Genomic DNA, 56594 nt, shown 5'->3' on the forward strand with positions numbered 1-56594 from the left:
ACCATCGCGAGCTTGCTCGCTCCTACAGGGCACAGATCCACCGTAGGAGCGGGTGCCCGCTTGCGGCATGCTCGCGATGGAAGCACAGGCACCTCGGGGCGTCAGGCAGCCAGTGTCATCGTTGACGACCATCGCGAGCTTGCTCGCTCCTACAGGGCACAGATCCACCGTAGGAGCGGGTGCCCGCTTGCGGCATGCTCGCGATGGAAGCACAGGCACCTCGGGGCGTCAGGCAGCCAGTGTCATCGTTGACGACCATCGCGAGCTTGCTCGCTCCTACAGGACACAGATCCACCGTAGGAGCGAGCATGCTCGTCAGAACAGATAACTGGCCTTCAGGCCGCCATTGAAGCCGTGGCTGTCGCCGCCACCGCTGGCGCCGATTTGCGCACCGACGCTCCATGGGCCCAGGTTGGCCATGACATTGAAGCCACCGGTGAACTGGTCACGGTTGTCGAAGGCGGCTTGCTGTTCGATGTCCAGGCCCAGCAAGTGCCCTTCACTGTCGACGTCCTGATCACCCAACACATGCTCGTAGCCCACCTGCACGCCCGGCACCACCTGCCAGGCGCCCAGGGCGACCGGTGCAAACGTTGCGTCGAGGTTGGCCACCGCGCTCTTGCGGGTCTCGTGAATGCCGTCGACGTCCAGGGCCAGTTCGCTGCCTTTCTCCTGGAAACCTGACAGGTTGACGTGGCTGACCCGCACACCGAGGCTCGGCTCAAGGGTCACGCCGCTCACCGGAACACGGTAACCCAGTGCCAGGGTCGCGCCGGTCAGGTTGCCATGGCTGTCACCCTTGGCCGTGCCCAGACCGCCGCCGAGTTCGCGCTTGCTCTGGTAATCGAGATAACCGGCGCTGGCATTGGCAGCCACGAACAGACCACGCTCCAGGCCATTCGGTGCGAAGCGTGCGCCAACGTTGAAGAACGTCAGGTCGGTATCGGCCTCGCCACCTGCGCCACCGACATTGCCGCTGCTGTAGCCGAAACCGGCATGGGCGCTGAGCTGTTCGGAAAAGCGCTGGGTCAGGCCAATCATCAAGCCCTGGCTATGCTCGTTGCTGCTGGAAGCCTGAGACGAACCGTCAGTGCCCAGATACCCCGCCAGGGCGGTGCTCCACAGGCGATACTGCCCGGCCTTGAGGTCGATGCCGCTGGTGAAGGGCGCGGCAGCCTGTTCGATCATCGCGCCCTGGCGCAGCAGATAGCTCGCGGCATCGGCGTGCACCTGACCGCCGACAGTCGACTCGACGCCGCCGAGGCTGCCCGCATCGATGGCCGACTGCAGGTAATAGTTGTAGGCGCTGTAGGTGCCCGACAGGTTGCTGTTCTGCAGTTGTTGCAACAACTGCGCACCGGCCGCGGCGTTGCCCGCCAGGTCCGCCGCGCCAGGCAAGCTGTTGTAGTACACCATCTTGCCGCGCAGCACATAGATGGTTTCCTGGGACAGGCCGAGGCCTTCCTTGAGGTAGTTATCCATAGTGCCGTACTGCGTGGTCACCTCGTCCAGGCCCGCTTGCAGGTAACTGGCATCCACACCGATCAGCGGCCCATAGATGGTCGCCAGGCTCGGTGGCAATGCCGCCAGGGTCGCCTGGATACGCGCTGCGGTGTAGTCGTTGGTTGCCAGGTAATTGCTCATGATGGTGGCATCGTCGACCCCGGCGATGCTTTGCAGCACAGCGGCGGTCCAACCCGTACGGTCTTTACCGGCGGTGCAATGGAACAGCGCGGCGCCATCGGCAGCAGCCAGCTCATTGAACAACCGGTTGAACTCGCTGCGCATCCCTGCATTCCTGACGAAATCGCGGTTGGTGTCCTGCATCATCGCGATGGCTTCGGCGGCACTGTGAAACGCGATGTTGGTGATGTTCGCGCCAGACGTCGAGCCGCCGATGATGTCGATGTTGGTGTAGGTCGCGCCCGTGGGCATGGTGTCGGGCGTGGCGGCGATCTCGGTGGGCGTGCGCAGGTCGTAGACCGTCTTGATGCCCACACCATTGAGGGTCGCCAGATCCGCCGCCGACGGTGTCAGCGCATTGGAGCGATAGAACACTCCGCTACGCATAGTGCCGTCATGGGCCGTGGTATAGGCGCTGGTGAGACCTGCGACATCGCGGAAATTGTCGATGCTCTTCAGGCGTGGCGTGTTGAGGGGAACAGTCTCGGCAGCCTGGGCGGCGGCGATGGACAGGCTCAAAACAGACAGCGAACACACAAGTCGTTGGAACACAGTTCAGCCTCTTATTGGAATAGCGTTGGGCTGTCCAATATCTACATTCAAATGACGCTGAACATGACAAAACGCCTGCGCACGCAAATCACTGCGCGATGTGTCCGGGTGGCTCGTTTTCTGTCCGTGCAATGCCCCTTGCGCGGACAGTTTTGCCGTCGAAAACCAATGATATGCAGGCGCAAAGCGTGCCGGGCGATGTCCAACGTTCAAGTTCCAGACGCAAAAAACCCACCTTTCAGCGGGTTTTTGGCTTTTCTGAAACCGCTCGCTACTGCCCCGAACTCAATGGGTTTTCTTCGCACTCGACAGTCCGGCTTTACTCAAGCCTTTGGTGTTGTGATCACCCGGCTTCGAGTCCGAGATCGCCCTGGCCTTGGCGGTGCCGCGGGTGTCCTTGGAATGGGCGATGGCTGAGGTCGTGGTCCCGCGACCGTTATCATCATTGCGCTCACTACCGTAATGGTTGCCGCTCAGGCCATGGTCGCGCACGGATTTGCCGGCATGATCGCTGTCCAGCCCGTTGCCGCGACCGTTGCTGCCGGAGTGACCTGTACCGGCGTGCCCACCGCCCACACCGCCGCCGTGGCCACCGCCATTACCGCCACCATTTCCACCGCCGTGACCGCCACCATTGCCACCACCACCGCCGCCACCGTTCCCACCGCCACCGCCACCGCCGTCCTTCGCGTAGGCAGAACCCATGATCGACAGGCCATCAGGCAGCAAAGGGGCGGCTGCAAGCATCATGGCGCATGACATTACAGCAACGAGACTCTTGTTTTTGAAAAGCATGATCGCTTCCGTAGGAGGTTGATATCGCGTGTTTTATGACGCGATATCTCTCAAACAGTTCAAGCTCGACGACAGATGGCTGATAGTCCTTCAATCAGCCAAAGCACAGCGCCATACCGTCCTTCATGCATCAATCGAACGCACCGTCGAGAATTTCATAAACGAGCCCGGTGGCCAGCGCGACCAGGATCAGATCCGTGCCGACTTGCTGCCACTCGTAACCGTCATAGTGAGGCAACCTGCCGACCAGTCGACCATCCAGCTTTTTGGCAATGCCCGGTGGCAGTGGCTTGCCTCGGGCAAGGTTCTTTTGAATACCCGGTGGCAAAGCAGGCCCGGGACTCCAGTACCCCGTGCTTGCGCCGATGATCTCGAGCACGCTGCTGCGATTGATGCTGGGGCCATTACTCCAGTTCTCGCCGCCGGAATGCTTGTTTTTGTTGCCATGGCTCGCCTTCCCGTTGCCCTGGCCGTTACCTGGATCGGCCAGCGCAGTCACTGAGCCGCCGACCAGGGCCAAACAGGTGATTGCTGCAATCAATGATCGAGAATTGAACATGAGTCGTTCCTTCGTGACGGGAATATTCCCTGAAATTTAGACGCTGTTGACGAAGTTGGTTCCATCGAGTCACCGAAGGCCAAACCGTTTGCGCTCATCCGGTCGAAGCAATGCTGTGAATCCCCACTTGATACGTCGCAGATACTTTGATGCGTCGCACGGTTTCGCGATTGTTACCTCAACACCGCAGTTGTCACTTCTGCACCGCCAACCCGGCCAATAGAGTAGGGCCGTCGGTGTTGCACAGGGTCGTCGACTTGTCGGCCCGCGCCGGCAGCCATCCCATCACGGAAGAGGTGAATCATGAGTTTCGTCAAAGTGGAAAAAAACCAGAGCAGCGCCCCGTCGGAAGCCGACATGAAAAAAGCCATGGTCCAATCGGGCGGCGTACCGGGCGAGGTCACCGGGAACAATACCGCCCGCACCCTGACCTACACCGGCCTGGTCAATCACACGGTGTACGAGAACAAGCTGATCGAGATCGCCAGGGGTAGACGCACCAGCTGGAACTTCGTCTGGGCCGATGCCCAGGCCGCCTGAGGTCAACGCGGGGCGGCCGATTGGCTGCCCCGCCGACTCAGCCCCTGATACAACCCCGATACCCGCTTGTAACACCAAGACACTTAGCCCGCCCTGCCCCTCGCCCCTAGAGTGAAGTCGTCAATGGACTGCAACGCCATGCGCCAGCAGCCCATCGATTACCCAACACACCACCAAGGAAGAGGGAAACCATGAGCAAATCAATCGCTGTCAGCCAACAGAGCCAGCAGCTTCACAATGATGTGCAAGAAGCCGTCAAGTCGATCATGGGTGCAACGCAACTGAAGGCGTCGGATTACGGCCGGGTACTGAGGTCGGCGCTGGCGGCTTCGCAAAAAACCGTCACCATCGAAATCGCCCCCGGCGACCTGACACTGCTGAAGAAGTCAGGCTACAAGCTGTGCTTTGCCAAGAAGGTGGGTGACGCCGACTACAACGTGGTCTGGCAGTCCTATGACGCTTACCTGAGCAACAACGAGTTCAGTTGGACACCGCAGTATCAGCTGTTCGCCTCAAACATTTTCAAGGAAAACGTGCAGGTCAAAGTCTCGACCAACATCGTCAATATCGGCCTGGGGCAAACCTCGACACTCGATTCAAGCGGCCTGCTGAGCCCGGCGGTAACCGGTGGCCCGGACACTTCGCTGACTTTCGTGAACAACTACGCGCCGATTCATCCGGGGGTCAATCAGTTGTCCACCGGCATCGATGGCGAGCAGGTCAGTACGCCGATCTACGTGGCCGTCAACCCGGTCGTCACCGGCAATACCGTGTTGACGCCAGTGGAAACCATCCTTGTGTGGTTCGAACAGAACGTACAGACCAGCACCATGTTCAGTACCTCACGCTCCAAGGCGATCGAAATCGATCTGACGTTCGGTAACACCGCAGATCGCCTTTACGAAGGCGGTCAGTGGAAAACCGTGTAAAGGTCATGCCGGGGCAACCTTGCGGTTGCCCCTTTCACTCCTCGTTGCCCGCCGTGGCGAAGTAACCCGTCAGCGAGCGACAGATCGACTGCGCCAGGTCCTCCTGGGTGGCGATGCCATAGGGTCGATCGCGGTCGAACTGCGCCGACCAGCGAATCCGACCCTGCGCCACATCCACCAGGCGCAATGACGCTCGCACCCGAGAAGGCTCGACCCGCACGCTACCCTCCAGGCAATAACTGTAACGCCCGCCACGCTTGAAATCCGGTACCGGTTCGCTGTTGCGTGCCACCCGCATCAACACATGATTGGTCCTGGTCTGCGCATGTTCGAACGACTCGAACAGTCGGCAACTCAACTCCTCACACAGACCCCGGGTAAAGTCATCGCCATCGCGGGTGAGGCAGGCAAACGGCTGGATCTGCACCACAGGATGGCGAATGCCCTCGCCCTTGGGCCGCAGCCGCTGATAGGTCAAGCGATAACACCCGGGTGGAATGCTGAAACGCACCGGGTCCCGCTGGCCGTTGCTGGCGTAATGCGCTGCGAGCTTGCGCCGCAAGCGCCCCACCTGCACCCGCACCACCGGATCGTCCCCCGTGCAATACACGGCCGGGTCACGACGAAACACCGCGATGCCAATGGCGTGTTCGGTCAGCGGCGTATTGCAGGCCTGAAGGTCGTGCTCGACCAGAAAGCGCAACAGGCTGCCCATGCGCCTGGACTTGGCAAACAACGGGCTGGCCAGCAACAACGCCAGCACCCGCTCGATTTCTTCCCGATCGAGCGGCTCGGGAAGTCCCGCCGCAGTCGAATCGGCCATGCTTTTGATCACCATCGCCTGCCTCCGTGCAGGTTGCCGACAGGAATGGATGTCGCGCTCCGTGATTGCCCTTGCAGCGTGAGCGGAAATGGGGCTCGGACCCTGCAACGACAAAGCGTAGCAGCCGTGTTGATATCGGCAGGCAATTGCAGTGGTAGCAACCCGCCATCCGACGAACGTTAAGTATCGTCTGAAAATTTTGTAGGACTTGTCTTCTTGCACCTGCCGGGCTGCGAAACGCCCTTGACGCTCTTGAGTTGCATAAAAAAATCCGATGCCCCAATGGGTATCGGATTTTCGGCTACGCGGTTTGCCTGACAGGCGCTGTTCTCAATGCTTCAAGGCTTCACACTGATTTCGCAGATCCTGATTGTCGATCCCACCGCAGCTGCCGCTGCCAGTCTTGGCTTCGCAGTAGCGGCGCTGGTCTTGATTATCGATGCCCCCACAACTGCCGCTGCCTGTCTCCGCCTCGCACATTCTGCGCAGGTCCTGATTGTCGATACCGCCGCAACTGCCATGACCGGTCTTGGCTTCGCAGTAGCGGCGCTGATCCTGATTATCGATCCCCCCGCAACTTCCGCTACCCGTCTCTGCCTCGCACATTCTGCGCAGATCCTGGTTGTCGATACCGCCGCAGCTGCCACTGCCGGACTTGGCTTCGCAATACCGGCGCTGATCCTGATTGTCTATGGCGCCGCAACTACCCGCAAAGGCATGTCCGCCGATGCCAAACATCAACAACATCGCAAGCAATAGTTTCATCACACACTTCCCTGGGTTTACCGGGAAACAGCCCGGCACTGATGATTGAGCGTCGCGACACGATATCAAATCGACATCAAGCTTTGAAAAAGTTCCGTTGCGTAACGCTTACCGACCACAGCGATCCGTTCATCCCGACGTCCGAAAATCACGTAGGAAATCACCCACCGTGGCGAGGGAGCTTGCTCCCGCTGGGTTGCGAAGCAGCCCTGACCCCTTGCAACCCATTTCCTCAGACACATCACCGTGCCCGGTTTTACGGCGGCAGAGCCGCTGCACGGGAGCGAGCTCCCTCGCCACAGGAGTCGTTCGGCGTCCTACAGGCCGGTTGCAGCAGTCGAAATCGATGCCTAATGTGCGCCGGTCGCTGACTTGAGTTGGCGACAGGGTTTCGCAGCCCAACGGAAAAATGCCCTTAGACCGTCAAACAACAATTCTGGCAAACTTCGCCAGCATTACGTTTTATGGCGGTTGTGCGTGGGAGACCTTCGGGTCTGCCGGGTTTGGGCGGTTATCCGGTCTGCGAACCCGCGTACAACTGCCACCCAATTGTTTCGCAGCGAAAAGGTGGCGTTTCTATATCTTTCATAGAGAACCATCCAAATGACTATGAACAACCCGCCCCGCCGCTTCACCCCCATGAAACAAATCGCCACCAGCTATCCTGTCCTTCTCATCGACAGCGACGCCCCGCTGCGCGAACTCCACAACTGCGCCGCCGAACGCCTCAACGCCGTCCTGCAATACCTCAACCTCATGGCCTGCACCAGCCTCCCCGACTACGCCGAAAACGACGTCAACACCGTCACCAACATTTCGCGGATTCTGCTGCAGGATGTGCGGGATGTGTTTGGGGTGATTGAGTTGCGAGGGTTTGAGGTGCCAAAACATCGCTGATCCGCTTCCGACAACAAAAAACCGCGTAACCGCGGTTTTTTGTTGTCGTGCTCTTGTGCGCTACTCGCAGCCAAGGCACGTCTCGTACTCGTACGAAGAAATGAAGCTGAGCCGCGTATGCAACACCGATCAAATTACTCCGCCATGATCGCCTGGTACTGCTTCTGATACTCCGCATAGGGGAGCTTTTGATCCATCAGTGCCTTTACGCGCGCTTCCTTGTACTGAGCAGGAGTCAGCATCCCCGTTGGAACAGACGTGGTTGTTGACGCAGAAGTCTGACTCGAGGGAGTGATGTTACCAATGCATTGATATTTAACGATCATTTGGCCTGCTGTGCAGTTACCCCAACCATCCCGCGCCTGGCAATTCTGAGTTTGCCCGCCGAACGGTTCGGCTCGTTCATAACCCCACACCGCACACTTGCTGTTTGCAATGGATACAGCTTGTTTGTAGTCAACGACCGGTGTCTCAAAAGGTTTGAAGTCGTAAGCCATATCAATCGATCCATCCGCCCGGCTACCACCTGTTGCGTAGAAGTCTTTACGGGTTGAACAGCCTGTGACTACCACAGCCAGCATGACCAGAATAAGTAGCTTACGCATTGAGACAATCCATTTGAGATTCAAGTGCCACAATGATGGCAATGCGCCTCATCGCTGTCTACACAAACGATATCTGAATGGACGAACGACTCAATCAGGAAGGCGATTGGCGACCCAAAACAGCCGCTGAACTCAAAAGCTCAATACAAAAAGCCCGGCGCAAGGCCGGGCACTTTTATGCAAACGCAGTCGCAATCCATGCCACCACTGCTACTGCCCGACTGACCGGCTTCGACAGGCTTGGAGACTCGGACGACGACCCGACGATGGCGGTGGATCAGTCAGAACTTGAGTTGGCTGTCCAGCCCTATTCGCGAGCAGGCTCGCTCCCACAGGTTTTGTACAAGCTGAATGGCAGCTTTACATCAGAAGTTCGCCGGCGTGTTCGCACTGATGATTTCCGCCTCGTCCGCCCCGATATTCCTGAACTTATGCGGCAAGGTCGTCGGGAAGTAATAGCCATCTCCAGCGCTCAGCACACTCACCTGGCCATCCACGGTCAATTCAACCGTGCCGCGCGTCACCAACCCGCACTCCTCGCCTTCGGAATGCACGATCGGCTCTTCGCCGGAGCTGGCGCCCGGCGCGTATTGCTCACGCAGCAGACGCATCTGCCGACTTGGCACGGAGGCGCCGATCAGCAGCAGGCGCAGGCCATGGCGGCCGAGGTCGGGCTGTTCGTTGGCGCGGAAGACGTATTGGTGTTCGCGGGGTGGCTGATCGAAGGTGAAGAAGTCGGCCAGGGACATGGGGATGCCCTCCAGCAATTTCTTCAGGGAGCTGACGGAAGGACTGACCCGATTCTGTTCGATCAGGGAGATGGTTGCATTGGTGACGCCGCTACGCCGGGCCAGCTCGCGCTGGGACAGTTTGTAGCTTTCGCGTACTAGTTTGAGTCGTGAGCCCGTGTCCATGACAGCCTTATGTGCCAACCCGCAGGAGCGAGGTTGCTTGCGATTGCGATTTTAGCCTCGACATTGATGTCGACTGAACCGGCGCCATCGCGAGCTTGCTCGCTCCTACGGGGATAATGGAGGGGTGGAGACAGGCGCGGATCACGCCGTTTTCCGCTCCCGGAAACGTGAAAGGCGGCTATTAAATCACGTTTGTTCGTAATGCTCAGCAGGTTCGATAAACGGCAGAAAAAAACCATCTGTGGGAGCGAGCCTGCTCGCGAAAGCGGTGCGTCAGGCGACATCCTTTTTGGCTGATATGGCCTCATCGCCAGCATGCTGGCTCCTACGGGGGACGGCGGTGTTAAAAAGCCGGCGGCACCCTTTGGGGAGATGCCGCCGGCGAGGCAAGGTTCAGATGCCGAAGCGGTCGCGCAGCGAGTAGTACACGGCGCCGAGGGCGGTCAACGGCGCCGAGAACGTGCGCCCGCCGATCATCGGCATGTGCGGCAAGGACGCAAACGCATCGAAACGCTCGGCGTCGCCACGGATCATCTCCGAGATCAGTTTGCCGGCCAGGTGCGAGCAGGTGACACCGTGGCCACTGTAGCCCTGCATGTAATAGGCGTTTTTCTCGATACGGCCGAATTGCGGCATGCGCGACATGGTCAGCAGGAAGTTGCCGGTCCAGCGGTAGTCGATCCTCACGTCCTTCAATTGCGGGAAGGTCTTGAGGATTTTCGGGCGGATCAGTTGCTCGATGTCGTCCGGTTCGCGCGCGCCGTAGACCACGCCACCACCGTAGAGCAGGCGGTTGTCGGCAGTGAGGCGGTAGTAGTCGAGCAGGTAGTTGCAGTCTTCGACGCAGTAGTTGTTCTTGATCAGGCTACGCGCTTGCTGCTCCGACAACGGCTCGGTGACGACGATCTGCGAACCGCACGGCATGCTCTTGCTGGTCACGCGGTTGTCCAGGCCTTGCGGCAGGTAGGCGTTGCCGGCGATCAGCAGGTACTTGGCCTTCACCACGCCTTTGGCGGTGCGCACGGTGATCGGCTCGCCGTAGGTGATTTCCACCGCCGCCGATTGCTCGTAGATCCTGCCGCCCAGGCCGATGATCGCCGAAGCCTCGCCGAGGGCCAGGTTCAGTGGGTGAATGTGCCCGCCCTGCATGTCCAGCAGGCCGCCGACGTAGGCGTCGGAACCGATTTCGCGCTTGATGTCGGCCGCGTCGAGCATTTTCAGGTTCTTGTTGCCGTAGCGTTCCCAGCTCTTCTTCTGCTCGGCCAGGCCCCTGAGTTGCTTCTTGTTCATCGCTGCGAAGATGCCGCCGGGGCGGTAATCGCACTGGATGTCGTAGTGCTGTATGCGCTGACGGATGATGTCGGCGCCTTCGAAAATCATGCTGCCGAGGACTTCGGCGGTCTTGTCGCCGTAGCGTTCTTCGATGACATCGACGTCGCGGCTGTAGGAGTTGACCAGTTGGCCGCCATTGCGACCGCTGGCGCCGAAGCCGACCTTGGCCGCTTCGAGCACGGTCACGCTGTAGCCCGCTTCAGAGAGGAACAGCGCCGAGGACAGGCCGGTGTAGCCGGCGCCGATCACGCAGACGTCGCAGTCCACCGCCCCTTCCAGCACCGGGAAATCGCCGGTGAAGTTGCGGGTGGCGGCGTAGTAGCTGTTTACATGCTGTTGTTTGGTAGCGCTGTGTTTCATAAATTTCTCCGATGGCCGCCGCAGGTTGCCGGCGACCGCCGCTTTATTGTTGTTAGAGCTTGATCCAGGTCGCTTTGAGTTCGGTGTACTTGTCGAACGCGTGCAGCGATTTGTCCCGACCGTTACCCGACTGCTTGAACCCGCCGAACGGCGCAGTCATGTCGCCGCCGTCATACTGATTGACCCAGACGCTGCCGGCGCGCAAGCCACGGGCGAAGGTGTGGGCCTTGCTCAGGTTGCTGGTCCACACGCCGGCGGCCAGGCCGAAGATGCTGTCGTTGGCAATCGCCAAGGCTTGTTCAGCGGTATCGAAGGTGATGACCGACAGCACCGGGCCGAAGATTTCTTCCCGGGCGATGGTCATGGCGTTGGTCACGCCGTCGAAAATCGTCGGTTCCACGTACTGGCCGCCGGTCTCCTCGAGGGTGCGGCTGCCGCCGGCGATCAGTTCGGCGCCTTGCTCTTTGCCGATACCGATATAGCGCAGCACGTTATCCAGTTGACGCTGGTCGACGACCGCGCCAACGGTGGTCGAAGGATCGAGGGCGTGGCCCGGCTTCCAGGCTTGCAGGGCTTGCACCAGCAGCGGGATGAACTGCTCGCGGATCGAACGCTCCACCAGCAAGCGCGAACCGGCGGTGCAGACTTCGCCCTGGTTGAAGGCGATGGCACCAGCCGCGGCCTGTGCGGCGGCGTGCAGGTCCGGTGCATCGGCGAACACCACGTTGGCGCTCTTGCCCCCGGCTTCGGCCCAGACGCGTTTCATGTTGCTTTGCCCGGCGTAGATCATCAGCTGCTTGGCAATCGCCGTGGAGCCGGTGAAGGCCAGTACGTCGACGTCCATGTGCAACGCCAAGGCCTTGCCAACGGTGTGGCCGTAGCCCGGCAGGACGTTGAACACGCCTTTCGGAATGCCGGCGTCGAGTGCCAGTTGGGCGATGCGGATCGCCGTCAGCGGGGACTTTTCCGAAGGCTTGAGGATGAACGAGTTGCCCATCGCCAGGGCCGGGGCGAATTTCCAGCTGGCCATGATCAGCGGGAAGTTCCACGGCACGATGGCCGCGACCACGCCGGCCGCTTCGCGCGTCACCAGGCCCAGTTGATCGTGGGGCGTGGCGGCGACTTCGTCGTAGACCTTGTCGATGGCTTCGGCGGTCCAGCGGATCGCGTTGGCGGTCGCCGGAATGTCGATGCTCATCGAGTCGCTGATCGGCTTGCCCATGTCGAGGGTTTCGAGCAGGGCGAGTTCTTCCCGGTTCGCCAGGATCAGGTCGGCGAAACGGATCAGGACGCGCTTGCGCTCGGCCGGGGCCAGGTTGGCCCAGACGCCGGATTCGAAGGTACGGCGCGCCACGGCGACGGCGGCGTTGGCGTCGGCTTCGTCAGTGCTGGCGACGTTCGCCAGGAAACGACCGTCCACCGGACTTGAGCATTCGAACGTGGCGCCACTGGCGGCCGCGCAGTACTGGCCGTCAATGAATGCGCGACCTTCAATGGAGAGGGACTGGAAGCGTTGCTCCCAATCGCTGCGAGTGTTTGTCATTGTCGTGACTCGACGCAGGGGAATAGGTGATCGTCGGACCGGGGTCCGTCAATTCAGAATTTGAAATGCGGCCCCTGTGGGAGCGAGCCTGCTCGCGAATGCGGAGTGTCAGACAACATCAATATTGACTGTACCGCCGTCTTCGCGAGCAGGCTCGCTCCCACAGGTTTTGCATTTGGCTTCAGGCCATCAAACGGTATGCAAGTACCAGTTGTACTCAAGGTCCGAGATGGAGTTCTCGAACTCGGCCAGCTCGCTTTCCTTGCACGCCACGTACACGTCGATGTACGTCGGGTCGATGTAGCGCGCCATGACTTCGCTGTCGTCCAGTTCGCGCAGGGCATCACGCAGGTTGTTCGGCAGGCTCTGCTCGTTCTGCTCGTAGCTGTTGCCTTCCACCGGGGCACCCGGTTCGATCTGGTTGGTCAGGCCGTGATGCACGCCCGCCAGAACGGAAGCCATCAGCAGGTACGGGTTGGCATCGGCACCGGCCACGCGATGCTCGATGCGCACGGCGTCCTTTGAGCCGGTCGGTACACGCACGGCCACGGTGCGGTTGTCGATGCCCCAGCTCGGCGAGTTCGGCACGTAGAACTGCGCGCCGAAACGACGGTACGAGTTGACGTTCGGGCAAAGGAACGCCATCTGCGCCGGCAGGGTCTCGAGCACACCGCCGATCGCGTGACGCAGTGCGGCGTTCTGCTCGGGATCCTCGCTGGCAAAGATGTTGTTGCCTTCTTTGTCGAGAATCGAAATGTGCACGTGCAGACCGTTGCCCGCCTGGCCCGGATACGGCTTGGCCATGAAGGTGGTGTCCATCTCGTGGTCGTAGGCGATGTTCTTCACCACACGCTTGAGCAGGACGGCGTAGTCGCACGCCTTGATCGGGTCGGCCACGTGGTGCAGGTTGACTTCGAACTGCGCCGGGGCGCTTTCCTTGACGATGGCGTCGGCCGGGATGCCCTGCTCTTTCGCGCCTTCAAGGATGTCCTGCAGACAGTCGACGTACTCGTCGAGATCGTCGATCAGGTACACCTGGGTCGACATCGGACGCTTGCCCGACACCGGCGAACGCGGCGATTGCGGACGACCGTTCACGTTGTCCTGGTCGATCAGGTAGAACTCCAGCTCGAACGCGGCGCAGATGGTCAGGCCCAGGTCATCGAACTTGCGCACGATATTGGCCAGCACTTCCCGCGGGTCGGCGAAGAAAGGCTCGCCTTCGAGTTCGTGCATGGTCATCAGCAGTTGCGCGGTCGGGCGCTTCTGCCAGGGTTCGATGCTCAGGGTGCCCGGGATGGGGTAGCAGATCCGGTCGGAGTCGCCGATGTCCAGGCCCAGGCCGGTGCTTTCCACCGTGGAACCATTGATGTCCAGAGCGAACAGAGACGCCGGCAGGTTGATGCCTTTCTCGTAAACCTTATGAAGACTGGTGCGCTCGATGCGCTTGCCGCGCACCACACCGTTCATATCCGCAATCAGAAGGTCGACGTACAAAACCTCAGGATGTTTCTTAAGGAATGCGTTTGCTTCGTTGAGTTGAACGGCACGCAGAGGGACCGACATGATGCACCTATTTTTTACTGTTAATTATTATGTTCACCGCCCTTTCACGAGCCCAGTCAATCCGAAAGGCAAAGTGAAGTCAATAGCGAACACCTGGCCTTTCAGCGTTTATTTTCGGGCACTTCAGAGACACGAGTGTGCCAGATACTCCGCAAAACACCCGTAAATCCTGAAGATCGGACGTGCGGCGTTTAGAATTTTTTACATGAGAGTTGTTAATTAAAATCAACAAGGCTAAGCTCCGGAAAAGCTCGTTCAAGTGTCAAACTTCGAGGTGATAAAAATGGCATTCAAGCCATTGATCGGCGTTACTGCGTGCGTCAAACAGATTGGCCTGCACCCCTACCACATCAGCGGCGACAAGTACTTGCGTGCTGTCAGCGTCGCGGCGCTGGGGCTGCCTGTCGTTATTCCTTCCTTAGGCGAACTGACCGAAATCGATGACCTGCTGCCGCAGCTCGACGGTCTGTTGCTGACCGGCTCGCCGTCGAACGTGGAACCCTTCCACTATCAAGGCCCCGCCAGCGCCCCCGGTACGGAGCACGATCCGCAACGGGACCGCACCACCCTGCCGCTGATCCGCGCAGCCATCGCTGCCGGCGTTCCGGTGCTCGGCATCTGCCGTGGCTTCCAGGAAATGAACGTGGCGTTCGGTGGCAGCCTGCATCAGAAAGTCCATGAGGTGCCGGGCTTCCTCGATCACCGTGAGGCCGACCATCCGGACCTGGCGGTGCAATATGCGCCGGCCCATGGGGTGAACGTGCAACCCGGTGGCGTGTTCGAAGCGCTTGACCTGCCTGCGGTGTTCCAGGTCAACTCGATTCACAGCCAGGGCATCGACCGCCTCGCACCCGGCCTGCGCGCCGAAGCCGTCGCCCCCGATGGCCTGATCGAAGCGATCTCGGTCGAACACAGCAAGGCCTTCGCCCTCGGCGTGCAATGGCACCCGGAATGGCAAGTGCTGGATAACCCTCCTTACTTGAGTATTTTCCAGGCGTTCGGCGAAGCCTGCCGGCAACGGGCGGCGCTGCGTCACTCGAGCTGACGACCGCAACACCCACACTCAACCCTTTGACTGCCCCCGCGAACGGGCAGGTGCGTCTTTGCGTGCCTTCCGCTCGCGAAAACAACAAACCGCGATAACAACAAGTACTACCAGGCAGCCAGGACGGCGGCGCCGAATAAACCCGGGATGGGAAACGCAGTTCCCTGTAGGAGCGAGCACGCTCGCGATGGATGTCCGGACACCGAGGGCATTCAGACTGCCAGCGTCATCGTTGGCGACCATCGCGAGCATGCCGCAAGCGGGCACCCGCTCCTACAGAAGAGACAGCGTCGACCGTGAAGCCCCGGGTATGCAATCCACTATTAAGCCGGGCCGTGTTGGCCGGGCGACTGAAACCTGTTGGGAGTTTCACATGGCAAACGCCTCCAGCATTTACAGGAAGGCTCTTGAGGGTCACCAGGCACCGAAAAAGGTGTTGGTGAAAGTCGATCGCGTCACCAAGAAGTTCGACGAAACCACCGCCGTGGACGATGTGTCCCTGGAAATCCACCAGGGTGAAATCTTCGCCCTGCTCGGCGGCTCCGGCTCCGGCAAATCGACGCTGCTGCGCATGCTCGCCGGCTTCGAGCGCCCGACCGAAGGCCGGATTCTGCTCGACGGCGTCGACATCACCGACATGCCACCGTATGAACGACCGATCAACATGATGTTCCAGTCCTACGCACTGTTCCCGCACATGACCGTGGCGCAGAACATCGCCTTCGGCCTCAAGCAGGACCGTTTGCCAGCGGACGAAATCGACGCCCGCGTGCAGGAAATGCTGCGCCTGGTGCACATGACCCAGTACGCCAAGCGCAAGCCGCACCAACTGTCCGGCGGCCAGCGCCAGCGCGTGGCCCTGGCCCGTTCCTTGGCCAAGCGTCCGAAGCTGTTGCTGCTCGATGAACCGATGGGCGCACTGGATAAAAAGCTGCGCTCGCAAATGCAGCTTGAGCTGGTGGAAATCATCGAACGCGTCGGCGTGACCTGCGTGATGGTGACCCACGACCAGGAAGAGGCCATGACCATGGCCCAGCGCATCGCAATCATGCACCTGGGCTGGATCGCCCAGATCGGCAGCCCGGTCGACATCTACGAAGCGCCGGTCAACCGCATGGTCTGCGAATTCATCGGCAGCGTGAACGCCTTCGAAGGCACCGTTGTAGAAGACCTGGAAGGTCACGCGATCATCCACAGCCCGGACCTGGAGCAGAAGATCTACGTCGGCCACGGCGTCAGCACCTCGGTGCAGGACAAGTCGATCACCTACGCGATCCGCCCGGAAAAACTGCTGGTCAGCACCGTCAAGCCGCAGAACCGCTACAACTGGTCCAGCGGCAAGGTGCATGACATCGCCTACCTCGGCGGTCATTCGGTGTTCTACGTCGAGCTGCCTGGCGGCAAGATCGTCCAGTCGTTCATGGCCAACGCCGAACGCCGTGGCGCACGTCCGACCTGGGACGATCAGGTCTACGTGTGGTGGGAAGACGACAGCGGCGTGGTACTGCGCGCATGAAAACCTTCAATCAGCAATTTCTGAGACTGGTCCCCAGCGGGCGCAAGTTCGTCATCGGGATTCCATTCATCTGGCTGTTCCTGTTCTTCATGTTGCCGTTCTTCCTGGTGATGAAGATCAGCTTCTCGGAAGCGGCCCTGGCCATTCCGCCCTATTCGGAGATCTACACCTACGCCGAACAGAAATTCCAGCTGTTGCTCAACATCGGCAACTACGCCCTGCTGGGCCAGGATGAGCTGTACCTGTCTGCCTACCTGGGCTCGTTGAAGGTCGCGTTTTTCAGCACGTTGATGTGCCTGGTGATCGGCTTCCCGATGGCCTACGCCATCACCAAGGCCAGCAAGGAAGCGCAGAACGTGCTGATGCTGCTGATCATGATGCCGACCTGGACCGCGATCCTGATCCGCGTTTATGCGTGGATGGGCATCCTCAGCAACAATGGTTTGCTCAACGCGTTCCTGATGTGGACCGGGCTGACCGACCAGCCGATCGAGATCCTCAACACCAATACCGCTGTGTACATCGGGGTGGTCTATGCCTACCTGCCGTTCATGGTGCTGCCGCTGTACGCCAACCTGGTCAAGCATGATCAGAGCCTGCTGGAAGCCGCGTCGGACCTGGGTTCGAGCACTTTCAACAGCTTCTGGAAAATCACCGTGCCGCTGGCCAGGAACGGCATCATCGCCGGCTGCATGCTGGTGTTCATTCCGGTGGTCGGTGAGTTCGTGATTCCGGAACTGCTCGGCGGCCCGGAAACCCTGATGATCGGCCGCGTGTTGTGGCAAGAGTTCTTCAACAACCGCGACTGGCCGGTGGCGTCCGCCCTGGCGGTGGTGATGCTGTTGATCCTGATTGTGCCGATTCTGCTGTTCAACCGCAGCCAGGCCAAAGAGATGGAGGCACGGGGATGAAACGCTTCGGATTTTCAAAGTTCATGCTGATTTTCGGCCTGTCGTTTATCTACCTGCCGATGCTGATCCTGGTGATCTACTCGTTCAACGCCTCCAAGCTGGTAACGGTGTGGGGTGGCTGGTCGTTCAAGTGGTATGCCGGTTTGCTCGACAACACCCAACTGATGGGCTCGGTGGTGCGCTCGCTGGAAATCGCCTGCTACACGGCGGTGGCGGCGGTGGCACTGGGTACACTGGCGGCATTCGTGCTGACCCGCGTTACGCGCTTCAAGGGTCGCACGCTGTTCGGTGGCCTGGTCACCGCACCGTTGGTGATGCCTGAGGTGATCACCGGTCTGTCGCTGTTGCTGTTGTTCGTGGCCATGGCGCAGTTGATCGGCTGGCCGCAGGAACGCGGCATCGTCACCATCTGGATCGCCCACACCACCTTTTGTGCTGCCTACGTGGCGGTGGTCGTCTCTTCCCGCCTTCGCGAGCTGGACCTGTCCATCGAAGAAGCGGCCATGGACCTGGGTGCGAAGCCATTCAAGGTGTTTTTCCTGATCACCATCCCGATGATCGCACCATCACTGGCGGCCGGCGGCATGATGTCGTTCGCCCTGTCCCTGGATGACCTGGTGCTGGCGAGCTTCGTGTCCGGCCCGGGCTCCACGACCCTGCCGATGGAAGTGTTCTCGGCGGTTCGCCTGGGGGTCAAACCCGAGATCAACGCCGTGGCCAGCCTGATCCTGTTGGCGGTGTCCATCGTGACCTTCATGGTCTGGTACTTCAGCCGCCGTGCCGAAGAAAGCCGCAAGCGGGCGATCCAGGAAGCCATGGACCAGACTGCCAGCGAATCCTGGCAACAACCGAAAAAACAAATGGCGCAAGCGACGGCCTGAGGCCCCCCTGTAGGAGCGAGCATGCTCGCGAAAAACTCTAGGACGCCGCGTTGATTCAGGTAGCCCGCGTCATCGTTAACGTCCATCGCGAGCATGCCGCAAGCGGGCACCCGCTCCTACAGGGAAGCGCGCAAGCGTTAGAGCTTTTGAATAAAAGAGAAATGGAGTTGTACCGATGAAAATGTTTGGCAGGACTCTGCTGACACTGTCCTTATTGGGCGCAATCGCCACCGGCGCCCAGGCCAATGACAAGGTTCTGCGCGTCTACAACTGGTCGGATTACATTGGCCCGGACACCGTCAGGAAGTTCGAAGACGAGACCGGCATCCAGGTGACCTACGATGTGTTCGACAGCAACGAAACCCTGGAAGCGCGCCTGCTGGCGGGCAAATCCGGCTACGACATCGTCGTGCCGTCCAACAGCTTCCTGGCCAAGCAGATCAAGGCCGGCGTCTACCAGACGCTGGACAAATCGAAGCTGTCGAACTGGAAAAACCTCAACCCGGTGCTGCTGAAAAACGCCTCCGCGAGCGATCCCGAAAACGCCCATGCCATTCCGTACATGTGGGGTTCGATCGGCATCGGCTTCAACCCGCAGAAGGTCAAGGAAGTGCTCGGCGCCAACGCCCCGACCAACTCCTGGGACCTGCTGTTCAAACCGGAGTACGCCGAGAAGCTCAAAGCCTGCGGCATCAGCTTCCTCGACTCGCCGACAGAAATGATCCCGACCGCCCTGCACTACCTGGGCTACCCGGTGAACGATCAGAACAAACAGCACATCGCCGAAGCCGAGGCGCTGTTCATGAAGATTCGCCCGAACGTGGCGTACTTCCATTCGTCGAAGTACATCTCGGACCTGGCCAACGGCAACATCTGCGTCGCGGTCGGTTACTCCGGCGACGTGCTGCAGGCCAAGGCCCGCGCCCGGGAAGCCGGAGACAAGGTGAAGATCGACTACAGCATCCCGAAAGAAGGCGCCGCCAGTTTCTACGACATGCTCGCCATCCCGCGCGATGCCGCCAACGTCGAGAACGCGTACCTGTTCATGAACTTCCTGATGCGTCCCGACGTGATCGCCGACGTTACCAACAACATCGGCTACAGCAACGCCAACGCGGCGGCCACGCCGTTGGTCGACGAAGCCATCCGCAACGATCCGGGGTCCTACCCGTCGGAAGCGGTGATGGCCACGCTCTATGCCGTGCCGGACCAGCCGATCGCCATCCAGCGGATCATGACCCGTGGGTGGACCAAGGTGAAACTCGGTCAGTAGTTCACTCAAACACCTCTTCGCGAGCAGGCTCGCTCCCACAGGTACGGCATGTACCTGTGGGAGCGAGCCTGCTCGCGAAGGGGCCATAAGATTCAATGCAAATTTCAGCTTTACCCTTTTCCGTTCACGCAGCGCCTTACCACCGCTGCCTCTCCTGCAAGTAGAACGGCCTCGCCTGGCTCCCTCGGTTCAGGTGAATTTGGCGCCCTCGGGCGCCTTTTTTTTTAGGGATCAATCAACGGCCATTCAGCCAGTGCCCGATAACGGCCCTTGTGGGACTCGAACAGGGTGAATCGATCAGCCCGCAGGAAGAACTCCGGCGGTGTCGCGGACTCTGGCACCGGTGCCCGATAGTCCCGCGCCAGGGTCAGGTGCGGACGGTATTCCCTTGGGGCTTGCTCCAGCCCGAACGGCAACATCGCCTGTTCCAGGTCATACACCAGGCGCAGCAATGCCGGGGGTGCCTGCTGCGGCGCGAGCACCAACGCCCCTGCCCTGCGCCACACATCCAGGCGGTCCAGTTCCACCGTCAAACGTTCCCCCGGCGTGCGGATGGACGCCGCAGCCGTGCAGATATCGGGAACTTGCGCCACACCCACCGCTCCCAGAAACTTCAGCGTCAGGTGAAAGTTGTCCGCCGGTACCGGCCGGCCGTTGCGCAGTTGCAATGCACTGCGCCACCGGGCGATATCCCGGCGCTGGGCCGGGGCGCAGTCCAGCGCGAAGAACAGACGCTTGAACGGCTCGCGGGTATCATCGTTCATGCCGCACACCTCATGGGAAGACTGCCTGAGTGTACCCAACACCCACCTGCCGGCCAGCGTATTTCTGGCGTCGCCCGGCAGGCGCGTTATAGTTCCAGCATCCCGAAATACCGGAGGGGGCCATGCGACAAATCATCAGCAAAGAGCCATGGTGGGCCAGGCCGCCCGAGCCAGACCAGGATGAACTCACGCTGGAATGGGGCTGGCTGGTGCACTACAACGAAGGTGAGCCGCGCTTCGAGTTCATCCGCGAGCGGCCGACGGACGACGAGATTCGCCAGCGCAAGAGTTGCAGGATCACCCCGACGCCGGAGTGATCCCGCGTGCGGCGTCAGGCCTGGAGAAGTACTTCGAACCCGCCGTAGACCATGCGCTGGCCATCGAAGGGCATAGGGTTGACGTCCGGCTTCATGCGCGGGTCCTGCATCATCTTGTCCATCCCGGCATTGCGGGTGGCCTTGTCCGGCCAGATGATCCAGCCAAAAGCCACGGTTTCGTCTTCCTTGAGTTTCACCGACATTGGAAACGAGGTGACCTTGCCTTCGGGGACATCCTCGCCCCAGCATTCGACCACGCTCAAGGCACCGTTTTCCTTGAAGACCAAGGCGGCGATCTTGGCATGATTGATGTATTGCTCACGGTTGGCGGTGCGTACGGCAGCGATAAAACCATCGACATAAGACATGAGTATTTCTCCTTGGATCATTGGGTGTTCTGCTGAGTAGTCGGTTGCGCTGGCGTCCAATCGACAGTGCCTGCGCTCAAACCGACCGGCGGTTGCGTGTTGCCGCCCAGACTGCCTTCGATCTGCCCCGCCATGTAGAGCGTGCCAGCCATGACACCGGTGGTCGGGTTCTGCACCAGTTTGATCCAGGCCTTGTCGAAGGTGTTGCCCAGGCTGCTGCGGATCAGCGCCTCGCTGTCCGGCCGGTCATTGGCCTGAATGAGCGCGCGAATGCCCGCTACACCGACGGTGATCAATCCTCCAGCGAGTTTGCCCGCGGCGGCAGCCACGGCACTGGCCGCCCCGCGCGGAGCCATCTCGGCTTGCATGCGCTGGCTGGCGCGCTTGGCCACCGGCGCCATCGCGGTGTCGGTCGAACCCACGCCCCTGCCACCGCCGGCCTTATGGATTTTGTCGATCAACGCGGCGTAGGCCGGCAAAGTGTCCAGCGATTGGGCTTGCACGATCTGGTACAACGAGGCGTCCCGTGCCGGCGGCGGCCCGAGGGCGATGGCCGGGATTTTCTGGATGCGCCCGTTGAGCTGGGCCATCGGCACACCGTGGCGGGTGGAGATTTTCTGCAGTTCTTCCTTGAGAATGTCGACGTAGAACGCCGATGCCTGGCCGAGAATCGCATCGGGGTCGATTTCCACCGCCACCGGGGCCAGGACTTTTTCCTGATAGGCTTCGAGCAGGTAGGCCGCCAGGCGCTTGGCCGAGTCGTCCTGCTCACCCTGGGCGCTGATGGTGTACCAGCTGACCTTCATCGACAGCCATTCCTGGGTCCAGTAACTGCTGAACCACGGAATGAAGTTCTCTTCGGTCAGTTCATAGACCCGCGTGCGCCAATAATCCATGGCGCCGCGGGCGTAGATTCGGGTCTGCTCGGTGGCCGATTGCGACGCGGCGACGATCTCCCGGTCCACTTGCTGCCAGGTGCTCGCGGGAACGATGACCGGCGCCACAACCACTGGCGCACGCGCAGGCGCGGCACACCCCGCCAACACCACCAGCACGGCAATGATCAGCGAACGCAGGTTCACGATGGCGGCTTCCTGCAGTTTGCGCCGGGCGGGATGCCCGACATGCGAAGCTTCGCTTTAAGTATAGGTGGCAGTGTTCCCGAGGCCGCCTTCGCGAGCAGGCTCGCTCCCACCCTGGTCGGCGGTGAATCAGTGGGAGCGAGTCGGCAGACAATGCAAATTGCACCATCACTGGCATCGATATTCACCATCGCCGCGATTGCCTTCCGCTTGTCGACCGTCAGCGTAGGATCAATCCCAAGCCACCACGAAAGCCCGATTCGGAGGGGAATATCATGCTGATCCATCTGCTGACCTGCCTGGCCCTGACGGCGCTCACATTGAGCGTGTTTGCCTGGTACGTTCTGAGCGAGGAGCAAACATCATGATTCGCACCGTTACCCTCGCCGTGCGTTTTCCGGTGTTTGGCAATAATTTCTACGCGCAGAAATTCGAGTCACGTAAAGAGTTGACTCTGATGTTCGACAAAAATTTCGAAGCATTGCTGATCCCGGCAGCCGGTCATCACTTCAGCAACGAAGTGGTCGGGCTCAATGATCAGTTCCGTTTCTTGAATGACGTGCTGGTCGAGCACCTGCTGGATACCGAGCTGGCAAAAAGCCCGGGCCGTTCGTTCGGGTTCTGACAACGACCGCCGGTCGCCCGGACACGGACGGGAACCGCTCACAACGTGCGCTGGCTATTGCCAATCCCCTTGGCAATATCGATCCCCCAATCCATCGCCGCTTCCATGTCCAGCATATGCGGGCGTGGATCGTGGTTTTCATCGATGGCGGTGCCGTCGGGCCGATAGACGCCGATGAACATGCCCAGCGAACCGTCTTTCAGTATCTCGGCCTTGACTTTGATATTGCATCCGTTCGATAGCGTTTCCTTGTGCTCCATATGGCGCTCGGTCATGGCTGCGTTCCTCCCCTCGCTGGATTCAAACCCTACCCGCCATGCTAGCTCAGCCCCCGCAAATGCGCCGAGCCGCTGGACCGGAGGCCGGCCCTGCCAGTGTCGCAATGCCACCTATACTTAAGACCACCTCCCCCCAAGGGATCTGCACGTCCCACAATAGAAAGCAGAGGTGGAACATGGTCTGGCAGCAAGTCTACGATCCGTTCGGCAACCCGGTGCTTTCAACGCTCATGGCGGCTTTGCCGGTGGTGGTGATGCTGGCGTCCCTCGCATTTTTCCATGTCAAGGCACACCTGGCGGCGTTGCTCGCCCTGGCCTCGGCGTTGCTGATCGCGATCTTCGCCTTCGGCATGCCGGCGAACATGGCAGGTACGGCGGCGCTGTTCGGTGCAGCCAATGGCCTGCTGCCGATTGGCTGGATCGTGTTGAACATCATCTTCCTGCACCGCCTGACCACCGAGAACGGTTCGTTCAAAGTGCTGCAAGACTCCCTGGCGCGCATCACCGATGACCGGCGCCTGCAATTGCTCCTGATCGCGTTCTGCTTCGGTGCGTTTTTCGAAGGCGCGGCCGGTTTCGGTACGCCGGTGGCGGTGACCGGGGCGATTCTGATCGGGCTGGGGTTCTCGCCGCTCGCCGCCTCGGGGCTGGCGCTGATCGCCAATACCGCCCCCGTGGCGTTCGGTGCCCTCGGCACGCCGATCATCACCCTGGCCAAGGTCACCGGGCTGGATGAAATGGAGCTGTCGATGATGGTCGGCCGGCAGCTGCCGTTCTTCTCGGTGCTGGTGCCGTTCTGGCTGATCTGGGCCTTTGCCGGCTGGCGCAAGATGCTGGAAATCTGGCCGGCGATCCTGGTGGCCGGGGTCAGTTTCGCCGTGCCGCAGTTCCTCGTGTCGAACTATCACGGGCCGATGCTGGTGGACGTGATCGCCGCGCTGATTTCCATGGCCTGCCTGGCCGGTTTCCTCAAGGTCTGGAAACCGGCCACGGTACACACTTCCGCGGCACTGTCGGGCCGGGTCGACAACTCGAAGATCGACGCCGAGCACGACGAAAAGCCCGTACCCACTGCAACCTTCGCCAACGAGGCGAAACCGGCGGTCATGCGCGCATGGATGCCGTGGATCATCCTCACGATCTTCGTGTTCATCTGGGGCACCCAGGGCTTCAAGAACACCTTCGACACCCGCCCGGCGATCGATCCGCAAACCAGCTCGGCCAAACTCGACCCTCAGGGCAAACCACTGCGCGAGGCCAACCCGGTGTTCGCGCCGGTCGTGACCTTCACCACCCTGCACTTGCAGGTCGAAAAAGTCCCGCCCGTGGTGCCTGCGCCGAAAACCGAAGAGGCGGTCTACAAGTTCACCTGGTTCACCGCCACCGGCAGCGGCATCCTGCTGGCGGCGATTGTCGGCGGCCTGCTGATGGGCTACTCGATCCCGCAACTGATTCGCCAGTACCTGCGCACCCTGTGGGTGGTGCGTTACTCGCTGATCACCATTGCGGCGATGCTCGCATTGGGCTTCCTCACACGCTACTCCGGCCTGGATGCGACCATGGGCCTGGCCTTCGCCGCGACGGGCATTTTCTACCCGATGTTCGGCACCCTGCTCGGCTGGCTCGGCGTGGCGCTGACCGGCTCGGACACCGCGTCCAACGTGCTGTTCGGCGGTTTGCAGCGGGTGACCTCCGAGCAGTTGGGCATCAGCCCGGTGTTGATGGCCGCCGCCAACAGTTCCGGCGGGGTCATGGGCAAGATGGTCGATGCCCAATCGATCGTGGTCGCCTCCACCGCTACCCGCTGGTACGGCCATGAAGGGGAAATCCTGCGCTACGTGTTCTTCCACTCGATTGTGCTGGCGATCCTGGTCGGCGGGCTGGTGACATTGCAGGCGTATGTCGCACCGTTCAGCCACATGGTGGTGGGCGGCCATTGAATCGAGTGCAAGCGTTATCTGCTTGAACCTGATTCCTGTGGGAGCGAGCCTGCTCGCGATGGCGGAGTGTCATTCAACATAAATGTCGAATGGTCTGCCGCTATCGCGAGCAGGCTCGCTCCCACAGTGGATGGTGGTAGTCGAACAGACAACGATCCCATGGACAGCCGAGCCTGATAGGCCAATGATGAAAGTCAGTGGCCTCCAGCGAGAATCGTGATCCCATGAACATTCTCTACGATGAGCGCGTTGACGGCGCCTTGCCCAACGTCGACAGACAGGCGCTGCTCCATGCCCTGCAAACCCGCTTGCCGGCTCTGGAGATCCTGCATCAGCAGGAGGAACTCAAGCCCTACGAATGCGATGGACTGTCGGCCTATCGCACCACCCCGATGCTGGTGGTGCTGCCCCGGCATATCGACGAGGTGCAAGGGGTGCTGCGCGTCTGCCATGAACGGCAGGTCCCCGTGGTGGCCCGGGGGGCCGGCACCGGTTTGTCCGGTGGTGCGCTGCCTCTGGAGAAAGGCGTGCTGCTGGTGATGGCACGCTTCAACAACATCCTGCACATCGATCCCGCCGCCCGTACCGCAAGGGTTCAGCCCGGCGTGCGCAATCTGGCGATTTCCCAGGCTGCCGCGCCGTTCGGCCTGTATTACGCGCCGGACCCCTCCTCGCAAATCGCCTGCTCCATCGGCGGCAACGTCGCGGAAAATGCCGGTGGCGTGCACTGCCTGAAGTACGGCCTGACCGTGCACAACGTACTCAAGGTCGACATCCTCACCGTCGATGGCGAGCATCTGAGCCTGGGCTCCGATGCCCTCGACGCCCCCGGTTTCGACCTGCTGGCACTGTTCACAGGCTCCGAAGGCCTGCTCGGGGTGATTACCGAGGTCACGGTCAAACTGCTGCCCAAACCCCAGACCGCCAAGGTGCTGCTGGCGGCGTTCGATTCCGTGGAAAAAGCCGGACGCGCAGTCGGCGACATCATTGCCGCCGGCATCATCCCCGGCGGCCTGGAAATGATGGACAACCTGGCCATCCGCGCCGCCGAGGACTTCATCCACGCCGGTTATCCGGTGGATGCACAAGCCATCCTGCTGTGCGAACTCGATGGTGTCGAAGCCGATGTCTGCGATGACTGCGACCGGGTGCGCCAGGTTCTGCAACAGGCCGGCGCGATCGAGTTGCGCCAGGCCAGGGATGAAGCCGAGCGCGTGCGTTTCTGGGCCGGGCGCAAGAATGCCTTCCCGGCGGTGGGTCGCCTCTCGCCGGACTATTACTGCATGGACGGCACCATCCCCCGGCGCGAACTGCCCGGCGTTCTGCAGGCCATCGCCGAACTGTCGAACGAATACGGCCTGCGGGTGGCAAACGTGTTCCACGCCGGCGACGGCAACATGCATCCGTTGATTCTGTTCGACGCCAACCAACCCGGTGAACTGGATCGAGCCGAAGCCCTGGGCGGCAGGATTCTGGAGTTGTGCGTGAAAGTCGGCGGCAGCATCACCGGGGAACACGGGGTGGGCCGCGAGAAGATCAACCAGATGTGCACGCAGTTCAACAGCGATGAACTGACCCTGTTCCATGCCATCAAAGCCGCCTTCGACCCGAGCGGCCTGCTCAACCCCGGCAAGAATATTCCGACCCTGCACCGCTGCGCCGAATTCGGTGCCATGCATGTGCATGGCGGTCAACTGCCCTTCCCCGGGCTGGAGCGTTTCTGATGCGCGGCCCTGACGTTTTCGATGACAGCCAGTCTCTGCTGGAACAGGTCAATCAGGCGCTGGAAGACGCCACGCCGTTGCGCATTCAGGGCTCCAACAGCAAAGGCTTTCTCGGGCGAACCACCGCCGGGGAAATTCTCGATACTCGCTCGCACCGGGGCATCGTCAGCTACGACCCGACTGAACTGGTGATCACCGTCCGCTGCGGCACCCCGCTGTCGGAACTGGCGCAAGTGCTGGATGACGCGCAACAGATGCTGCCCTGCGAGCCGCCGTCCTTCGGCGACGGTGCCACCGTCGGCGGCATGATCGCCTGCGGGTTGTCCGGGCCACGGCGCCCGTGGTCTGGCTCGGTGCGGGATTTCGTCCTCGGCACGCGGGTCATCACAGGGCAAGGCAAGCTGTTGCGCTTCGGTGGCGAGGTGATGAAAAACGTCGCCGGCTACGACCTGTCGCGCCTGATGGCCGGCAGTTACGGCTGCCTCGGGCTGATCACCGAGGTCTCGCTCAAAGTGCTGCCCAAACCCCGGCAATGCTTGAGCATCAGCCTGGAAATGGACATCGAACGGGCCTTGCCGAGCCTGGCGCAATGGGGCCAGCAACCATTGCCGATCAGCGCGGCCTGTCACGACGGGACACGCCTGCACCTGCGCCTGGAGGGCGGTGAAGGCTCGGTGGCGGCGGCCCATGAGCGCCTCGGCGGCGAACGGCTGGCCCCTGCATTCTGGGGCGATCTCAACGAACAGCGCCTGAGCTGCTTCGATGAGGACCAGCCGCTGTGGCGCCTGTCCCTGCCGCACAACACGCCGGTCCTGGCGCTGCCGGGTCGCCAGTTGATCGACTGGGGCGGCGCCCAGCGCTGGTTGAAGTCCGATGCCGAAGCGGCGTTCATCCGCCAGGTCGTCGACGAGGTCGGCGGCCACGCCACCTGCTTCAGCCACGGCCTGACCGACACCCCGTTCCACCCGCTGCCACCGGCGCTGATGCGTTATCACCGCCACCTCAAACAACAACTCGATCCACGGGGCATCTTCAACCCCGGACGCCTGTACGCGGAGCTTTGAACCATGCAGACGACCTTGAGTGAACGCGCCAGCCATCTGCCCCGTGCCGCAGAAGCCGAAAGCATTCTGCGCACCTGCGTGCACTGTGGGTTCTGCAATGCCACCTGTCCGACCTACCAATTGCTCGGCGATGAACTGGACGGACCGCGGGGCCGCATCTACCTGATCAAGCAAGTGCTGGAAGGCAACGAAGTCACGCAAAAGACCCAGCAACACCTGGATCGCTGCCTGTCGTGTCGCAATTGCGAAACCACCTGCCCGTCGGGCGTCGATTACCACAACCTGCTGGACATCGGGCGGGCGGTGGTCGATGCGGCGGTGCCGCGCCCGCTCGGTCAACGCCTGTTGCGCGAAGGGTTGCGCCAGACCGTACCGCATCCGGATCTGTTCAAGAGCCTGGTCGAAGGCGGACAGGTGTTCCGCGCCCTGCTGCCCGGCCCCCTGCAAAGCAAGCTGCCGCGCAGTGTCTACCCGGCCAAGCCGCGCCCCATGACTCACCGTGAGCGCCAGGTGCTGATGCTCGAAGGTTGCGTGCAGCCCGGCCTGTCACCCAACACCAATGCCGCCGCCGCGCGGGTGCTGGACCGGTTGGGAATCAGTGTCATCGCGACCCGCGAAGCCGGTTGCTGCGGCGCCGTGGACTACCACCTGGACGCCCAGGCCGCCGGTCTCGACCGCGCCCGGCGCAACATCGACGCATGGTGGCCGGGCATCGAAAAAGGCGCCGAGGCGATTGTGCAGACCGCCAGCGGTTGCGGCGCCTTCATCAAGGATTACGGCCATCTGCTCGCCAGCGACCCGGCCTATGCCGACAAGGCGAAAAAAGTCAGCGAACTGGCCCGGGACCTGGTGGAGGTCTTGCGCGACGAACCCCTGGAAAAACTCGGGATCCACGCCTCCCAACGCCTGGCCTTCCATTGCCCCTGCACCTTGCAGCACGGGCAAAAGCTCGGCGGTGCCGTGGAAGCGCTGCTGAGCGGCCTCGGTTTCAACCTGACGCCCGTCCCCGACGGGCACCTGTGCTGTGGCTCGGCGGGCACCTATTCGCTGACCCAGCCCGAACTGTCGCGACAACTGCGCGACAACAAGCTCAACGCCCTGGAAAGCGGTCACCCCGAGGTGATTGTCACGGCCAACATCGGTTGCCAGTCGCACCTCGACGGCGCGGGCCGGACCCCGGTGCGGCACTGGATCGAACTGGTCGAAGCCGCCCTGCCATAAGCGACCCTGGAGATGCCCATGAACAGCAAAGCCGTCCTGACCCAGACCGAAGTCGGCCAGATCATCAAAGCCGCCCGCGCCGAAGCCCAGGCCAATCAATGGGCGGTCACCATCGTGGTGGTCGATGACGGCGGCCACCCGCTGGCCCTGGAACGCCTCGACGGCTGTGCGCCGAGCAGCGCGTACATCGCCACCGAAAAAGCGCGCACCTCGGCCCTCGGGCGGCGCGAATCGAAAAGCTATGAGGACATGGTCAACAGTGGGCGCTACGCTTTCCTGTCGGCACCGGTGCTGACGTCGCTGGCCGGTGGCGTGCCGATCGTTTTCGATGGGCAGGTGATCGGTGCTGTCGGGGTGTCGGGCGTCAAGCCCGAACAGGATGCACAAGTGGCCAAGGCCGGGGCGCAGTGCCTGGAATGAAATTTTGACACCACCACTTACCCCCTGTAGGAGCGAGCCTGCTCGCGAAAGCGCCATATCAGGCGAAACCTGTGTTGAATGACACTACGTGATCGCGAGCATGCTCGCTCCTACAGGGGTCGTGTTAAACCAGCCGAGAGGAATTGCTGCAATGACCCGCCTGACCGCAAAAGACTTCGCCCCCGAACTGCTGGAGCTCTACGACTACTACGCCCACGGCAAGATCAACCGCCGGGAGTTTCTCGACCGTGCGGCGTTGTTTGCCTTCGGCGGTTTGACCGCTGGCGCCCTGCTCGCCGCGCTCAGCCCCGACTATGCGCTGGCCGAGCAGGTCGAGTTCACCGATCCGGACATTCTTGCCGAATACGTCACCTACCCGTCGCCCAAGGGCCACGGCGAGGTTCGCGGTTACCTGGTGCGTCCGGCCAAGGCCAGCGGCAAGGTGCCGGCGGTGGTGGTGGTGCACGAGAACCGTGGGCTCAACCCCTACATCGAAGACGTGGCGCGGCGTCTGGCCAAGGCCGGCTTCATCGCCCTCGCCCCGGACGGCCTGAGTTCGCTCGGCGGTTATCCCGGCAATGACGACAAGGGCCGCGAACTACAGGCCTCGGTCGACCCGGAAAAGCTGATGAACGACTTTTTCGCCGCCGTCGAGTGGATGATGAAACACCCGGCCGCCACAGGCAAAGTCGGCATCACCGGGTTCTGCTACGGCGGTGGCGTGACCAATGCCGCGGCCGTGGCCTACCCGGAACTGGGAGCCGCCGTGTCGTTTTATGGCCGTCAGCCGGCAGCCGAGGAAGTGCCCCGGATCAAGGCCCCGTTGATGCTGCACTATGGCGAACTGGATACGCGTATCAATGAAGGCTGGCCCGCCTTCGAGAAAGCATTGAAGGCCGGGGGCAAGACCTATGAGGCCTACTTTTACCCGGGCTGCAACCATGGCTTCCACAACGACTCGACGCCGCGTTATGACGAAGCGGCGGCCAAACTGGCGTGGGAGCGGACGTTGGGGTGGTTTCGCAAGTATCTGGTTTGACCGCAAGAACCTGGTCAGCATGGCCGGCCTCTTCGCGAGCAGGCTCGCTCCCACATTGGATTTCGGTCGAACACAGATTTCATGTTCACCGAAGCCCCCTGTGGGAGCGAGCCTGCTCGCGAAAGCGGTCTGACTGCTGGTGATTACTTCGGCTGAGCCACAGTCCGCAGATACGGCTTGAGGGTCTTGAAGCCATCCGGGTATTTCTTCTTCGCATCTTCGTCAGACACTGAAGTCGGGATGATCACATCTTCACCCGGCCGCCAGTTCACCGGCGTGGCCACGGTGTGTGTGGCGTTCAGTTGCAGGGAATCGAGCAGGCGCAGCACTTCATCGAAATTGCGCCCGGCGCTCATCGGGTAGATCAGCATGGCCTTGACCTTCTTGTCCGGGCCGACGATGAACACCGAACGCACCGTGGCGTTGTCCACCGCCGTACGCGCGCCACCGCTGGCATTGGGGTGGATCATGTCGTAGAGCTTGGCCACCACCAGGTTTTCGTCGCCGATCAGCGGATAGTTGACCGCGCACCCCTGAGTCTCGGCGATGTCACCGACCCAGCGGTTGTGGTCGCTGACCGGGTCGACGCTGAGGCCGAGGACCTTGGTGTTGCGCTTGTCGAACTCCGGCTTGAGTTTGGCCAGGTAACCCAGTTCGGTAGTGCATACCGGAGTGAAGTCCTTGGGATGGGAAAACAGGATGGCCCAGCCATCGCCGATCCATTGGTGAAAATTGAGGGTGCCTTCGGTGGTGTCGGCGGTGAAATCCGGTGCTTCGTCGCCAATACGAATAGCCATGTTCGATCTCCTTGCAGTGATGGACCGGGACGCCGTCAGGGCACCAAACGCGCTTTCAACGGCATGGACGCGAGACAGTATAGGAGAGGTTCGGTGAATCACCGACCTGCGCCGGATGAGTCATCAGCTCACCAGCGCAATCAGCTGATGACGCTGGGCATCGGTCAGCATCGGACCGAAGCCTGCCCTGGCGTTTTCCGCCATGTAGCGCGGGTTGCCAGTGCCCGGAATCACGCAGGTCACCGCCGAATGCGACAGCAGGAATTTCAGCGCCAGTTGTGGCCAGGTCTTGACCCCGACTTGCGCCGCCCAGCCTGGCAGCGGTCTGTCTTTGAGTTTGGCCAGCAGGCCGCCACCGCCAAACGGCCGATTGCAGATCACCGCCACGCCCCGTTCGCGGCACAACGGCAGCAAGCGTTTCTCGACGCCGCGATCATCCAGCGCGTAGTTGATCTGCAAGAAATCCAGTGGCTCGGCCTTGAGTACCGCTTCCACTTCTTCGTAGGCCGCTGCGGTGTAATGGGTAATGCCGATGTAGCGAATGCGCCCTTTTTCCTTCCAGTGGCGCAGGGTCGGCAGGTGCGTCTGCCAGTCCAGCAGGTTGTGGATCTGCATCAGGTCGATCCGATCGGTCTGCAACAGGGCGAAGGATTGCTCCATCTGCGCCATGCCTTCTTCGCGGCCGCGGGTCCACACCTTGGTGGCCAGGAACGCCGGTGAGCGCGGTTCATGGATCGACAGCAGTTCGCCGGTAGTCTGTTCGGCGCGACCGTACATCGGCGAGCTGTCGATCAGCGTGCCACCCTTTTCGAACAACGCATCCAGTACCGCGGGCAAGTCCTTGTATTGCGCTTGCGAAGGCTCGACGTCGAATCCGCGATAAGTGCCCAGGCCTACGATCGGCAAGGGCTCGTTACTGGAAGGAATGGCGCGAGTCTGCATGGTCTTGCCTCCTGTTCCCGTCGGCGGCGCGGGTTGCGCACCCGCCGCACCGAACGTGAGGACCGCCGAAGCACCGGCAGCCAGCGTGAGTATTTCTCTACGGGTGTACCCCTCAGGATGGCTCATAAAACACTTCTCACCAGTCGCTCGGGTTCGGCCCGTTGCGCCTACAGTACGGACAACCCGCGCCACGGGGCGTTTGACTACACTCAGAAAGCCTTGCGCCAGTCACTTCCAAACCCCGAGCAGTCATGCCGCCCACTAACGTTAGTCGAATGTCGCGTCCCCTGGTGTTACTCGTCGTCATCGTCGCTGCGCTGTACCTGGTGCTGTGCGTCACGCTGTTCGTGTTTCAACGGGCGCTGATCTATTACCCGCAACCGCGCACCGTCGGAACGGCTGAAACGCTGCTCGCCCTGCCGGTCGCCGACGCAAAGGTACTGGTCACTGTCCGTTCCCACGAAGGTCCCAACGCGCTGATTTACTTTGGCGGCAATGCCGAAGACGTCTCGCGCAACCTGCCCGGATTTACCCAGGCATTCCCAGACTACGCGCTGTACCTGCTGCACTACCGTGGCTACGGCGGCAGTTCCGGCTCGCCTTCCGAAGAGGCCATTGCCGGCGATGCCATCACGTTGTTCGACACGGTTTATGCCAGCCATGGGCATGTAGCGGTGGTCGGGCGCAGCCTGGGTTCCGGAGTTGCCGTGCGCCTTGCCAGCCAGCGCCCTGCCGCGCGACTGGTGCTGATCACGCCCTACAACAGCCTCGAAGAGCTCGCCGCCCGTCAGTTCCGCTGGTTTCCTGTGCGCTGGTTGTTGAAGGACAAATTCCAGTCCTGGCGCTACGCCGCCCACATCACGGTGCCGACATTGTTGATCGCGGCCGAGCATGACGAGGTGATTGCGCGCCCGAGCACCGAGCGCTTGTATACGCACTTCGCCAAAGGCGTGGCATCACTGCGGGTGATACCGGGGACGGGGCATAACTCGATCAGCGAAAGCCCTGAATACCTCAAGGCGCTGGGGGACGGGTTGTAGCGACAACCCTAGTCCTTGTGGCGAGGGGGCTTGCCCCCGTTGGACTACGAAGTAGTCCCAGCCCAGACGATAAGATATGTCAGGCAAAACCCATGTCGGTGTTCTGCGACCGCTTCGCGGTCGAACGGGGGCAAGCCCCCTCGCCACAAACTGCAAAGTCACTGTCGGCAATCCGACATGACCATTGGTCCGAGATTGTGTTCTTCGCCTAATAAAAACATATTTTTATGTCTATATTGATATTGTCGAACGTTCCCACTCTCAGAGGGTGCCGTCATGAATATCAAAACCCTGGCTTTGCTCCTGCTGGCTTTCTGTGCGCAACCGGTCTGGAGCCAGACGCCTGCCGCTTCCCCCGCCTCACCCGCCGCTGCCGAAAGCCCCGCGCTGACCACTCGCCTGGCCCTGCGCGACCTTTGGGTCGAACACATTTTCTGGATCAGAAACTACGCACTGGCCAATCAATCCGCCGACCAGAAGCAAGCCAAGGTCGCGGCGGACCAGGTGGTCGACAACGCCACCAAAATCGCCAATAGCATCGCCCCGCTCTACGGCCAGCCCGCGGCGGATCAACTGCTCAAGCTGCTCGCCGGTCACTGGGGTGCAGTGAAACACTACAGCGATGCCACGGTGGCCAAAGACACCAAGGGCAAAAAGGCCGCCGTCACCGATCTGACCAGCAATGCCAAGGCGATTGCGGCGTTCCTGGCCAGCGCCAACCCCAATCTGCCTGAAGCCACACTGGTCAACATGTTGTCGGCCCATGGCGGTCACCACATCGCCCAGATCGATGAGTTTGCCGCCCACGATTACGCCGGCGAAGCCCGCACCTGGGCGATGATGCGCACGCACATCCTGGCCCTGGCCGATGCGTTGACCGGTGCCCTGGTCAAGCAATTCCCGGACAAGTTCTGATAACACGCGAGGATCTCCCATGCTGGAAGGACTGGGCCGAACACAGCAAGACCTGCTCAATGCGCTGCTGCATCATGCCGGCGGCATGAGCATTGACGAGTTGGCTGAACATCTGGCTGTCACGCGCACGGCGATCCGCCAACACCTGGCGGCGCTGGAGCGCGACGGCCTGGTGTTGCGCGGCGACACCCGCCCGACGGGGCGTCGTCCGGAGCAGCTGTATCGGCTCACCGACCACGCGCGGGAGCAGTTCCCTCGCCACTATCAGCTACTGGCCAGCGTATTGATCGATGAAGTCGCCGCCATCATCGGCCCTGAAGCCCTGACCTCGCTCATGCGCAGCATGGGCCGCAAACTGGCGCTGGACCGTGAGCAACAGGTCGTGGATGAAGCCAGGATCGTCCAGCACATGAACCAGGCAGGCTACGAAGCCGAGGTGTTTTTTCGCTCAGCCGGCGACCCGGAAATCGTCGCGCACAACTGCGTGTTCCATCGCCTGGCCGCCGCCCACCCGGTGGTCTGCGAACTGGACCTGGCCCTTATCGGCACGTTGGGCGGCGCTGAAGTCGAGCACAGTGAGTGCATGGTGCGCGGCGGGCATGTCTGCCGCTTCAGGCTGCGATCGAGCCAATCCCCGAGTGTCGCGACAGAGCCTCCTGGTCACGGGTGAAAAAACCATCTGGCTGCCCTCCCGACTTCCTTCGTCGGACTCAGGCCTTTGCCCGTAAATAGACATCTTTGCGCCGTGAACCTTGTTTCACGGCGCCAGTCATAGCCCAGCGCTTTTTCCCCTTTCTTCGTAGTCATCTCATCAGAGTTGCCCGTCCATGCGCCAATCCGTCGTTGCTTCGCGCTTTTCTTCGCTGTGCCTGTTTTCCCTTCTCCCCGTTTTCGCCAGCCCTGCCCACGCCGATGGGCAACGCCAACTGGTCGACGCCATCAACGACTATCGCGCCCATCCGCAACGCTGCGACCGGCGACCGACGCAACGTTTATCTCCCCTGACGCTCAAATCGAACCTGGCCCTGCCCGTGGGTTATGGCGGTGGGTTGCGGGATCGACTCAAGGCTTCCGGCTATCAGGCCACCATGGTGCGGTCGATCCGCGTGGTGGGTGCACGGGATGCCGAAGAAGCGTTCGATATGTTCCAGGACGAGCACTGCGCCGCACTGCTCGACAATCAATACGCCGACATCGGTGTCAGCCGCGCCGGGAGCGAGTGGCAAGTGGTACTGGCCAAGCCGGTGCTCGATGGGCAGACCGGCGACCCCCGCAGCGCCGCTCAAGCGTTGCTGGCGCAGGTCAACGCAGCCCGGGCCAAACCGCGCTTTTGCGGTCGCCAGCGTTTTGCCGCCGCGCGACCGCTGTCCTGGAGTGCGGCCTTGGGTTCCGCGGCACAAGGCCACAGCAAGGACATGGCCTACGGCAACTATTTCGCCCACCAGGACCCCGACGGCGACATGCCCTCCGATCGCGCCAGGGCCGCCGGTTACCGTGGCCGGCAGATCGGCGAAAACATCGCCGCCGGGCAAGGCTCCCCGAGCAAGGCCATGGCCGGCTGGCTCGCCAGCCCCGGGCACTGCGCCAACCTGATGAACCCGATGTTCACCCAGGTCGGTGCCGCTTACGCCACCAATGCGCGCAGCGACAACGGTGTCTACTGGACGATGCTGTTTGGCGCACCCTGAGCCGCCGGCCAGGCCCACCGTGCGGGCATTAAAAAGCCCGCACTGGGCGGGCTTCGCGGGTTAATTTAAGTAGGTGGCCGGTGCTGGTCTCCGGCTTACAAGGTTTATCAGGCCTCCCACAGAAGAGTCGTGAAACTGTAATGGAACTCTTCTGCTTCACACGGCATAAGGGCTGGATCCCAGCGCGGGGATCTTTCTAACCGTGTACCCTTCGGAACGCGCCCCACGTCTCCTTGCTATCCTTTTGCGCATCAGTCTGCGTCTTCACCTACAGGTTTGAGGATAGCAAAACAGGCACGATTGCCAACCGGGCTTTTAGACCGATTTCGACCAGCACAAATCCCGGCAGGAAACAAAAATACTATCGACAAGGAGATGGCATTGCATGGATGAATTTCGCCTGTCTGCTTGAACAGAATCAGACCAGGCGCAATCGCGGGCCGGCGGCCGGCACCGCATCGTCACCCAAGCGCCCCCGCACAAACTCATTGGCCTTGCGCGTCAACTGGTCCAGATGCCGGTCGCGCTGTTTTTCCGCATCGGTCATGGCCCGTTTGCCGTGTTTTTGCAGCAGGTAGGCATGGATCTGCCGCACTTCCAGCGAGCTGTAGATCGACGCCACATCCAGCAGCGCCATCAAGCCATCGGTAACGTGGTCGCGGGTGTTCATCAACACCTGGGTCGCGCGCACGCCCACCACCTCAAAGCCCATCGCCTCGAAATACGGCACCTTGGCCACCGCGCAGGTCAGCTCGGCATGGGGATAGCGGCCGACCATTTCCCGCAGCATCCGCCGGGCCACGCCCTGGCGCCGATACTCGGCCTGCACCGCCATGTAGGCCACACCGCAGGCGTCGGGATCGTCCTGCACCGGCAGGTACAGCACAAAGCCAATCACCTTGTCCGGGTCGTCTTCGTCAGTGGCAACGATCAGCTCGACGGCAATGCCCTTTTCACCATTGAGCGCCTCCAGATACAGGTGCACCTCATAGCCGATCGCGTATTGATAGAGGTTGTACAGCAGGTTGCTGGGCGGGATCGCGACCATGCTGATGTCGGTCAGGTTGTCGACCACCATTTGCAGGATCTGGCTATTGATGTGCTCGGGGCACGGGGTCTTGAAATGGCTGATCAGGGGCATTGCGGTGACAGGCTCCGGGGCAAGGGCCGCCTATCATAACGCGCCTGGCACCCGCGGTCCGCAGTATTACCCCGGCCATCGCCGAGCCCCACCGGTGTTTGTGTCAATGTTTGCAGGGGTTGCGTTTGGGCGCTGGCAGCAGTGCATCAGGCACACTTTGTGCTGGACCAACCGCGTTTCCGCTTGCTGCCCACCACTATCCCAAACCATGGCGGGAGTGGGGAAAATGAGTGGGTGAAGGTCCCCGATGTTGAGGATTCCCACCCACTGCTGTGCTTCCGCCACAGCCTTCAATCTTTTGATACAAATCAAGCATCCACCTCTCCGAAGCCCTGCCTCGTTTGGCGCACCTCTTGCATCGACCGCTTGGCGAACGTCAGCCACATCGGCGCGCCCTGAGGGAAACCAGATGAAAAGCATGCCTGCCGCCAAATCGCTCAGTTTTTTCCGCAAATCAGGCATTGCCGCTGTGATGCTGATCAATGTCAGCATCGGCAACGCCATCGCCGTACCACTAGATGATGTCAGCCAGCCACCACCGACGGACCCCTCGGCATTCAGCGATCCCCCGGCCGATCTCGACGCCGCGTCGGCTGCCTTGCGGGCCATGCCACCCGTCAACCAGGGCTCCCTCGCCTTGCCCAATGGCGCTTTTGGCACCCGCCTCACCACGGTAACGACAGACAACGTGCTGCCGCCAGCCCTGCAGACATCCTTCAAGATCCCCACAAACGGCAAGCCCAGCCCATTGTTCGGGGCCCAGCCGTACACTCAGCAACTGCTGCTGTTCGAAGAATTCGGCACGGAAAAACTCGACCCGACACTGCCGGCACCGCCCCTGACCTTCCCGGTTCCGCTCGCTGGTCCGGCGCCCACGCAAGACCCGAACAGCATCGCCCGCAGCGGCCCTTCGCCCATGATGCTGGAAAACTTCATGCGTCAACCGGGGCTGTACCCGTTTCCGTCGCAGTTTTCCAATGTGCTGGACCGCAACCCGTGGAAAGCGCAGATCGAAGCCTTCCTCAACCGCCATCCGGTCGGCTCGCCGGCCGAAGGTCGTCCGCCAGGAAAAGGCTGGTCGCACCAGCGCTGGAATGAGTTCTTTCCACAGGTCGGCTTCAAGACCGTGCAGGCCGGCGCCCAACCCAACACCGGCATGCGCGACCGCAGGCAACTGCACAACTACGCCGTCGGTGAGTTCGGACCTGGCGGGCTCTATAACCAGACCTCGAACTCCCCGGTCCTTACGGGCACCACCAAAGGCATCAATGTTCGTTTCCACCCCAACATGCCGATTCAGAACCACAAGGCGCTCTGGACCTTCGACGGCACCTTTCCGCCAAAACTGTTGATGGTGCGTTACGGTCAACCCACGCTGATGCGCCACTACAACGCGCTGCCAATCGACCCGTCGGCCAACATGGGGTTTGGCCTGCACACCCTCACCACCCACGAACACAACGGCCACTCCCCGGCCGAAAGCGATGGCTTTGCCGGTGCGTTTTTCTTTCCGGGGCAGTACTACGACTATCGCTGGCCGATACAACTGGCCGGTTACGACACCATCAACACCAGCGCTCAGGATCCGCACGCGGCGTTCCCCTGCGCCCCGGGCGAAACCCTGTACGTCAACGATGCCACGCCGGGCCTCAAGACCTGCAACAACGGCAGCATCAAGATCCGTGGCGACTGGCATGAAACCATGAGCACCCACTGGTTCCACGACCACATGCTCGATTTCACCGCGCAGAACGTCTACAAGGGCAACGCGGTGATGATGAACTATTACAGCGCCCTGGATCGTGGTAACGAAGCCTTCGAAGACGGCATCAACCTGCGCCTGCCCAGCGGTTCGGCGCTGCCTTGGGGCAACCGCGACTATGACGTCAACCTGGTGGTGGCCGACAAGGCCTGGGACGCCAATGGCCAACTGTGGTTCAACCCGTTCAACACCGACGGTTTCCTCGGCGATCAGGTCCTGGTCAACTGGCAGTACCAACCGCGCCTGAATGTGCGGGCGCGCAGCTATCGCTTCCGCATCCTCAACGGCTCGGTGTCGCGCTACTTCAGGATCGCGCTGGTGCGTGAAGTCGCAGGCACCGGCGGCGAGTTTCCCGGCCCGGCCGGTTCCGGCGTGTCTTATACCCGCGTGCCGTTCCACTTGATCGCCAACGACGGCAACCTCATGGAGCATGCCGTGCCGTTCGACGGCAGCATGGACCTGGATGGTGACGGCGACGTGCAGGACCACAACGCCATCCTGCCCACCCAGGGCATCGCCGAGCGTCTCGACATCATCGTCAACTTCGCGAAAAACGGCATCTCTGTGGGCGACAAGCTGTACTTCGTCAACCTGATGGAGCACCACGACGGCAAGGGGCCGGAGTCTACAATGCTGAGCCTGGCCGACGTGCTGTCCGGCAAGTACAAGGCGGTGCTCAAGTCGGGCAGCAAAGGGCTGGAATGGGACGCCGGCGACCCGGCAGTGGGCAAGTTCATGCAAATGGTGGTGCAGCCTTATACCGGCACGGACGTGAGCATGAACCCCGCCGACTTCGAACCCGCCAAACCGGGTAAACCGGCCGGCAAAACCATGATCCCGCTGACCCTCAACCGTGACGATCCGGTGGTGCAGACCAAGCTCAAGGCGGCACGGCATCGCGAGTTCATCTTCGGCCGCTCCGACGGCACCGACGAAACCCCCTGGACCATCAAGACCGACGGTGGGCTGTTGGGCTTCCCCATGGACCCTCGAATCATCAGTGCCGCTCCGCAACTGGCTAACGGCCCGACCCCTGCCGGGTTCTCCGGTGACGGCACCCTTGAGGTGTGGAAAATCAAGACCGGCGGCAACGGCTGGAACCACCCGGTGCACGTGCACTTTGAAGAGGGGATCATCCTCCACCGCGATGGCAACCCTCCTCCGGAATGGGAAAAATGGGCGCGCAAGGACGTCTATCGCATCGGCGAGGGCATCGACAGCTCGGTTGACGTGGAAATGGCGATCCGCTTCCGTGAATTCGCCGGGACCTACATGGAGCACTGCCACAATACCCAGCACGAAGATACCTCCATGTTGCTGCGCTGGGATATCGAGCACCCCGGCCAGTTCCAGTTGATGCCAGCGCCCCTGCCTGGATGGGACGGCGTCACCTACGTCAACTCTTCCGCGCTGCCAACCTTCCGCACCGGCGATACCCGTGCCAATAACGATGGAGACAACAAAAAACCGATCGCCAACCCCGACAGCGCCGTCAGCAATGGCCAACCGGTGACCATCAACGTGCTGGCCAACGACAGCGACCCTGACGGTAACGTGCCACTCAAAGTGGTGGGCCTGGAGCAACCGGACTCTGGCAAGGGCATGGTCAGCACCGATGGAACGCGCGTGACCTACACACCACCGGCCACGATCCCCGCACCGTTCACCGCGACCTTTACCTATAAGGCTGCCGATGCCAAGGGTGCGGAATCGACATCGGCAACGGTGTCCGTGGCGGTCTCGGCGGCGGCCGTCGAGAACCTGATCGTCACCAGCGCGACCGTCACCGCCCGCAGCAACGGCCGCTACTACTGGGCGCTGTCCGGCACCACCTCCCGTGGCACGGGCAACACCATCAAGGCGACGGCCACGACCACAACCGGTTCGGTGAACCTCGGCACCGCCACCCTGACGCCTACGGCGACAGGCGCGCGCTGGAACATCGCCGTGACGACCGTCGGCGCCACCCCGACGCCCAACCCGACAGCGACCATCACATCGGCCTTCGGCAAAACCGTGACGGTGCCAGTGCACTAGCGCGGGATGATCGGCGCCCGGTCCATGCAATGTGGGCCGGGCGCTTTTTTTTGGAATGCGGGCAAACCCCAATGAAACCCACATTTTCGGTTTGCTGCCATACACAAATTTTGCTTTCACCAACGATCCCTGTGGGAGCGAGCCTGCTCGCGAAGAGGCCGGCACTTCCAACATCATCGTTGACTGACACTGCACCTTCGTCGGAACGCCGCCCGGAGCAGGCTCGCTCCCACAATTGGATCGCTGTCGTTCAAAAATCCTGTGTTCACCGGCGATCCCTGTGGGAGCGGGCCTGCCCGCGAAGAGGCCAGCACATCCAGCATCATCGTTGACTGACACTGCGCCTTCGCGAGCAGGCTCGCTCCCACAATTGGATCGCTGTCGTTCAAAAATCCTGTGTTCACCGGCGATCCCTGTGGGAGCGGGCCTGCCCGCGAAGAGGCCGGCACATCCAACATCTTCGTTGACTGACACTGCGCCATCGTCGGAACGCCGCCCGGAGCAGGCTCGCTCCCACAATTGGATGGCTGTCATTCACAAATCCTGTGTTCACCGGCGATCCCTGTGGGAGCGGGCCTGCCCGCGAAGAGGCCAGCACATCCAGCATAATCGTTGACTGACACTACGCCTTTGTCGGAACGCCGCCCGGAGCAAGCCCGCTCCCACAATTGGGTCGCTGTCGTTCACAAATCCTGTGCTCACCAACGATCCCTGTGGGAGCGGGCTTGCCCGCGAAGAGGCCGGCAAATCCAACATCATCGTTGACTGACACTACGCCATCGCCAGTGAATCAGCGCTCTCCCGTCACCGCTGCGGCGCCACCATCCGAAAGCGGATATTGATCTCGTTGGACACCACACTGTCCGCCCACTCGCCCTCGCCTATCTTGAAGTCGTCACGCTTGAGCACCAGGTCGCCAACGAAGATGCCGATGGAGCTCTCCGACTTCAGCAGCACTGGCACACTCACCTCCCGAGTGAGCCCGCGCAGGGACAGTTTGCCGGTGATGGTGTAGCGGTTATTGCCGAGGGCCTTGATGGACGTCGATTCGAAGGTCGCTACCGGATAAGTCGCGGTGTCGAACCACGGCGGTTTTTGCAGCTCGGTGTTGGCTTCGCTGCTGCCGGCGTCGATGCTGCTCAAGTCGATGGTCAGCGCCGCGCGGGCGGCGCCGGGGCTATCGGTGTCGAAGTCGAGAGTGGCCTTGAACTTGCCGAACGTACCGAAGACTCGCGACCCCATCTGCTGATAGGTGAAACTCAAAGTGCTGGCCTTGGCGTTCACCTCCTTGTATTCCACGGCTTCAGCGAACGGCGCCAGGCCGAACACCAAGGTGCCGGCCAGAACAACGCAACGCGCGGATCGAAGGTTCATGGCACTCTCCGGGAGGGCTCCCGTCTTGAGTTGGCGTGCCGCACAGATCGATCGGCACCAGATGGACTAAAGCAAACAACCGGCGTTTATTCCACTTCCCACGGCGGTTTGCGACCGCCTGCCGCTGGCGGTCCGTACTACCCACACGCCTCGCGTTGCCATGCCCGCTGCAACAGCTCGATCACCTCGGCATCCTGGGTCTGGGAAAAGTCCACGTACCAATGACCAATCGCCGTAAACCACTCGGGCATCAGCGGGCAGACCAGTTCATCCACTTCGCTGCGCAAGGCCTCCACTGTCTCGATCGGCGCCACCGGCACCGCCACCACGATGCGCGATGGCACCTGCACCCGCAGCGCCTGGATTGCCGCCCGCATCGAAGCACCGGTGGCCAGGCCATCGTCGATCAGGATCACCACCTGGTCCTTGAGTTGCACCGGCGCCCGTTCCCCGCGGTAGACCTTCTCGCGGCGCAGCAGTTCGCGGGTTTCCCGTTCGACCACGGCGTCAAACGCGGCGCGATCGATCGGGTGCGCGCGCAATGCCTCTTCGTTACGAATCCGGATACCACCACTGGCAATCGCCCCCATGGCGTACTCCGGACGGGACGGCACCCCGAGCTTGCGCACCAGCATCAGGTCCAGGCGAACCTTCAGCGCCGTGGCCACTTCATAGGCCACCGGCACGCCGCCACGGGGCAAGGCCAGAATGATCACATCGGGGCGATTGGCATAAGGCAGCAACGGCTCGATCAAACGCCGCCCCGCCGCTGCTCGGTCTTGCAGGATGGAATGGGACAAGGGGCTCATTGGAAACCTCCCCAGGCGAACACGCCTGTCGGCTCACAGCCCCCAAATTGTCGACCTCATGCAGGCCGACTTCAAGCACAACGGCCTACACCAACCGCTCGATCTTCTGATGCTGCCACACCAGCTTGTAATACAGCGTCTGCAACACCAGCATCCCCAGATACGCCACCGGAAACGCCATCCACACCCCTTGCAGCCCGAACTTAGCATCCAGCAGATACGCCGCCGGCAACTGAACCCCGACCACGCAGACAATGGAAATCGCCACCGGCACCATCACCGTGCCGCTGGCGCGCATGATGCCGCCGATGATCGCCTGGAAACCGAACACCAACAGGCTCCAGAGCATGATGTGCAGCAGGTGCTCGGCCATGTCGAGTGTCGCTTCTTCAGTGAGGAACGACGCCAGCAGCCAGCTCGACAACAAGTAGCCGAGCACCACCAGGCCACCGGTCAAGCACACATTGATCATCAGCCCGGTCTTCAGGATCGGCCCGATACGCTCGATGCGCCCCGCCCCGATCGCCTGCGCCCCGAGGATCGACGCGGTAATCGCAATCGACAGCGCCGGGAACTGCACGTAATTGACGATCTGCGTCACCGCGCCATACGCCGCCGTCGCCTGGGAACCGTGCCGGTTCACCAGCGCCAGAATCACCAGCTCCGACAGCGACAACACCACCATCTGCAACCCGGTGGGCAAACCGATGCGCAACACCTTGCCGAGAATCGCCATGTCCAGCTTCATCGCCGCAAAGAACTCACGGTCCGGCGCCAGTGGGTGGTCCTTGCCAAGCAAGCGCCACGCCAGCAGCCCCATCGCCACCAGGTTACCCACCAACCCGGCAACCGCCGCACTCTGAATCCCCATCGGCGCAAAACCCAACCAGCCGCGAATCAACGCCGGCGTCAACGCCAACCCGACCATGGTCGACACCACCAGCGCCATCAACGGCGACAAGGTATCGCTCACCCCGCGCAACAACTGGGTGAACAACACGTACACCAACAGCGACGGCATGATCCACAACATCACATGGGCATACGCCACCGCATCGTCCAGCACATCCGCCGGCGTCCCCAACCCCACCAACGCCGACCGCGCAAACACACTACCCACCACCGCCGCCGCCAACCCGATCAACAGCCCCAGCAGCACAGTCGCCCCGGCAATCGTCTTCACCAGATGCGTCTCCCGCGCCCCCCACGCCTGCCCGATCAACACCCCCGCGCCAGCGCCAAGGCCGATCACCAGGGCGATGAAAAAAAACACGATGGGGAACATCCCCGACACCGCCGCCAACGCCTGAGTGCCGAGCATTTGGCCGATATAGATGCTGTTGACCGTGCCGGACATCGATTGCAGGAAGTTCGACAGCACCATCGGGGCGAGGAAAAACAGGTAGGTTTGCCAGAGGGGGCGCTGGGGGGTTGGGGTTTGCATTAGCGAAGGTCCATCTCGACGGCGGGAACGATGATTAAGGATAGCGCGGGTAGCTGAAACCAAGGGCCGTGAACATCTCAGGTCTGTGTTTGGATTTCCAGCGACGGGGGGGGTGAAAGGTCTGAAGTTTCATCGACACCAGTCCTACACAAAGCTCGGAATGCCTCACCTACCGCACTGATCTCGTGCGGCTTATAGTCGGCGCCGTCGCCCAAATGGCGGCCGGGTTTGGCGACCTGATCATAGAGAATGCGAAGGCTACCCGCTTTATTGCAGGTATCATCGCACCCGCAAAGCCGCTGTCATGGCGGCTGTGCGCGGGAGACCTACGGGTCTGCCGGTTTTCTCTGTGCCGGTTCGCCAACCTGCGCACAGCTGCCACCCAATCGTTTGGCGACGACTGAGTGACGGCCTTGAGCCCATCAAACAGAGATCTTCACAATGAATCGATACATGCCCCTCACCGGAATCGACCTGGTTCCGGCTTCCCTGCTCATCGACACCCAAGCGCCTCTCGACGTTCTGCAAGCCATGGCGGATTACCGTATTCGCACGGTTACGCAGGTGCTGGAAAACATCGCCTACCGATCAGAACTTGGTTGCGACACGGTGGTGTTGGAGGACTTTGCCAAGTTGCTGGTCATTCCGTTGCGGGATGGTTGTGATTTGATGGATGTGATTGGGCGGCGGTTGCGGGCGCAGGCTGCGGAGTGAATGAAAGCGGGCATCAAAGGTGCCCGTTTTTTTCCTCAAAAGACGAGGGACGATTCAGTTTCCCATTCAACTGACCTTGCTGCGATACCAGACGACAGTACTACCATCTTCAGCATGGGTTTTTCGTATTTCGAACTGCTGTGACTCGTGCAGGGCATGTCTCCAACTGCTGCAACCGTAGCGCTTGGGCGTCTGTATCTGGATAGGCATCACCAATCCAGCGAATGACTGTTTGCAGACGAGTCCAGCCATCTTCGGCGAACTTGATTTCTGCTTCGCGTAAACAACCGCATATCCCACTAGCAGGCCAATCGACTGAGCCATCCACCCGAATACCGTCCAACTCACCTTCAAATATTTGGCTCTGTATAAACGAATCCATTTGAGCTCGTGCCTCAATCATGGCTTTGGCCCAACATTGCAGATTCAGACAATGCCGATTGATGGTTTGGTAGCTTTCCTCCAAAAAACCATCCGCCGCCTGGCAGCCTGATTCAGACCAGAGATCGAAATGCTCAATGAAGTGGTGAACCAGCTTATTGCGCAGGCCGACCAGTTCATTGATCGCTACTTTCGTTGCCTCATAGTGCTCGGCTGGCATTTCCAACTGGTGTCGATAGCTGAGCCAGGCCTGATCAGCGAAATCGGTTGGTGTCTGTGACTCTTCATTTTTGGGCGACTGGGTCAGAAAGCTTTCGGTCAGCATCCCGACCAACATGCCCATGGTCTTTTTCTGGGTACTTGCGATCTTCTGCTCACGGATAATAGTCAACTGATCAACGGGACCGGTCAGCTCGCCATCCACGACGAAGGCTTTCAGCAGCTGTTCGTATTGTTGCAGGCGCAACAGGCAGCGTCCGAGCTTGCGCTGCACTTTATGTTGAAGGTCAGGTACATCATCCGAGGGCATGGTAGTGACTTCATCCATGATTAACGACTCAGGCATGAGTGGTAGGGCTGGAGCGATTCACTGCAATACGCTTGCCCTGCCAAGAGGGCATGCAACGCATAAATCGGACGCTTTTCAAACACAGTGTAGGTTGAGTCAATCCGCTCGGACTTTTTCAACAAAATCGATCAATTTCCGGCAGTCGTGACAGGCAGAGATCGGCCAATAGCCGCCTGTGAGGACTGGCAATGAACGACCAGATATGGACATTGGACAGTGTTGGTAAAAGCACCGCCTATGTCAGGTGCAATTCACATGACCTGCGAATGCCTAGGCAGCGCTATGGAAATCGATGCAGCCAAGAACACGAAAACGGTAGAAATCCACAGGCAGACCTCCAACCCATATGCCTGGAATACCCATCCGGACAGCAGCGTCCCAATCAACCGGCCCAGGGCGTTGGACATGTAGTAGAAGCCCACATCCAGCGACACGCCGTCTTCCTTGGCATAGCTGACGATCAGGTAGCTGTGCAGCGAAGAGTTCACTGCGAACAGCACGCCAAATAGCATCAGTCCGCCTAGCAGCACGATCTGAGCTGACCAACCTGCCGCGAGGCCGATGGCAATGGCGGCGGGCAACATCGCCAACAGACTGGCCCAGACGAACGCCGCGCGCCCATCCGGAACATGGCCACGCTGCTTGCCGGTGATGGCCGGCGCGAGAGACTGGACTATGCCGTAGCCGATGATCCAGGCGGCAAGGAAGCCACCCACCAGCCAGAAGCCCCAGCCGAATACCGTACTCAGGTACACCGGCAGCGCCACCACGAACCAGACGTCCCTCGCGCCGAAGAGGAACAACCGCGCGGCGGAGAGGATGTTGATCGCCCGGCTCTTGGACAGGATGTCGCGGAACTTCGGCTTGGCCTTGGCCTTGCCCAGATCTTTTTTCAGCATCACGAGACTGCCGATCCAGATCAACGCGAGTACCGCCGCCATGGCGACGACCGCCCCCTTGAATCCCAAAAGAGCCAGCAGAGCACCACCGAGGAAAAAGCCGACGCCCTTCAAGGTGTTCTTCGAGCCGGTAAGGATAGCCACCCATTGGTACAAGGTGCCTTGCTGATTGTCCGGCACCAGGAGCTTGATCGAACTCTTGGCGCTCATCTTGTTGAGATCCTTGGCGATGCCCGACAGCGCTTGCGCCCCCATCACCCACGGGATGGTTAGCCAGGAAGCCGGTACGGCCAGCATCAGCAAGGCGATGACCTGCATGCCGAGGCCGAGGTTCATGGTGCGGTTCAACCCCAGGTGCGCGCCCAGGTAACCACCCACCAGGTTGGTGATGACACCGAAGATTTCATAGAACAGGAACAACGCGGCGATCTGAAGCGGCGTGTAGCCCAACGCGTGGAAGTGCAGCACCACCAGCATGCGCAAGGCGCCATCGGTGAGGGTGAAGGCCCAGTAGTTGCCGGTGACCAACAGGTACTGGCGGATTTCCGGGGAAAGGGCTGACAACGCATGCATGATCGCTGCTCGCTCCCGTTCAGCCGGCCCGGCCGACCAGGCGGGCCAGTTCGACGGTGCGGTTGGCGTAGCCCCACTCGTTGTCGTACCAGGCGTAGAGCTTCACTTGGGTGCCATTGACCACCATGGTCGACAGCGCATCGATGATCGAGGAACGCGGATCGGTGCGGTAATCGATGGACACCAGCGGGCGCTCCTCAAAACCCAGGATGCCTTTCAGCTCGTTCTCGGCAGCCGTCTTGAGCCACTGGTTGACCTCCTCGATGCTGGTTGCGCGTTCTACTTCGAACACACAATCAGTCAGTGAGGCGTTGGCCAGTGGCACGCGCACAGCGTGACCATTCAGGCGACCGCGCAGCTCGGGGAAGATTTCCGCGATGGCCGTGGCTGAGCCGGTCGTGGTTGGGATCAGGCTCATCCCCGAGGCACGGGCACGGCGCAGATCCTGGTGCGGCTGGTCGAGGATACTCTGGGTATTGGTCAGGTCGTGAATGGTGGTGATGGAGCCGTGGCGGATGCCGAGCTTCTCGTGGATCACCTTGACCACCGGTGCCAGGCAGTTGGTGGTGCAGGACGCGGCGGTGACGATGCGATGCTCCGCCGCATTAAACAGGTGCTGGTTGACGCCCATGACCACGTTCAGTGCGCCCTTTTCCTTAACTGGAGCACTCACCACCACCCGCTTCACGCCTTGGTCGAGGTAGGCTTGGAGCACGGCCACGGTCTTCATCTTGCCGCTGGCCTCGATCACCAGATCGCAGTCCGACCAGTCGGTGTCGGTGATGGCCTTGTTGGCGGTGACCCGAATGCGCTTGCTGCCGATCACTACGCAGTCACCATCGGCACCGGCTTCGTGGAGCCAGCGTCCATGCACCGAGTCGAAGTTCAACAAGTGGGCGTGGGTCGCGGCGTCACCTGCCGGGTCATTGATCCGGACGAACTCGAACTCCGGCCAGTCCCAGGCGGCGCGCAGCGCCAAGCGACCGATACGACCGAAGCCATTGATACCAATTTTGATGCTCATGTTCGTGTTCTCAGATAGCTGTTGAGATAAAGGAGAAGTTCCTGGCAGGTGCTCAGCAGCAGGCGGCTACCCGCTCCGGGCGATCACCCATGGCGTTCAGGCGCCTGGCTTCGGGGTCTAACCAATGCCGGTTAGCGTCCAGCGCAGTACTCAGCACGCGGCGTACCCAATCCGGGAGATCCGGGTGCAAGCGGTAATACACCCATTGGCCCTGGCGTCGATCCGCCAACAACCCACTGGTGCGCAGCTGCGCGAGGTGCCGTGAAATCTTGGGCTGGCTTTCATCCAGGGCACAGGTCAGCTCGCACACGCATAGTTCCTCTTCGCGGGTGATCAAGAGCATCAGGCGCACACGGGTGTCGTCAGCCAGGCATTTGAATACGATGGTTGGGTTCAGTTGGTCAGCCATTGCGGCCTCTGCGTTGGCATTTACTCTGCTGCGCCGGAGGTGGTCAGCAGTCAGAACTACAGGAGGCATATTCGAAGCCCTGCCTCCTAAGTACATATGGAAAACTGAATATACGAATTTTCATATGTAAAGCAAGCATTGGAAGGTGAGGCAAGCGGCAATGGGCTGAGATAATGGCTTGATCGAAGCCCTACCTCCGGGCATCAGCTCCAATGTTCGAGGAGGAAGTATCCGCAGCCCCAACGTCCACGTCTGGCCGATTTCTGCCTTTACCCGCTGGTAACGAGTATTCCTCCAGTTTCGTCCTCGGCAGCTGTCAACCTTGTCAACTTACTTGACAAGGTTGACAGGCATTTTGAGCGTCTGCTTGGGGTTAACTGACGAAGCCTGGACGCACGCCGCGCTTAGTATTGGCGGGGGCTGTACGGAAAATCGGCTGCGCGCTGCACGTAACTGATAGCTCAAAATGCAGGATTTTTTTGTCAACCTGTCAACTAACTTTCAGACACTGCCGCTAACACGATCACGCGAGTCTTCGCCCCCGTCTCTCGAGAAAGTTTCCAGGGTCCCCGGCGTGTTTTGCAGAGGGCAGGTCGCTGATTGGAGTGGTGCTGCGTCATTGCATTGCACTTTGGGAAACTCCGAACAAGTCTTCAGATTTGCTTAAATTCACCTTCACCACCTGACTCTTGCAAATCAACTTGCGTATCCAAAGCTGACAACACTTCATAAGCTATTTTTACTCTTTCCGGAATCGGGTAGTTTTTGTTCGCCAGTATAACGATACCCATGCGCTTTTTTGGGATAAAGGCAACGTAGGCACCGAAGCCGCTCGTGGATCCGGTCTTATTAATTAGCACATTGTTCTGTGGGGGCGTAGGAGGGCTGAGCTTGATAGCTTCATTCGCTTCAAAGAGCATTTTTTTCGAGTTCCCAGCAAGCAAGCGGTCGAGCCCTATCGGATACGGGTAAATTTCCCATCCCAGTCCCTGCGTCATATCGCCCACTTGGTAATAACCTTTATGTGTCGCGATTATCGCGCGCTTAAGCGGCTCCTGTAGATCCGTTGGCTGCATGTTTGCCTCGACAAATCTAATTATATCGCCCGAGCTTGATTTGACACCGTAACCCTCTGCATCCAAAGTACCGGCAGATACCCTGATCGGCTTGCCTTCTTTATCATAGCCATACGCATAATTACTCATCTGTTCTTGTGGGATGCTGATATGACTGCTTCTAAGCCCCATTTCGGTGAATAGCTTGCTTTCCAATAAGTCTTCATAGGACTTACCCATACTTCTGGCTGCGAGATAGCCGAAGAGACCGATGCTTGGGTTGGAATAGAGTCTGTGCGTACCGGCTGAATAGGTCGGTTTCCAATTATAGAAATAATCGATCATTTTTTGATGACTATCCACATAATTTGGAAACTGCAGTGGCAATCCACCGGCAGTGTATGTCCCAAGATCAAGTAGGCTAATGTTGTCGAAGCTACTGCCGCGCAGCGATGGTAGGTATTGGCTTGCGCGATCCGATAGTGAAAGCGCTCCACTTTCCTCTGCATAGGATGCCAGGGTAGCAGTGAAGGTTTTGCTGACCGAGCCGATCTCGAAAATCGTCTCGTTGGTAACGATCTGCCCACTCTCCTTGGAGGCAACGCCATAATTAATGAAGTAGTTTTCCCCACCAACCGTAACCGCTACAGCCATACCAGGCACTGAAAATTCGTCAATAACTGGCCGGACAGCCGCATCCACAACAGCTCTAATCCGGCTCTCCATATGGTCTTGGGCGGCACAATTTCCAACAAAAAGGAAAAGCGCGGATGCAAAAATACCTAATCGCCAACCTATACTGTTTCCGAGCATAATTAATTATCCTGCAAGAATCTTTATCTTTATCTTTATCTTTATCTTTACCCGCACCTGCAATGCAGGGGTTCCAAGCTTTATACAGTAGTGATCAATTTGCAAAGAACAAGAAATGTCTCAAACCGTTTCGTGCAGTGCCTTTGCCCAGACTCCTGGCGTCACTCCGATTACGCAACATGGTCTCCAGCGGATAGGGTTTACGGCCACTACTAGCCTTCGGGTAATACGGCTCGATCAACCCCAGCAAACCACTCCAGGGCACGACCTGATCCATTTCGGCAAGGAAGCGTTCACGGCGGGTTTGCTTGTGCTTACCGGCGTATTCAAAGTCGGAAAAGCTCATCTGGCTCATGCGTGGCTCGGGTCAGGTGGTGAAGGTGAATTTCAGCACATCTGAAAACTTGTTCGGAGTTTCCCTAGGACTGCAGTTGGAGCTTGGCACTCACAGACAGGCGCTTTTAAATCCTCACCTATGGTTGTTTTCTGAAAGCCCTTGCAGCCCTTGTTTTTCGAGAGCTCCAGGGCATTACCAGAATCTCCGGATCTAGCACCTGTCTGCACGAGCCGTGGCCAAATTGGCCCTGTATCTAACGACCCAATCGGTAATCGATCAGTCTGGCCATGCCGTTAATGGCTGTTTTCGCCATCCGCGGCAGCCCTCGGCGATACACCAACCTAGGCCATTCCCCCATCGACATGGCTGGCCAGCGTCGTTGCGATGAACAGGACCGCAAAACCCATAGGGGGCGGGGCTTGCAGTGAGCGACTAAACAACAACCAACCACCGAAAAAAGGTCATATATACCGAAGACGCGGGGCCCGAATTACCCCCTTGCCCCACCCCTTCGGGAGGACCCGTTGATTTTTCTGGATGGCCCGCAAGGGCGTATGGCTTTCGAAGCTGCAAGTGTGACTTTCGAGCGACCGTATTTGGCCGTTTTCTGCCCTTCGTGGCAGGAAAAAACCGGCCAATAGCTACCGCCGACTTCAATAATTCACCCCCCAAACCCACCCTGACCAACCAGAACAAAAACAATCATCCCAGCCAACCCCATCAAACATCCAATACCAACGAAATAGGCAATCGTGCGCCACGGTTGCCAGCCCGCCAGGTACGTCAACGTATGCAGCACTCGTGCGGTGGTGAAAATGCAAAACAACCAGACAGTGCGATCCGCTGGTGTATCGAGCAGCACACAGAGTCCGCCCAACGCGAAAAACAGCGGAATGTTCTCCAGGTCATTCAACCAGGCATTTTTCGCCCGGGCGACCTGTGGCAGTTCCTCCGCGCTGGGTGTGCGGCCGACGAGTTTTGCGTCCTCGGCATTTTTGAAGGTCATGCGAGTTATTCGGTAGAAGCCCTGATAGCAGGAAATCGCGAACATCTTGAAAAACAGGACCACCACGCACAACGCGTAGACAGATAAAACCGTGCTCATTTTCTCTCCTTAAAAAAACCCCGGCCATTGGGGGAGCGGACAAAAGACTAGACCAGTTGGACGACCATGGTAATTGCGCGTGCATGCCTGATGTAGCTTCGCGCTACGTCTCAAAGTCCATGTGCAGTTTCGCCAGTACGTTGAAGATTGGCTCCCCGGCTTGATGTGGGATCTTCGATTGAGTGAATACTTTCTTCCAATCCGACAGCGCGGCGAGGGTCTGCTCGATGTACTCCTCGGCCTTGAGGTATTTGTAATCCTTGCAGATTTCCATGATCCGCTTCCTGGTCGGTTTGCCCGGATTGCGGCCACCGAAGTCTGTGGTGTGCTCGCCCATGGCGTTTGAGAAGGTCACGTCGTAAGCGGGGGCAAGCGTCCAGGTTTCCTTTTCGCCAGGCTTTGCAGGGTCGTGACAAAGGAAAGCAAAGTTCTTCGCGTGGTCGTCATGGTTATGTGACAGAGCGTTGAAGATCATCAGCCTGGCCATTTTTTCGACCTCGACAGCACTCCTGGTCATTACTTGGGTGAGTTTCAGCAGGTTGGGGTAGTCGATGGATGACAGCGCGCGGTAATTCGCATACATCAGGGCCGATACGGTCATCATGTGAATCCTGCGGTCGCCCTCTCGGTCGAAACGCCTTGTCGCGAAGAACCTTTCAACCTGGCCGTCAGGTATCTGCATGGTCAAGACAGTCGACTCCGCCATGGTCACCCCGGCGGCCCTTGCCATCTCGGCATAGGCAAATTCGATGGCCCCTGTTTCCACCGGCTCATGCAATGCCCTGAACTTGACGATCCAGTGTGCATAGCCTTCGGGAAGTGGCCCGAAGGCCGAGGTTGCATGAGCTCCATCGGCAGAGAGCGCCACAATCGCCTTTGGACGAGCACCACCCGGCGAGCCACCGGCCAGCCTGAGTGTCTTGAGCACCTCTTGCGTCCCGCCCTCCTGAACCTCGATCGACGCTAGATACAGCTGGCAGAGATCGACAGGACCGGCCAGCTCGGTTTTTTCAGCCTGCGGCTGATACTCGAAAGCCCCCATGCTTCGGTCGCCCATGTAGGCCAGGCGATCCAGGGCGGTGACTGTGAGGTGGGTGCCGTCACCAAAGGTGCTGTTGAAAAACCTGTCCATCAGCAGCGTGCCCCAGCCATCTGGCAGGGAATCAGCGAACGGCCCGTGGAGCCCTTCGAAGAGGTTGGTGTCTTTGGCCAGCTGGGGTTTTTCGTCCCAGGCCATGGTGAGCGGAGAGAGATTGTAGCCAGTGGCGAGCCACCCCTGATCGTAAGCGAAGTAGATCCCCTTGCCTTCGGCTTTATGGAGCTCCCCGACCTTGGTGCCGCTTTTCAAGACGTTCAGCGCTTCGGTGCGTTTGAATGTCTTCGTCATCACCTCATCCCCCGCTTGCGCCTGGCATTCTTGAGTTCATCAACCGAATTCGGATGTTCGGGCTTGAAGAGCCTGGTCACGCCAGTAAGCTCATCAAGCGCGGTGGCCATGAGGATCAGAGCTTCCAGGGTCACCACTCCGGTCGTCTCGAATCGCTTGATGGTGGACTCGGACACCCCCGATTTTTCGGCGAGCGTCTTGCGGGAGAGATTTTTTGACAGACGCAGTGCCTTCGCGTTCTCTCCAATGTTCCTGGCGATTTCAGCCGGCGAATGGAGCAAGTGCATGAAAGACATGGAGGTCCTCAAAATATACTGATAATGGCTACATATGACCAACTATAGCAGTTAATAGCCACATTCAGGCCACATACGACCATTTGTAAAAATCATCAACGCCTCTAAACCCGCCATTCTTCCCCACAAACAACACCACAACCGCCAAGAATGATGGCCAAGGGCTACGCTCTCCACCGGCGTCTCATATACACCGCGACCATGTCGGCAATCGAATTGCCTCAATGGCTCAAGCTCCCTCGCCACAGGGGCGGTGTCAGGCTTTTCTTCCGCTGCTTTCTTCCCGGTTCGAATACATGGAGTAAGCGTACATGCCCTTCCCCCCTCGTTTCCTCGAGCACTACCGCAAAGCCGACCGCATCATGCTGGGCCTGATCTGGTTGATGTTCGTGTTCGCGGTGGGCCTGGCGTTCTGGCACGACACCTTCATGCAGGCGCTGTTGGTGGGCGGTGGCACCAGTGTGTCGTTGACGCTGTTGTATCGCGCCATCGGCGGGTCGCGGTGGATGCGCTGTTTGCTTGGGGTCGGCTTGATGGTGATGGCGGCGTTGCATATCAATCAGGCCGAGGGGGTCATTGAGTCGCACTTCGGGATTTTTGCCTTGTTGGCGGTGCTGACGTTTTATCGGGATTGGCTGCCGATTCTGGTGGCGGCGGTGACGATTGCGCTGCATCACGTGGTGTTTCATGTGCTGCAGCACCAGGGTTTCCCGGTGTTTGTGATGGCGCACCACGGTGGCTGGACGATGGTGTTCGTTCACGCCTTTTATGTCGTGATGGAGACGGTCGCGCTGCTCTATCTGGCGGTGCACAGCCAGGCCGATGCGGTGGAGAGCCAGGACATGCTGGACAAGATGCTCGCCACCACGTGCCAGTTCACTGTCGGTGCCAGCCAGGGCGACAAGGCGCGGGTGCATGTGTCGCTGGCCCAGCGTTTCGATCAGTTCCTCGGGCAGATCACCGCGCTGGTGGACGGCGTGGTGCGTGACTCTCAGGGTTTGGGTCAGTTGGGCCAGGAGCTGGCCAAGGCCAGCCATACGCTGGAGAAAGGCGCGCAGCATCAGTTGACGGAAATCGCCCAGATGACCGGGTCGATGCAGCGCATGGGCGATGCGATGGAGCACATTGTGGTTCACGTCGAGCACGCCGTTGAACATGCCGGCCAGGCCAGTGAGCAAATCAGCCGCGGGCAGGAAAGTGTGAACCGCGCGCAACAGGAAATCGTTCAGTTGGCCTCACGCCTGGAAGGCACGAATCAGACCGTACAGGAACTGGCCGGGCAGGCGCAGCAGATCGGTACGGTGCTGGAGGTGATCAGCAGCATTGCCGAGCAGACCAACTTGCTGGCGCTCAACGCGGCCATTGAAGCGGCGCGCGCCGGCGAGCAAGGCCGGGGCTTTGCCGTGGTGGCCGATGAAGTGCGCAGCCTGGCCCAGCGCACGGCGCTGTCCACCAGGGAAATCAGGACCATCATCGAGACCTTGCAGCAAGGCAGCCGCAAAGCCGTGGAGGCCATGCAGGACAGTCGCGAAGGTGTGGTGCGCTGTGTCGAGGACAGTCAATTGGCGGCAGCGATGTTGCAGGCCATCGGCAGCGACATCTCGCACATCGATGAACTCAATGGGCGGATTGTCACGACGACCCGCGAGCAGTCCTCGGCGAGTATCGAGATTGTCGGGCGCTTGCAGTCGGTGCAGAGCATTGCGCAGAACACGGCCGATGATGTGCAGACGCTGGCGTTGAGCAGTCGTCAACTGCCGCCGATTGCCACGCGCCTGGATGCGCTGGGGCGTACCTTTCACCCATGACGCAGCCGTGCCTGGCATGAACAATGTTTCATCCTCTAGCGCACGGCCTGATTTCATTGGCCGCAGCGCATATCGCCCCATCAACGCTCATGGTTTGTTCTCGATCTACTGACAATCCCATCACATTTCGCCCGATAGCCTTGTTGCTCCAATCGCTTCGCCGTCGTCTCGGCGGGCGCAACGTGCGAAACAGTGATGAACCATTCGTTAGTCAAATGGCTGAAAACCGACCGGGGTGCGCTGATCCTGCTGCTGGGCGTATCCGCGTTTCTTTTGCTGTTCGGGTTGGGCGCGCGGGAGCTCTGGGGCGCTGAAACGCGTTGGGCGAACATCGCGCTGCAGATGTTGCAGAGCGGCGATTATTTCGACCCTTACCTCAAGGGCATGCCCTATTACGACAAGCCGCTGCCGTCCTATTGGCTGATCACGGCCACGGCCCATTTGATGGGTGGCCTCGGGCACTGGTCGCTGCGTTTGCCTTCGGTGCTGGCGGCGTGGCTGAGTGTCTGGCTGGTGTACCTGATCGGTGAGCGACTCTATGGCAAAGGCACCGGCCTGATCGCCGGCTGGTTTCTGGCGACGACGTTCTTTTTCGTGTTCTGGGCGCGGGTCGCCACGGCGGACGTGCTGACGGTGTGCGGTGTGCTGGCGGCTGTCTGGTGGTACTGGCGCGGGCCGGACGACACGCGGCTGAGCAGGTACTGCGTGTTTTTCCTGATCCTGGCACTGACTTCGCTGTTCAAGGGCTTGATCGGCTTCATCCTGCCGGGGCTGATGCTGTTGCCGCACCTGCTCGGCGAGGGGCGCTGGAAGAACCATCTCAATCCACGCCTGTTTCTCGCGATGTTGGTGGGCGGCGTGGCGTACATGCTGCCGTTCATGCTGTCGCACCGTTATGGCACGCCGACTTATGGGCCGAGCGGGCTGGGCCTGGTGTTTCAGGAG

General features: G+C 60.4%; 52 protein-coding genes and 1 pseudogene (1 of these 53 cut by a window edge). 25 read left to right on the forward strand and 28 right to left on the reverse strand.

The window, feature by feature from the left end:
• Positions 1–315 precede the first annotated feature (315 nt).
• From CAG47_RS25495 to CAG47_RS25505, 3 genes are all read right to left on the reverse strand, one after another.
• A complete protein-coding gene (locus CAG47_RS25495; protein ID WP_085728647.1) occupies positions 316–2235 on the reverse strand; it encodes a tyrosine-protein phosphatase in 1920 nt (639 codons plus the stop codon).
• A gap of 285 nt (positions 2236–2520) precedes the next feature.
• Positions 2521–3030: a hypothetical protein gene (locus CAG47_RS29155; RefSeq protein WP_256577547.1), complete on the reverse strand. Its 510-nt coding sequence runs from the start codon at positions 3028–3030 to the stop codon at positions 2521–2523.
• Between the two features lie 130 nt (positions 3031–3160).
• Positions 3161–3589, reverse strand: coding sequence for an anti-virulence regulator CigR family protein (locus tag CAG47_RS25505; protein WP_085728652.1), 429 nt, complete (start codon positions 3587–3589; stop codon positions 3161–3163).
• A gap of 303 nt (positions 3590–3892) precedes the next feature.
• On the opposite strand from CAG47_RS25505, the gene CAG47_RS25510 reads away from it, so the two are divergent.
• Complete coding sequence (locus tag CAG47_RS25510) at positions 3893–4129, forward strand: hypothetical protein (protein ID WP_085728654.1); 237 nt, start codon at positions 3893–3895, stop codon at positions 4127–4129.
• 191 nt (positions 4130–4320) lie between these two features.
• Entirely contained in the window at positions 4321–5058 is a 738-nt protein-coding gene (locus CAG47_RS25515) for a hypothetical protein (protein WP_085728656.1), read from the forward strand.
• A gap of 34 nt (positions 5059–5092) precedes the next feature.
• On the opposite strand, the gene CAG47_RS25520 is transcribed toward CAG47_RS25515, so the two are convergent.
• A complete protein-coding gene (locus CAG47_RS25520; RefSeq protein ID WP_085728659.1) occupies positions 5093–5896 on the reverse strand; it encodes a hypothetical protein in 804 nt (267 codons plus the stop codon).
• Between the two features lie 318 nt (positions 5897–6214).
• Between CAG47_RS25520 and CAG47_RS29490 the strand changes: the two genes are divergently transcribed.
• Positions 6215–6640 (forward strand): hypothetical protein, encoded by a 426-nt coding sequence (locus tag CAG47_RS29490; RefSeq protein WP_158091331.1) that lies wholly within the window; start codon positions 6215–6217, stop codon positions 6638–6640.
• A 609-nt stretch (positions 6641–7249) separates the two neighbouring features.
• The gene (locus tag CAG47_RS25530) at positions 7250–7543 is read left to right on the forward strand and encodes a fructose-bisphosphate aldolase (protein ID WP_085728663.1); all 294 of its coding nucleotides are present in this window, start codon (positions 7250–7252) and stop codon (positions 7541–7543) included.
• 134 nt (positions 7544–7677) lie between these two features.
• Here CAG47_RS25530 and yecR read toward each other — a convergent pair whose 3' ends face one another.
• From yecR to CAG47_RS25555, 5 genes are all read right to left on the reverse strand, one after another.
• A complete protein-coding gene (gene yecR / locus CAG47_RS25535) occupies positions 7678–8148 on the reverse strand; it encodes a YecR family lipoprotein (RefSeq protein ID WP_085728665.1) in 471 nt (156 codons plus the stop codon).
• A 365-nt stretch (positions 8149–8513) separates the two neighbouring features.
• Positions 8514–9062 carry a cupin domain-containing protein gene (locus CAG47_RS25540; RefSeq protein ID WP_007957093.1) on the reverse strand — a complete coding sequence of 183 codons (549 nt, stop codon included), beginning with the start codon at positions 9060–9062 and terminating at the stop codon, positions 8514–8516.
• 393 nt (positions 9063–9455) lie between these two features.
• Entirely contained in the window at positions 9456–10754 is a 1299-nt protein-coding gene (locus CAG47_RS25545; RefSeq protein WP_085728669.1) for an FAD-binding oxidoreductase, read from the reverse strand.
• A 52-nt stretch (positions 10755–10806) separates the two neighbouring features.
• Complete coding sequence (locus tag CAG47_RS25550; RefSeq protein WP_085728671.1) at positions 10807–12297, reverse strand: aldehyde dehydrogenase; 1491 nt, start codon at positions 12295–12297, stop codon at positions 10807–10809.
• A gap of 189 nt (positions 12298–12486) precedes the next feature.
• Positions 12487–13863: a glutamine synthetase family protein gene (locus tag CAG47_RS25555; protein ID WP_085728673.1), complete on the reverse strand. Its 1377-nt coding sequence runs from the start codon at positions 13861–13863 to the stop codon at positions 12487–12489.
• Positions 13864–14146: 283 nt separating this feature from the next.
• Between CAG47_RS25555 and CAG47_RS25560 the strand changes: the two genes are divergently transcribed.
• The 5 genes from CAG47_RS25560 (at position 14147) to CAG47_RS25580 (ending at position 19489) form a co-directional block, all read left to right on the forward strand.
• Complete coding sequence (locus CAG47_RS25560; RefSeq protein ID WP_085728676.1) at positions 14147–14908, forward strand: gamma-glutamyl-gamma-aminobutyrate hydrolase family protein; 762 nt, start codon at positions 14147–14149, stop codon at positions 14906–14908.
• 373 nt (positions 14909–15281) lie between these two features.
• Positions 15282–16424 carry a polyamine ABC transporter ATP-binding protein gene (gene potA / locus CAG47_RS25565; protein WP_085728678.1) on the forward strand — a complete coding sequence of 381 codons (1143 nt, stop codon included), beginning with the start codon at positions 15282–15284 and terminating at the stop codon, positions 16422–16424.
• Complete coding sequence (locus CAG47_RS25570) at positions 16421–17335, forward strand: ABC transporter permease subunit (protein WP_085728680.1); 915 nt, start codon at positions 16421–16423, stop codon at positions 17333–17335. Before potA ends, CAG47_RS25570 begins: the two co-directional genes overlap by 4 nt.
• Complete coding sequence (locus CAG47_RS25575; protein ID WP_085728682.1) at positions 17332–18216, forward strand: ABC transporter permease subunit; 885 nt, start codon at positions 17332–17334, stop codon at positions 18214–18216. The genes CAG47_RS25570 and CAG47_RS25575 overlap by 4 nt, the downstream gene beginning before the upstream one ends.
• A 175-nt stretch (positions 18217–18391) precedes the next feature.
• Positions 18392–19489 carry a polyamine ABC transporter substrate-binding protein gene (locus tag CAG47_RS25580; protein ID WP_085728684.1) on the forward strand — a complete coding sequence of 366 codons (1098 nt, stop codon included), beginning with the start codon at positions 18392–18394 and terminating at the stop codon, positions 19487–19489.
• 224 nt (positions 19490–19713) lie between these two features.
• Here CAG47_RS25580 and thpR read toward each other — a convergent pair whose 3' ends face one another.
• Entirely contained in the window at positions 19714–20253 is a 540-nt protein-coding gene (gene thpR, locus CAG47_RS25585) for an RNA 2',3'-cyclic phosphodiesterase (RefSeq protein ID WP_085728686.1), read from the reverse strand.
• A gap of 122 nt (positions 20254–20375) precedes the next feature.
• On the opposite strand from thpR, the gene CAG47_RS25590 reads away from it, so the two are divergent.
• Positions 20376–20570: a hypothetical protein gene (locus tag CAG47_RS25590; protein WP_085728689.1), complete on the forward strand. Its 195-nt coding sequence runs from the start codon at positions 20376–20378 to the stop codon at positions 20568–20570.
• Positions 20571–20584: 14 nt separating this feature from the next.
• Here CAG47_RS25590 and CAG47_RS25595 read toward each other — a convergent pair whose 3' ends face one another.
• Both CAG47_RS25595 and CAG47_RS25600 read right to left on the reverse strand, forming a co-directional pair.
• Positions 20585–20938, reverse strand: coding sequence for a DUF1428 domain-containing protein (locus CAG47_RS25595; RefSeq protein WP_085728691.1), 354 nt, complete (start codon positions 20936–20938; stop codon positions 20585–20587).
• Positions 20939–20955: 17 nt separating this feature from the next.
• Positions 20956–22020, reverse strand: a complete 1065-nt coding sequence (locus CAG47_RS25600; protein ID WP_085728693.1) for a hypothetical protein — start codon at positions 22018–22020, stop codon at positions 20956–20958.
• Between the two features lie 364 nt (positions 22021–22384).
• On the opposite strand from CAG47_RS25600, the gene CAG47_RS25605 reads away from it, so the two are divergent.
• Positions 22385–22645: a hypothetical protein gene (locus tag CAG47_RS25605; RefSeq protein ID WP_085728695.1), complete on the forward strand. Its 261-nt coding sequence runs from the start codon at positions 22385–22387 to the stop codon at positions 22643–22645.
• A gap of 38 nt (positions 22646–22683) precedes the next feature.
• Here the strand turns inward: CAG47_RS25605 and CAG47_RS25610 are convergent, their stop codons facing one another.
• Positions 22684–22920 carry a hypothetical protein gene (locus CAG47_RS25610; protein WP_085728697.1) on the reverse strand — a complete coding sequence of 79 codons (237 nt, stop codon included), beginning with the start codon at positions 22918–22920 and terminating at the stop codon, positions 22684–22686.
• A gap of 179 nt (positions 22921–23099) precedes the next feature.
• On the opposite strand from CAG47_RS25610, the gene CAG47_RS25615 reads away from it, so the two are divergent.
• The 6 genes from CAG47_RS25615 (at position 23100) to yghX (ending at position 30331) form a co-directional block, all read left to right on the forward strand.
• Entirely contained in the window at positions 23100–24863 is a 1764-nt protein-coding gene (locus CAG47_RS25615) for an L-lactate permease (protein ID WP_085728699.1), read from the forward strand.
• Between the two features lie 224 nt (positions 24864–25087).
• The gene (gene glcD, locus CAG47_RS25620; RefSeq protein ID WP_085728703.1) at positions 25088–26587 is read left to right on the forward strand and encodes a glycolate oxidase subunit GlcD; all 1500 of its coding nucleotides are present in this window, start codon (positions 25088–25090) and stop codon (positions 26585–26587) included.
• Positions 26587–27651 (forward strand): glycolate oxidase subunit GlcE, encoded by a 1065-nt coding sequence (gene glcE, locus CAG47_RS25625; protein WP_085728706.1) that lies wholly within the window; start codon positions 26587–26589, stop codon positions 27649–27651. The genes glcD and glcE overlap by 1 nt, the downstream gene beginning before the upstream one ends.
• A 3-nt stretch (positions 27652–27654) precedes the next feature.
• On the forward strand, positions 27655–28872 hold the full coding sequence (gene glcF / locus CAG47_RS25630) for a glycolate oxidase subunit GlcF (protein ID WP_085728708.1): 1218 nt from the start codon (positions 27655–27657) through the stop codon (positions 28870–28872).
• Positions 28873–28890: 18 nt separating this feature from the next.
• Positions 28891–29292, forward strand: a complete 402-nt coding sequence (locus tag CAG47_RS25635) for a heme-binding protein (RefSeq protein ID WP_085728710.1) — start codon at positions 28891–28893, stop codon at positions 29290–29292.
• Between the two features lie 151 nt (positions 29293–29443).
• Positions 29444–30331, forward strand: coding sequence for a YghX family hydrolase (gene yghX / locus CAG47_RS25640; protein WP_085728712.1), 888 nt, complete (start codon positions 29444–29446; stop codon positions 30329–30331).
• A gap of 143 nt (positions 30332–30474) precedes the next feature.
• Here yghX and CAG47_RS25645 read toward each other — a convergent pair whose 3' ends face one another.
• Together CAG47_RS25645 and CAG47_RS25650 are read right to left on the reverse strand one after the other, a co-directional pair.
• The gene (locus tag CAG47_RS25645; RefSeq protein WP_085728715.1) at positions 30475–31128 is read right to left on the reverse strand and encodes a peroxiredoxin; all 654 of its coding nucleotides are present in this window, start codon (positions 31126–31128) and stop codon (positions 30475–30477) included.
• Positions 31129–31251: 123 nt separating this feature from the next.
• A complete protein-coding gene (locus CAG47_RS25650; RefSeq protein ID WP_177409078.1) occupies positions 31252–32196 on the reverse strand; it encodes an aldo/keto reductase in 945 nt (314 codons plus the stop codon).
• Positions 32197–32321: 125 nt separating this feature from the next.
• Between CAG47_RS25650 and CAG47_RS25655 the strand changes: the two genes are divergently transcribed.
• The 4 genes from CAG47_RS25655 to CAG47_RS25670 all read left to right on the forward strand — a co-directional run bounded on the left by CAG47_RS25655 (position 32322) and on the right by CAG47_RS25670 (position 35713).
• The gene (locus CAG47_RS25655) at positions 32322–33110 is read left to right on the forward strand and encodes an alpha/beta hydrolase (protein WP_085728719.1); all 789 of its coding nucleotides are present in this window, start codon (positions 32322–32324) and stop codon (positions 33108–33110) included.
• A gap of 276 nt (positions 33111–33386) precedes the next feature.
• Positions 33387–34025: a hypothetical protein gene (locus CAG47_RS25660; RefSeq protein ID WP_085728721.1), complete on the forward strand. Its 639-nt coding sequence runs from the start codon at positions 33387–33389 to the stop codon at positions 34023–34025.
• Between the two features lie 19 nt (positions 34026–34044).
• Positions 34045–34695 carry a metalloregulator ArsR/SmtB family transcription factor gene (locus tag CAG47_RS25665; RefSeq protein ID WP_085728723.1) on the forward strand — a complete coding sequence of 217 codons (651 nt, stop codon included), beginning with the start codon at positions 34045–34047 and terminating at the stop codon, positions 34693–34695.
• 157 nt (positions 34696–34852) lie between these two features.
• Complete coding sequence (locus tag CAG47_RS25670) at positions 34853–35713, forward strand: CAP domain-containing protein (RefSeq protein ID WP_085728724.1); 861 nt, start codon at positions 34853–34855, stop codon at positions 35711–35713.
• Positions 35714–36131: 418 nt separating this feature from the next.
• On the opposite strand, the gene CAG47_RS25675 is transcribed toward CAG47_RS25670, so the two are convergent.
• Positions 36132–36854, reverse strand: coding sequence for a GNAT family N-acetyltransferase (locus tag CAG47_RS25675; RefSeq protein WP_085728726.1), 723 nt, complete (start codon positions 36852–36854; stop codon positions 36132–36134).
• A 409-nt stretch (positions 36855–37263) separates the two neighbouring features.
• Between CAG47_RS25675 and CAG47_RS25680 the strand changes: the two genes are divergently transcribed.
• Complete coding sequence (locus tag CAG47_RS25680) at positions 37264–40653, forward strand: Ig-like domain-containing protein (RefSeq protein WP_085728728.1); 3390 nt, start codon at positions 37264–37266, stop codon at positions 40651–40653.
• An 804-nt stretch (positions 40654–41457) separates the two neighbouring features.
• Here the strand turns inward: CAG47_RS25680 and CAG47_RS25685 are convergent.
• From CAG47_RS25685 to CAG47_RS25695, 3 genes are all read right to left on the reverse strand, one after another.
• Positions 41458–42027 (reverse strand): YceI family protein, encoded by a 570-nt coding sequence (locus CAG47_RS25685; RefSeq protein WP_085728730.1) that lies wholly within the window; start codon positions 42025–42027, stop codon positions 41458–41460.
• A 137-nt stretch (positions 42028–42164) separates the two neighbouring features.
• Positions 42165–42836: a phosphoribosyltransferase gene (locus CAG47_RS25690; RefSeq protein WP_085728732.1), complete on the reverse strand. Its 672-nt coding sequence runs from the start codon at positions 42834–42836 to the stop codon at positions 42165–42167.
• Between the two features lie 85 nt (positions 42837–42921).
• On the reverse strand, positions 42922–44280 hold the full coding sequence (locus tag CAG47_RS25695; RefSeq protein WP_085728734.1) for an MATE family efflux transporter: 1359 nt from the start codon (positions 44278–44280) through the stop codon (positions 42922–42924).
• Between the two features lie 441 nt (positions 44281–44721).
• Here CAG47_RS25695 and CAG47_RS25700 point away from each other — a divergent pair, with 441 nt between their 5' ends.
• Positions 44722–44994 (forward strand): hypothetical protein, encoded by a 273-nt coding sequence (locus CAG47_RS25700; protein WP_056725158.1) that lies wholly within the window; start codon positions 44722–44724, stop codon positions 44992–44994.
• A 109-nt stretch (positions 44995–45103) separates the two neighbouring features.
• Here the strand turns inward: CAG47_RS25700 and CAG47_RS25705 are convergent, their stop codons facing one another.
• The 9 genes and pseudogenes from CAG47_RS25705 to CAG47_RS25745 form a co-directional block, all read right to left on the reverse strand.
• Positions 45104–45922, reverse strand: coding sequence for a hypothetical protein (locus tag CAG47_RS25705; RefSeq protein ID WP_256577549.1), 819 nt, complete (start codon positions 45920–45922; stop codon positions 45104–45106).
• A gap of 272 nt (positions 45923–46194) precedes the next feature.
• Positions 46195–47415 carry an organoarsenical effux MFS transporter ArsJ gene (arsJ, locus tag CAG47_RS25710; RefSeq protein ID WP_085728736.1) on the reverse strand — a complete coding sequence of 407 codons (1221 nt, stop codon included), beginning with the start codon at positions 47413–47415 and terminating at the stop codon, positions 46195–46197.
• A gap of 19 nt (positions 47416–47434) precedes the next feature.
• On the reverse strand, positions 47435–48439 hold the full coding sequence (locus CAG47_RS25715; RefSeq protein WP_085728738.1) for an ArsJ-associated glyceraldehyde-3-phosphate dehydrogenase: 1005 nt from the start codon (positions 48437–48439) through the stop codon (positions 47435–47437).
• A 52-nt stretch (positions 48440–48491) separates the two neighbouring features.
• On the reverse strand, positions 48492–48848 hold the full coding sequence (locus CAG47_RS25720; protein WP_085728740.1) for a metalloregulator ArsR/SmtB family transcription factor: 357 nt from the start codon (positions 48846–48848) through the stop codon (positions 48492–48494).
• Positions 48849–49501: 653 nt separating this feature from the next.
• Positions 49502–50716 carry a class C beta-lactamase gene (ampC, locus tag CAG47_RS25725; protein ID WP_085728742.1) on the reverse strand — a complete coding sequence of 405 codons (1215 nt, stop codon included), beginning with the start codon at positions 50714–50716 and terminating at the stop codon, positions 49502–49504.
• A gap of 172 nt (positions 50717–50888) precedes the next feature.
• Positions 50889–51071 (reverse strand): annotated as a pseudogene (locus tag CAG47_RS25730) (IS5/IS1182 family transposase); the annotation flags it as partial.
• Between the two features lie 643 nt (positions 51072–51714).
• The gene (locus CAG47_RS25735) at positions 51715–52158 is read right to left on the reverse strand and encodes an MAPEG family protein (protein ID WP_085728744.1); all 444 of its coding nucleotides are present in this window, start codon (positions 52156–52158) and stop codon (positions 51715–51717) included.
• Positions 52159–52261: 103 nt separating this feature from the next.
• The gene (locus CAG47_RS25740; RefSeq protein ID WP_085728746.1) at positions 52262–53545 is read right to left on the reverse strand and encodes a type II toxin-antitoxin system HipA family toxin; all 1284 of its coding nucleotides are present in this window, start codon (positions 53543–53545) and stop codon (positions 52262–52264) included.
• The gene (locus CAG47_RS25745; RefSeq protein WP_085728748.1) at positions 53545–53841 is read right to left on the reverse strand and encodes a helix-turn-helix transcriptional regulator; all 297 of its coding nucleotides are present in this window, start codon (positions 53839–53841) and stop codon (positions 53545–53547) included. Before CAG47_RS25745 ends, CAG47_RS25740 begins: the two co-directional genes overlap by 1 nt.
• Before the next feature lie 311 nt (positions 53842–54152).
• Here CAG47_RS25745 and CAG47_RS29265 point away from each other — a divergent pair, with 311 nt between their 5' ends.
• Both CAG47_RS29265 and CAG47_RS25755 read left to right on the forward strand, forming a co-directional pair.
• The gene (locus CAG47_RS29265) at positions 54153–55649 is read left to right on the forward strand and encodes a methyl-accepting chemotaxis protein (RefSeq protein WP_085728750.1); all 1497 of its coding nucleotides are present in this window, start codon (positions 54153–54155) and stop codon (positions 55647–55649) included.
• A gap of 195 nt (positions 55650–55844) precedes the next feature.
• A protein-coding gene (locus tag CAG47_RS25755; protein ID WP_085728752.1) for a glycosyltransferase family 39 protein crosses the window boundary here: on the forward strand, positions 55845–56594 show its 5' end (the start). It continues 837 nt past the right edge of the window; only the first 750 of its 1587 coding nucleotides appear in the window; its start codon is at positions 55845–55847; its stop codon lies beyond the right edge, outside the window.

It is taken from the genome of Pseudomonas sp. R37(2017) (assembly GCF_002113375.1).
Classification (GTDB): Bacteria; Pseudomonadota; Gammaproteobacteria; order Pseudomonadales; family Pseudomonadaceae; genus Aquipseudomonas.

What these genes read in the sequence shown, in the direction of transcription:
- CAG47_RS29155 (WP_256577547.1), bottom strand. Translation starts at nt 3,030, where the DNA reads ATGCTTTTCAAAAACAAGAGTCTCGTTGCTGTAATGTCATGCGCCATG.
- CAG47_RS25505 (WP_085728652.1), bottom strand. Translation starts at nt 3,589, where the DNA reads ATGTTCAATTCTCGATCATTGATTGCAGCAATCACCTGTTTGGCCCTG.
- CAG47_RS25510 (WP_085728654.1), top strand. Translation starts at nt 3,893, where the DNA reads ATGAGTTTCGTCAAAGTGGAAAAAAACCAGAGCAGCGCCCCGTCGGAA.
- CAG47_RS25515 (WP_085728656.1), top strand. Translation starts at nt 4,321, where the DNA reads ATGAGCAAATCAATCGCTGTCAGCCAACAGAGCCAGCAGCTTCACAAT.
- CAG47_RS25520 (WP_085728659.1), bottom strand. Translation starts at nt 5,896, where the DNA reads ATGGTGATCAAAAGCATGGCCGATTCGACTGCGGCGGGACTTCCCGAG.
- CAG47_RS29490 (WP_158091331.1), top strand. Translation starts at nt 6,215, where the DNA reads ATGCTTCAAGGCTTCACACTGATTTCGCAGATCCTGATTGTCGATCCC.
- CAG47_RS25530 (WP_085728663.1), top strand. Translation starts at nt 7,250, where the DNA reads ATGACTATGAACAACCCGCCCCGCCGCTTCACCCCCATGAAACAAATC.
- yecR (WP_085728665.1), bottom strand. Translation starts at nt 8,148, where the DNA reads ATGCGTAAGCTACTTATTCTGGTCATGCTGGCTGTGGTAGTCACAGGC.
- CAG47_RS25540 (WP_007957093.1), bottom strand. Translation starts at nt 9,062, where the DNA reads ATGGACACGGGCTCACGACTCAAACTAGTACGCGAAAGCTACAAACTG.
- CAG47_RS25545 (WP_085728669.1), bottom strand. Translation starts at nt 10,754, where the DNA reads ATGAAACACAGCGCTACCAAACAACAGCATGTAAACAGCTACTACGCC.
- CAG47_RS25550 (WP_085728671.1), bottom strand. Translation starts at nt 12,297, where the DNA reads ATGACAAACACTCGCAGCGATTGGGAGCAACGCTTCCAGTCCCTCTCC.
- CAG47_RS25555 (WP_085728673.1), bottom strand. Translation starts at nt 13,863, where the DNA reads ATGTCGGTCCCTCTGCGTGCCGTTCAACTCAACGAAGCAAACGCATTC.
- CAG47_RS25560 (WP_085728676.1), top strand. Translation starts at nt 14,147, where the DNA reads ATGGCATTCAAGCCATTGATCGGCGTTACTGCGTGCGTCAAACAGATT.
- potA (WP_085728678.1), top strand. Translation starts at nt 15,282, where the DNA reads ATGGCAAACGCCTCCAGCATTTACAGGAAGGCTCTTGAGGGTCACCAG.
- CAG47_RS25570 (WP_085728680.1), top strand. Translation starts at nt 16,421, where the DNA reads ATGAAAACCTTCAATCAGCAATTTCTGAGACTGGTCCCCAGCGGGCGC.
- CAG47_RS25575 (WP_085728682.1), top strand. Translation starts at nt 17,332, where the DNA reads ATGAAACGCTTCGGATTTTCAAAGTTCATGCTGATTTTCGGCCTGTCG.
- CAG47_RS25580 (WP_085728684.1), top strand. Translation starts at nt 18,392, where the DNA reads ATGAAAATGTTTGGCAGGACTCTGCTGACACTGTCCTTATTGGGCGCA.
- thpR (WP_085728686.1), bottom strand. Translation starts at nt 20,253, where the DNA reads ATGAACGATGATACCCGCGAGCCGTTCAAGCGTCTGTTCTTCGCGCTG.
- CAG47_RS25590 (WP_085728689.1), top strand. Translation starts at nt 20,376, where the DNA reads ATGCGACAAATCATCAGCAAAGAGCCATGGTGGGCCAGGCCGCCCGAG.
- CAG47_RS25595 (WP_085728691.1), bottom strand. Translation starts at nt 20,938, where the DNA reads ATGTCTTATGTCGATGGTTTTATCGCTGCCGTACGCACCGCCAACCGT.
- CAG47_RS25605 (WP_085728695.1), top strand. Translation starts at nt 22,385, where the DNA reads ATGATTCGCACCGTTACCCTCGCCGTGCGTTTTCCGGTGTTTGGCAAT.
- CAG47_RS25610 (WP_085728697.1), bottom strand. Translation starts at nt 22,920, where the DNA reads ATGACCGAGCGCCATATGGAGCACAAGGAAACGCTATCGAACGGATGC.
- CAG47_RS25615 (WP_085728699.1), top strand. Translation starts at nt 23,100, where the DNA reads ATGGTCTGGCAGCAAGTCTACGATCCGTTCGGCAACCCGGTGCTTTCA.
- glcD (WP_085728703.1), top strand. Translation starts at nt 25,088, where the DNA reads ATGAACATTCTCTACGATGAGCGCGTTGACGGCGCCTTGCCCAACGTC.
- glcE (WP_085728706.1), top strand. Translation starts at nt 26,587, where the DNA reads ATGCGCGGCCCTGACGTTTTCGATGACAGCCAGTCTCTGCTGGAACAG.
- glcF (WP_085728708.1), top strand. Translation starts at nt 27,655, where the DNA reads ATGCAGACGACCTTGAGTGAACGCGCCAGCCATCTGCCCCGTGCCGCA.
- CAG47_RS25635 (WP_085728710.1), top strand. Translation starts at nt 28,891, where the DNA reads ATGAACAGCAAAGCCGTCCTGACCCAGACCGAAGTCGGCCAGATCATC.
- yghX (WP_085728712.1), top strand. Translation starts at nt 29,444, where the DNA reads ATGACCCGCCTGACCGCAAAAGACTTCGCCCCCGAACTGCTGGAGCTC.
- CAG47_RS25645 (WP_085728715.1), bottom strand. Translation starts at nt 31,128, where the DNA reads ATGGCTATTCGTATTGGCGACGAAGCACCGGATTTCACCGCCGACACC.
- CAG47_RS25650 (WP_177409078.1), bottom strand. Translation starts at nt 32,196, where the DNA reads ATGAGCCATCCTGAGGGGTACACCCGTAGAGAAATACTCACGCTGGCT.
- CAG47_RS25655 (WP_085728719.1), top strand. Translation starts at nt 32,322, where the DNA reads ATGCCGCCCACTAACGTTAGTCGAATGTCGCGTCCCCTGGTGTTACTC.
- CAG47_RS25660 (WP_085728721.1), top strand. Translation starts at nt 33,387, where the DNA reads ATGAATATCAAAACCCTGGCTTTGCTCCTGCTGGCTTTCTGTGCGCAA.
- CAG47_RS25665 (WP_085728723.1), top strand. Translation starts at nt 34,045, where the DNA reads ATGCTGGAAGGACTGGGCCGAACACAGCAAGACCTGCTCAATGCGCTG.
- CAG47_RS25670 (WP_085728724.1), top strand. Translation starts at nt 34,853, where the DNA reads ATGCGCCAATCCGTCGTTGCTTCGCGCTTTTCTTCGCTGTGCCTGTTT.
- CAG47_RS25675 (WP_085728726.1), bottom strand. Translation starts at nt 36,854, where the DNA reads ATGCCCCTGATCAGCCATTTCAAGACCCCGTGCCCCGAGCACATCAAT.
- CAG47_RS25680 (WP_085728728.1), top strand. Translation starts at nt 37,264, where the DNA reads ATGAAAAGCATGCCTGCCGCCAAATCGCTCAGTTTTTTCCGCAAATCA.
- CAG47_RS25685 (WP_085728730.1), bottom strand. Translation starts at nt 42,027, where the DNA reads ATGAACCTTCGATCCGCGCGTTGCGTTGTTCTGGCCGGCACCTTGGTG.
- CAG47_RS25690 (WP_085728732.1), bottom strand. Translation starts at nt 42,836, where the DNA reads ATGAGCCCCTTGTCCCATTCCATCCTGCAAGACCGAGCAGCGGCGGGG.
- CAG47_RS25695 (WP_085728734.1), bottom strand. Translation starts at nt 44,280, where the DNA reads ATGCAAACCCCAACCCCCCAGCGCCCCCTCTGGCAAACCTACCTGTTT.
- CAG47_RS25700 (WP_056725158.1), top strand. Translation starts at nt 44,722, where the DNA reads ATGAATCGATACATGCCCCTCACCGGAATCGACCTGGTTCCGGCTTCC.
- CAG47_RS25705 (WP_256577549.1), bottom strand. Translation starts at nt 45,922, where the DNA reads ATGGATGAAGTCACTACCATGCCCTCGGATGATGTACCTGACCTTCAA.
- arsJ (WP_085728736.1), bottom strand. Translation starts at nt 47,415, where the DNA reads ATGCATGCGTTGTCAGCCCTTTCCCCGGAAATCCGCCAGTACCTGTTG.
- CAG47_RS25715 (WP_085728738.1), bottom strand. Translation starts at nt 48,439, where the DNA reads ATGAGCATCAAAATTGGTATCAATGGCTTCGGTCGTATCGGTCGCTTG.
- CAG47_RS25720 (WP_085728740.1), bottom strand. Translation starts at nt 48,848, where the DNA reads ATGGCTGACCAACTGAACCCAACCATCGTATTCAAATGCCTGGCTGAC.
- ampC (WP_085728742.1), bottom strand. Translation starts at nt 50,716, where the DNA reads ATGCTCGGAAACAGTATAGGTTGGCGATTAGGTATTTTTGCATCCGCG.
- CAG47_RS25735 (WP_085728744.1), bottom strand. Translation starts at nt 52,158, where the DNA reads ATGAGCACGGTTTTATCTGTCTACGCGTTGTGCGTGGTGGTCCTGTTT.
- CAG47_RS25740 (WP_085728746.1), bottom strand. Translation starts at nt 53,545, where the DNA reads ATGACGAAGACATTCAAACGCACCGAAGCGCTGAACGTCTTGAAAAGC.
- CAG47_RS25745 (WP_085728748.1), bottom strand. Translation starts at nt 53,841, where the DNA reads ATGTCTTTCATGCACTTGCTCCATTCGCCGGCTGAAATCGCCAGGAAC.
- CAG47_RS29265 (WP_085728750.1), top strand. Translation starts at nt 54,153, where the DNA reads ATGCCCTTCCCCCCTCGTTTCCTCGAGCACTACCGCAAAGCCGACCGC.